Raw genomic sequence first — 57671 nt, forward strand, 5'->3', positions numbered from 1 at the left:
AGGCCTTCTTGATCTCCTCGCCGGTTGCTTCCGACGAGACGCCCAGAACGTCATAGTGACTGCTCAAAGTCGGTATCTCTTCCTTTATTACGGGTACACTGCGTTTCTTGCGGGGCGGTTCCAGCCGAAGCCGTCAACCGCCCAGAATGCGGGAAAGGTAGCGTGCGACGGCCCGGACGGCCGCCATGGTGTTGGGGTAGTCCATGCGGGTGGGTCCAAGAATGCCGATCTTGGCGCTGCTGCCCGGACCGTAGCCCGTGGCAACCACCGAAGCCTCGGAGAGGCCGTCATAGGGGTTTTCGCGGCCGATGCTCACCGTGACTCCCCGGGGGTCTTCCGCCATGTCCGACAGCAGCCGCAACATGACCACCTGCTCCTCGAGCGCTTCGAGGACAGGGCCGATGCTCAGGGGGAAGTCCACGTTGGAGCGGGCCAGGTTGGCCGTGCCGGCCATGACCATGCGTTCGTCGCGGCTCCGGTCGGCGAGCCTTTGGAGACCGTGGGCAAGGGCGCCTGCAAGGTTCCGGAGCGCCGGCGGGCACAAGGCCACCACCGAGGGCAGGACTTGGGACATGAGGTCGAGCTGTGAGCCAGCAATGCTTCCAAGGAATCGCGCGCGCAACGTCATGAGCTCTTCGTCGGCAGTGTCCGCTGCTGCGTGTACAACGCCTTGTTCCACTTTGCCCGAATCCGCGATCAGCACTACCAGGACCTGGCGCGGTGCCAAAAGGACAAACTCGATGTGCCGGACGCGTGCGCGGCTCAGGTGGGGATACTGGACGACGGCGACCTGGTTGGTCAGTTGGGACAGGAGCCGGACCGTGCGCTCCAGGATGTCCTCGACGTCGTCGGGGCCCTCAAGCAACGAGTGGATGGCCCGGCGCTCGGCAGCCGACAGCGGCTTGACCTCGGAAATGCGGTCCACGAACAGGCGGTAGCCCTTGTCCGTGGGGATGCGGCCTGCACTGGTGTGCGGTGCCGCAATGAGGCCTTCCTCTTCCAAGAGGGCCATGTCATTGCGGATGGTGGCGCTCGACACTCCCAGATGGTGCCGTTCGACCAAGGCTTTGGAGCCGACAGGCTCGCGGGAGTGAACGTAGTCCTCCACGATGGCGCGTAGCACTTCAAGCTTGCGTGGTTCGCTCACTGCCCACCTCCATTCAACAACCGGTACTTCTACAGTTAGCACTCAACATGCCCAAGTGCTAACAAGTCTAGTATGAGCCACCTCGTTGTTAGCATTGGTACCGCTCGCGGCGAACATGATGCCCGCGCGGTCCTGCGGAATTCCAAGGACCGTGACCGATCCCTTAGCGCAAAGTGGTGTGAAGACCGTGTCTTACGACAATTGGGGCCCGCAAGACCTCTCCTCGCCGGCCAAGCGGCAACTGCCTGAAGTGCCCGTTGAACGCGGAATGGTGCTCGAGGACGTGCAGTCCGGTTGGGTCGGGGCCGTGACCAGGGTGGAGAAGTCCGGAGGCATGCACATCGTGGTGCTTGAGGACCGGCGGGGAAAAGCGAAATCGTTCCGGCTTGGTTTCGGATTCCTGCTGGAGGGGCAAGCGGTGAAGCTCCTCCCGCCGGTGCCGCGCGGGGCGGCCGCAAAGGGCGGATCCCAACCGGGCAGGACGGCGTCGGGTTCCGTCCGGGTGGCCGGCCAGCGGGCCCAGGTCGCCAAGGCAAGCCGGATCTGGGTGGAAGGCAAGCACGACGCCGAACTTGTGGAAAAGGTCTGGGGAGACGATCTGCGGGTGGAGGGCATCGTCGTCGAGCCCTTGCACGGCGTGGACGATCTCAAGGCGGCCATCGCCGCCTTCTCCCCCGGCCCTGGCCGCCGGCTCGGAATCCTGGTTGATCACCTGGTGCCGGATTCGAAGGAGTCGCGCATCGCTGCCGACGCCATGACGTTGCCGGGCGCCAAAGGAAACGTCCTGATCGTCGGTCACCCGTATGTGGACGTCTGGCAGGCAATCCGGCCCAAGGTGCTGGGGATCGAACAATGGCCGACCGTAGCGCGCGGCACGGATTGGAAGACCGGCATCCTCAGGTCGTTCGGTTGGCCGCACGAGACGGCCGAAGACGTGGGACTGGGTTGGCAGAGGCTTCTGGGCGCCGTCCATAGCTACGCCGACCTGGAAGCGTCTTTGCTGGGTCGCGTGGAGGAAGTGATCGATTTCCTGACCGTCGCATGATGGTTTGGATGCCTCCGGGCCCGGACGTGGTCGTCCGATCCCGTGCCGAGCAAGTATTCTGGGACAGCAACACCGCACCTATAGCTACTCGAAGGAAGAAACTGTGGCAGACAACGCTCCTGACGATCGGGACGGCACCTCGGGCCAGTCCCAGTACCACGGCGTTCCTGCCAACGCGCTGCCCTTGACCGCCTCGGAAGACCGGCAGTGGGCAACCTTGGCGCACTTCGGCGGGATCCTTGGCTGCGTGCCTTCGCTTCTGATCTACCTGATCTTCCGCGAACGTGGTCCGTTCACGGCCCAGGAATCAAAGGAAGCCCTCAACTTCACTTTGCCGCCGACGATTGCCGCGGTGCTCGCCAACATTCTCGTCTTGCTCCCGGTGGTGGGAAACCTGTTCGCGGTCCTTGCCACGGGAATCTGGGTCGCGGTGACCTGCTTCTCGGTGTCCGCTGGAATCCGCGTCAACCACGGACAGCCGCACCGCTACCGCTTCAACCTGCGCTGGATCAAGTAGCCGTTCTTCGCGGGTGCCTATGACGGTTCGCGCGCCCGCCGTCCGCGCCGGACGTTAGTCCGGAAGGATCCGGCGGACCACGGCATCTGCGAGCAGCCGGCCCTTGAGGGTCAGGACCAGTCGTCCTTGGAAGGCCGCTGCGGGTTCAACCAGGCCGTCGGCAATGAGGCCTGCGACGGCGTGACGGCCCACTTTGTCGAGCGCGTCGACTTGAAGCCCGGTGCCGAGCCGCGCCTCCAGCATGATGCGTTCCACTTCCCGGGTTCCGGCGTCGAGCGTTTCGCGTCCAGCGGCCGGTGAGGCCCCGCTACCAAGCCTGTTGGCATAGGCGGTGGGGTGCTTGACGTTCCACCAGCGGACGCCGCCCATGTGGGAATGCGCACCGGGCCCGATGCCCCACCAATCGTCTCCCCGCCAGTAGGCAAGGTTGTGTTTGCACGCCTGTTCGGGAGTGCGGGACCAGTTGCTGACCTCGTACCAGTCCAGCCCTGCGGCGCTGATCAGGTGGTCGGCGAGTTCGTACTTGGCGGCGTGGTCGTCGTCGTCGATCCCGGGAACTTCTCCGCGCCGGATCTGTGCGGCCAGCTTGGTGCCTTCTTCCACAATCAGCGCATAGGCGCTGATGTGGTCCGGGGCGTAGGACAAGGCGGTCTCCAGGGACGCCTGCCAATCAGCCATGGACTCACCGGGAGTGCCGTAGATGAGGTCGAGGCTCACGGCAAGGCCGGCGTCGCGCGCCCACTGGACCACCAAGGGGACCCGGCTCGGTGTGTGCGTGCGGTCCAGGACTTTGAGCACATGAGGTACCGCCGACTGCATGCCGAAGGAAATCCGCGTAAAGCCGGCGTCGGCGAGCAGCCGGAGGGACTCCGGCGTCACGGAGTCCGGGTTGGCTTCAGTGGTGACTTCGGCTCCCGGTTCCAGGCCCCAGCGCCCGACGGCGGCCGTCAGGATGCGTGCCAGATCTTCAGCAGGGAGCAGGGTCGGGGTGCCGCCGCCGAAGAACACGGTGCTCAGGGGGCGCTGCGGCAACCCGGAGCCATCCATGGCCCGGACGGCGAACTCCACTTCCGAAATGGCAGTAGCAGCGTAGGCGTCCTGGGAAGCGCCGCCGCCAAGCTCCGTGGCCGTGTAGGTGTTGAAATCGCAGTAACCGCAACGCACGGCACAGAAGGGTATGTGGACGTAGAGTCCAAACTTCCGTGAATCGACGCCGTCAAGCACTTGCGGCGGCAAAAGGCCATCCGCAGGTGCCGGATCCCCGAGGGGAAGAACGCTAGGCACAGACGTCCCCTCGTGGCTGTCCTGTACGCACCGCTACAGCGTGCGCCGGTCCCGCAGTGTTCCGGGCGAACAGCCGCATTACTTCCTGGCCTTGTCCTTGGATTCGTCGGTGGTCAGGGCGGCGATGAAAGCTTCCTGTGGAACTTCCACCCGGCCCACCATCTTCATGCGCTTCTTGCCTTCCTTCTGCTTTTCCAGAAGTTTGCGCTTACGGGTGATGTCACCGCCGTAGCACTTGGCAAGGACGTCCTTGCGGATGGCGCGGATGCTCTCACGGGCGATGATTCGCGAACCGATGGCTGCCTGGATGGGCACCTCGAACTGCTGGCGGGGAATGAGCTCGCGCAACTTGCCCGTCATCATGACGCCGTAGGCGTAAGCCTTGTCGCGGTGGGTGATGGCGCTGAAAGCGTCAACCTGCTCGCCCTGGAGCATGATGTCCACCTTGACCAGGTCGGCGACCTGCTCGCCGTCGGCCTTCCAGTCCAGCGAACCGTAGCCCCGGGTCTTGGACTTGAGGATGTCGAAGAAGTCGAAGACGATCTCGGCCAGCGGCAAGCGGTACCGGATTTCCACGCGATCCTCGGAAAGGTAGTCCATGCCGCCCATAACGCCGCGGCGGCTCTGGCACAGCTCCATGATGGCGCCCACAAACTCATTGGGCGCCAGGATGGTGGCCGACACCATCGGTTCGCGGACTTCGGCGATCTTGCCGGTGGGGTATTCGCTCGGGTTGGTGACGTGCAGGACCCGCTTGTCCTCCAGCGTGACCTCATATTCCACGTTGGGAGCAGTGGAGATGAGGTCGAGGTTGTACTCGCGCTCAAGGCGCTCACGGGTGATTTCCAGGTGCAGCAGGCCTAGGAAGCCCACGCGGAAACCGAAGCCCAAGGCGGCAGACGTCTCCGGTTCATACACCAGCGCTGCGTCGTTGAGCATCAGCTTCTCGAGGGCATCCCTGAGCACGGGATAGTCCGTGCCGTCCAAGGGGTACAAGCCGGAGAAGACCATGGGCTTGGCATCGGCGTAGCCCGCGAGGGATTCCGAAGCGGGCTTGGCGAGGTTGGTCACCGTGTCGCCGACCTTCGACTGGCGGACGTCCTTCACGCCGGTGATCAAGTAGCCTACTTCGCCGACGCCCAGACCCTTGGAGGGGGTGGGTTCCGGAGAGCTGACACCGATCTCCAGGAGCTCGTGAGTGGCGCGGGTTGACATCATCTGGATTCGCTCGCGCGGGTGCAGCATGCCGTCCACGACGCGGACGTACGTGACCACGCCGCGGTATGTGTCATACACGGAGTCGAAGATCATGGCGCGGGCCGGTGCGTCGGGATCGCCGACAGGGGCTGGAAGATCGCGGACGATCTTGTCCAGGAGGGCCTCAACGCCGACACCCGTCTTGCCTGATACGCGCAGCACGTCCTCCGGGTCGCCGCCGATCAGGTTGGCGAGTTCAGCCGCATACTTTTCGGGTTGGGCGGCCGGGAGGTCGATCTTGTTGAGCACCGGAATGATGGTGAGGTTGTTTTCCATCGCCAGGTAGAGGTTGGCCAGGGTCTGGGCCTCGATGCCTTGAGCGGCGTCCACCAAAAGGACAGCGCCTTCGCATGCCGCCAGGGAACGGGAAACCTCATAGGTGAAGTCAACGTGGCCGGGAGTATCGATCATGTTCAGGGCGTAGCTGGTGCCGTCAAGTTCCCAGGGCATGCGGACAGCCTGGGACTTGATGGTGATGCCACGTTCGCGTTCGATATCCATGCGGTCCAGATACTGGGCCTTCATGTCGCGGGACTTAACGACGCCGGTGTACTGCAACATGCGGTCGGCCAGGGTGGATTTACCGTGGTCGATGTGGGCGATGATGCAGAAGTTCCGGATGATGGCCGGATCTGTCGCGGCGGGCACCGGTGCGGTGCGGGCCATGGGAGACACGCAGGGTCCTTACTGTCGATACTCACACGGCCGGACTCCGGACTGGTCTGGACCATTCCGGCCGATGCCGCATATCTGAACTAATAGTCTCCCATGAACACGACGCCGCTTGTGCACTGTGGCGGCAAGGGAAAGTACGGTGGAGCCATGGCATCGGACACACATTTGCTTGGCAGGCTCCTCAAAGGCTCCCTGGGCTACCTTCGACGGATCGTCGGGGCCCCGGCCGGCACGCCCCCTCGCCGATCCCCGAACGCCGGGAACGCTGCGAAGACGGGCCGGACCGGGGGCGCAGGCACCGGCGTCGGGCACCTCTCCCGCCCCTACCCTGGCGACTTCCGCGGCACCGTCTCCCCGCGGTACTCCCCCAACCCCGACGGCAAGCCCGACCCTGGCGAGATCGTGTGGTCCTGGGTCCCCTATGAAGAGGACTATTCCCAAGGCAAGGACCGGCCGGTCCTTTTGATCGGGCGCGACGGCGGGTGGCTGCTCGGGCTGATGCTGACCAGCAAAGACCACGACAACGGCCGCCGCTCAGATGGTTACGTCGACATCGGCACCGGCTCCTGGGACCCCCAGGGGAGGCCCAGCGAGGTCAAGGTGGACCGGGTGGTGCGCATCAATCCGGCGGACGTCCGGCGCGAGGGTGCCGTCCTCGACAAACGCACCTTTCAGCAGGTGGCCCGTCGGCTCGATAGGCAACACGACCGGGCCTAGAGGCCAAATCCCCGGAAATGCGCCGAGTCTGATAATATTTATGGCTGTGTGTCCGTGCAGGTCGACGGCCACTCATGGTTGGCTGCCATAGGCATCCCCACGCCGCTCAGTCGATGGCCAACCTGAAAACCCTCTAGACCATTTTCCGCATTAAAAAGAGAGTTCACACACGTGGCTAATATCAAGTCCCAGAAGAAGCGCATCCTCACCAACGAGAAGGCTCGCCTGCGTAACAACGCCGTCAAGTCTGAGCTGAAGACGGCCATCCGCGCCGTTGCCACCGCCGTTGAGTCCACGGACAAGGATGCCGCTGCAAAGGCTCTTGTTGCTGCTAGCCGTAAGCTGGATAAGGCTGTCAGCAAGGGCGTTATTCACAAGAACAACGCTGCAAACCGCAAGTCGGCGATCTCCAAAAAGGTCAACGCACTCTAAGGTTTATCCAGTTCGACTGAGCTGAACGTGAGGCCGGCACCCCTTGGGTGCCGGCCTCGGGTATTTAAGATTGGTGGTTCCATTGAGAATCCGGAAGTATACGTAGCGCCTGACGACTTGGGTGTCTTGGGTGGCTTAGCGGCCCCGAGCCGAGGTGGCAATGACGGTGACCGCGTGCTCCACCGCGTATACGGGATCCCGCGAGAGGCCCTTCACCTGGGCATCCGCTTCAGCCGTGACCTGGATGGAACGGATCAGTCCTTCCGGAGTCCAACGGCGGACATCCCGTTGCGCCTGTTCCACGAGCCATGGCTGGATGCCGAGCTGCTTGGCGATCTGTGCCGACGATCCCTGGGCACCGGCAACCTTGGCCAGAGTGCGGAGCTTCGCGGCGAGGGCGGCAACCAGCGGCACCGGGTCGACCCCGGTGGCGAGGGCATGCCGGAGGCTGGACAGGGCCTGAGGACCATTGCCGGCCATGGCTGCATCCGCAACCTTGAATGCCGTGGCTTCGACGCGGCCACCGTAGTAGCGCTCCACTGTGGCTGCGTCTACCGCTGTAGTAGCGTCCGCGATGAGCTGGTTGCATGCGGCGGCGAGCTCGGAAAGGCTGGCACCTACTGCATTGACAAGGGCCTGGACGGCTTCCGCGTCGATGCGGTGGCCGCCTGCCTTGAATTCCGAGACGACGAACGCGGTTTTCTCGGCGTCCTTTTTCAAGGGCTGGCAGTCCACCACCGGCCACCCGGAAGACTTGATGGCGTCCAGGAGCTTTTTGCCACGCACCCCGCCGCCGTGGCGAAGGACCAACACGACGTCGTTCTCCGGTTGGGCGACGTACTTCATGGCATCGGCAAGGAAGGCATCGGTCATTGATTCGAGGCCTTCGATCTCGATGAGTTTGGCCTCATCGAACAGCGACGGCGTGACGGCCATTGCGAGCGAACCGGACTCGTAGCTTCCGGCATTGAGCTTGCTGATTTCCACTTCCGGTGCCACGGTCCGCACCTGGGATCGGATCCGATCCATGGCACGGATTCCAAGGTATTCCTCGGGGCCGGTGATAAGCACTACCGCGGACGGGGCAATGTCCCGCCAGCTGACGGTGTTCGCCGCGGAGCGTTTAGCCTTGGAGACCTGGGCAGCAGCCAATGTCGCTTCCTTCCAGAAGGGTTTTTGCAGAATCCCAGTCTCCCACGTTGAGCGTCCTGGGTGGTGATCTTCAAACTTGCGGCCTGCCTTCCCGTGCGGCGGCGGGCCCCGGGACGGCTCCCGGTCCGGCGGCGGACAGCAGACTCCCCCGCGGCTATTGCGAACACTAAGCGGCGGTGCAACGACAGTACGGCGGACCCCGCCCACGTTGGATGCAGGGCTAGCCACACCAGCAGGATGGCGACAAGCGACCAGAGAGTCATGGTGGCGATTCCAATGGGACCTTCCGGCCACGGCAAAGCCGCTCCTGGGAGCCCGGCGAAGAACCTCGCGATTGCCGCCACGATTCCCGCGCTGGCCCCGGCAACGGCTATTGGAACTATTGCAAGCCAAGGAAGCAGCGGAACGAGGGGAACCGCGATTGTTCCCAGGATCGTCACCGGTGCGACAAACGGGGCAACTGCGATATTCGTCAGTAATGAGTAGCTGGAGAACTGCGGTTGCAAGGCCACGATCACCGGGCTGCATAGAAGCTGTGCGGCCAAGGGAACGGCAACGGCGGACGTGAGCCAGGAAGGCACCCAGGCCGGAGCCCAGGACGCGATGGGCCGTGCCAACAGGACAATCCCCAGGGTGGCGAGGACCGACAAGAGGAATCCTATGCTCGTGCCAAGTGAGGGATCCAGGATGAGCAGGCCGGTCACGGCAAGGCAGAGAAAGCCCAGGCTCCGGCCCCGCCTGCCGGCACTGAGCGCGCTGAGGCCGATCGCACCCATGACGGCCGCCCTCAGGACGCTCGCGTCCGGCCCCACCATCATGACGAAGGCCGCCAAGCCACCCAGGGCCGCGGTTGACGCCACTCTCCTGGCAAGTCTGAAGCTCCTTGCCAGTAGCACCAGGCCGCCGAGGATGAGGCTGCAGTTAGCGCCACTGACCGCCGTGAGGTGCGTGGTCCCGGTGGTCTTCATGGCCGTTTCCAGGCTTTCGTCCAAACCGGTGGTGTCGCCCGTGACCATTCCGGGTAGCAGTCCGGCTGCGTCGCCGTGCAACCACTCAGCGGCGGAACTGAATTGTTTTTTCAATTGAGCGGGACCTTGGGGAATGTTGGCAAGTGCTTCCGGCCTGTTGTGTGCGTCCGGAGTGTGCCGTGTGTCCTTGTGCCGCGGGTCCGGCCGCATGGGTGGGGTGGCGGCGGTAAGAACACCGGTCTCGACTTGTCCCGCCTTTGGAGGCTTTAGCTTTCCGGCGGTTCGCACCTCCTGTCCCGTGACCACCCGGTCCCAGCCTTCCCCTCCTGTCAGCAGAATCTTCGTGCGGGCGCGGGTCAGCATGCCGTCGGCCGCAATATCAATGATTTCGGCTGGCACGGCCCACCGTGCCGATCCGCGTGAATCGGTGCCTAGCTCGCGCGGCTCACCCACTATCACCGCATGAATGACAACCGAGTCGCGCGACGCCGCAGCCTCGGCAACGACCTTCTTGGCGCGGTCCGGCATCCATTGCTGCGTGGGCGGCCACGGCCGCCCCGAACAGGCACGCGACGGCCAGAGTGGCGGGAAACGTCCTCAAGCTTCGGGCGGCCATGGACCGGGTGGCGAGAAGAACACCCGCGGCGGAGAGCAAAGCCACGCACATGATTCCTGTCCACAGTGAAGGTAGATAGGCGGCTGCTAGGGAAACAGCCCACGCGAGAAAGGCCGACGGGGCCAGCCGAAGGTCTACACGGCCCGGGCTCACCTTCACTCGGCTCACCCTAGACCGTCACCAAAGGCAGCAGGGATTCCATCATCTTGGGACCGACACCATCCACTGCATCGAGATCCTCTACAGCAGCGAACGGGCCGTGCTGCTCGCGCCATTCGACGATCCGCTTGGCGAGGACAGGACCGACCTTCGGCAAGGCGTCGAGTTCCTCAGCCGTTGCGGTGTTGAGATTGACTTTGCCGCCGACAGGCCCGGCCCCGATGCTCCCGCTAGTTGGAGCTGAGCCAACTGGCCCGGCAATCTGCGACGGAGCCGCCTCCCCCGTCCGCGGAACGTGGATCTTCGCGGCGTCCTGCACCACCGCCGCAAGGTTGAGGCTGTTCAGCTCGGCTGCAGGATCCGCACCACCTGCGGCAGCGATCGCGTCGAACACCCGCGCTCCCGTGGGTACTCTGACAATCCCGGGATTCTTGACCGCACCCGCAACGTGGACTGTAAGCAGCTGTGCTCCATCGTCGTGTTCCGAAGCCCCGTTGCCATCGTCGCCTTTACTTTCTGTGCCCGCTTTCGGAGTTCCTCCCGCAAGTGAACTTCGGACGACGGGCTCAGTGGTCGGGTGCCCGGACCAGGACTGCCAGAGGAACCACACCACCAGCAGCAAACAAGGCACAGCCAGCAACATTGCTACGCGCCATGGCGTTCGCCACCGAAGCTGTGATGGAGAACGTGCCTCCGAGGACGGGTCCTCGGTGCCTGACTTCTGGTCCGCGTCGGCCTTGCCCGAGCCAGCCGTCATCGAGGCCTGCACAGGAAGCAGAGGCTCTGTTTCGTTGACGTGGGCCGGCTGCGCGTCGGCGTCGTGGTCGGTCGGTGGTGCAAGACGAACAGCGAACCGGAGCCGGGCGGCACTCGCAGCGTCATCCGCGGGCGAGGCTCGGTTCCTGCGTGGCATATCCACGAGCCTAGGCGCCCGCATCCGCCGCAGCAGCAGGGAATGCCCCTATGTGGATACGGCCACCGCAGGATGCCTGTGGAGGATCAGTGGCCGCGGGACACCGCCTAGCCCGGTCTCATATTTGGAAGTAGTGGTTTCTTCGGGGTTTCCGCTGCGGGTCGGTGTGGGGTGGCGGGATGAACCAGGGGATGCCGTTGCGGACCTGGATGTGCCAGTCTTCCTTGTGGATCAGATGGTGGTGATGGCCGCAGAGCAAGGTCCCGTTCGCGGTGCTCGTGACTCCGCCCCGGGACCAGTACTCGATGTGATGGGCCTCGCACCACGGGGCCGGCATGGTGCATCCGGGAAAAGCGCAGCCCTTGTCCCGGGCCGTGATGGCCTTGCGGATATGCGGCGGGAAGACCCGTGAGGCCCGTCCGATGTCCAGGACCTGGCCCTCGCCGCCCAGGACCACGGGGATGATGTCCGCGTCGCAGGCGATCTTCCGCAACGTCCCGGCCGGCACGGGCCCGGTGAACGTGAAGGACCCGGTGCCGCGGCCCTGCCGGCTGTCTTGGGGGAAGAGGTCGCGGTGGTCGATGGTGGCCAGGATCTGCGGGCGGTGGCCGCCCGTGGCGGGCAGCGACCCCGCGGCCAGGGCGAGCCGGCAGGCGCCGACCAACCCGTCCAGGAGCTTCTGCGCCCTCGAACGCCGGCCCAGCGGCCCGGTACTCTCCGGCGCCCCGCCGCAGGAATCGGCGGAGGAATCGGGGGTCGAATCGGCGAAGAAACCGCCGGAAGGTTCCGTCCAGGCGGGAACCGTGCAGGCGGGAACCGTGCCTTGGGGTTCGGTGCCTTGGGGTGTGCGGGTGCGGGGGTTGGCGGCGGTGTTCATGACCGTGAGCAGCTGTTCGTATTGTTCGGCGGTGGCGAAGATTTCCACGTGCGCGAGGCCGTGCTTGGGACGGCGCAGGAACGCTCCTTGGTGGTGGCGGAGGGATTCTTCGGACGGTTCCGGGCCGTCCTGGTCGATCGCCTCGACCCAGCGCCGGGCCACCCTGGCCAGGAAGTCCTGGTCGTTTTCCGCCGCGGTCCGGGCCAGGGCGTGTTCCATTTCCGCGGCCTTCTCCGGGGCGCACAGCGGACGCACCTTCGCCACGGCCATCGTGATGATCCCGGCCGCACCGGAGCCGATCACCCCGGACGCCACCGCCGCGGCGGTTTCCCCGTGCCGGGCAGGAACCGTTTCTCCGGTGAGGCTCCGGCCCGGCAACAGCTCCCGGGCCAGGGCGAGCCGGCGCCTGGCGTCGGCGGCACTGATCCGCAGCAACGACCGCAGGTGCTCGGCCGTGGACCTGAACTCCCCGCCCCGCGCGCTCCCCGCCTCCCCCGTCCCGGAACCCGTGTCCGTGCCGGAACCCGTGTCCGTGACGGAGCCCGCCTGCGCGTCGGCGGCCGTCTGGGCGTCGGCTGCCCAGCCGGTGGTCCAGCCCTGCGGGCTCGCGGGGTCATCGTTCCGGGCCGCGTCCAGCCCGGCTGCGGCGGCCAGCTGGAGATAATCCAGGGTCCGGGAAAGTTCCTCCACCCCGGACGCGAACGCGACAGCCTCCTGGAAACCGGTGACTCCGACGTCGTCGGCCGCTTTGTCCGCCAGCGACCTCAGCGCCGCCACGGCCCCATCCAACACGGCCTGCCGGCCGCCGCGGCCGCCCGGGCCGGGAGGATCCAGCAACGCCAGCCCGCCCGGAACCGCGGCCAAGCGCGGACCACGGGGACGGGACCCCCCGGAAAGCCCGCGGGACGCAAGGCCCTGCCGCTTGTCGAAGTATCCGATCGCTTCCATGGAAACACTCTGCCAGGAGGCTACGACAAAGTAGGTCCGTCGCTCAGAGGGCATACACGAGCAGCCTGACCGCACTTGCGGCTGGCACGTCGTCGTGTTCGCTTAATCCGTCCCAGCTTCCGCGCCGTCGCGCAGGGGCGTCATGGCGCCAGGCGTGCTGCTCTCCCCGACAACCACCGCCAGGACCCCGAGCCCGGCGTGGGCCGCGAGAACCGCGGGCAGGGCGCTGAGCTGCGGTGGCGGGCAACCGGGGCATTTCTCTCCCAGCCGGGCCGCGAGGCGCTCTGCCTCCGTCAGGTTCCCAAAGTGATGCACGGCGAGCCGCGATTGCCCTGCAGGCCGGGCACTAACATCCGCTGCAACGATTTCTTCGAGCCGCGCGACGGCCTTCGCAGCCGAGCGCACCTTCTCGAGCGGTACGATCTTGCCGCCGTCGACCGCGAGGATCGGCTTGATGGACAGCATCGTCCCAAGCCAGGATGCGGCGGTGCCGATCCGTCCGCCGCGACGCAGCTGCTCGAGGCTCGGCACATAGAAATAGACCTTGGTGCGGGCCAATCGCTCCTCGGCGAAGTGCCGGACTTCGGCCGCCGAACGGCCGTCTGCGGCGGCAACCAGCGCGCTTTGGACGCCCATGCCTTGGGCCATTCCCACAGTGCGGGAGTCAATGACTTCGACGGGGATCGAGACACGATCAGCGGCCATCATGGCTGCATCGGCGGTGCCGGACAGCCCTGCGGAAATGTGGATGGAGACGACGGCTTCGAAACCGCGGTCCCGGGCGGCGAGATAAGCCTGTTCGAACTGGCCCGGTGAGGGCCTGGACGTCTTCACGGACGATCCCGCGGCCAGTGCAAGCGCGAGCGTCTGGGTGATGTCGTCCTCCCCCTCGCCGTAGATCTCCTCGCCCACCATGACTGGCATCGGCACGACGGCGAGGCGGCCGTCGGCAACGAACGCCTTGACCCACTCGGCAGGGAGAGCGGCAGCCGAGTCGGTAACGACGGCGGTGCGCACGACGGCGGGCGCCGGCTCAGTTCCGGCGCGGCCCGGCGTCGTGGACTGACGCAGGCGGGCCAAACGTTCCTTGAGCCACAACCATGCGGGTGGTTCGCGGTCCGTCAAGGGAGCCTCCTGGAGCTGGTGGCCGGCCGCCGACAAGCGCCGGCGGCCGTTTTCCCGGCTAGGCCGGGACGATGTTCACCAGTTTAGGCGCGCGCACGATCACGGTACGGATGCCGCGGCCATCGAGTGCACGCTGCACGTTCTCGCTGGCCAGGGCGAGCTCGCGCAGGGCGTCCTCACTGATGTCCGGCGAAACGTCCAAGCGGTCACGGACCTTGCCCTGCACCTGCACCACGGCCGTCACAGTGTCCTGGACAAGAAGCGAGGCATCGTGGGAGGGCCAGCCGGCGTTCGCCACCGAGGCCGGGTGGCCCAGCTGGTTCCACAGGTCCTCGGCCGTGTACGGCGCGAAGAGGCTCAGGATGACCGCCACGGCTTCGACGGCTTCACGAACGGCGGGGTCTGCGCCACCGGCACCGGAGTCGATGGTCTTGCGGGTCGCGTTGACCAGCTCCATCAGCTTGGCCACCACGACGTTGAACTTGTTGTTGTCCAACAGCTCAGCGGCGTCGGCGATGGTCCTGTGGGTGACGGTGCGCAGCGCGCGGTCACCAGTGGAGACATCGACGCCGGGCTCGCTCGTGACGTCCTGGCCAAGGCGCCAGGCGCGGGCAAGGAACTTTGCGGAGCCCGACGGCGACACATCAGCCCAGTCGACGTCGTCCTCAGGCGGGGAGGCAAAGACCATGGTCAAACGGACTGCATCGACGCCGAACTTGTCGAGTTGCTCGCCAAGATCCACGCCGTTGCCCAGTGACTTGCTCATGGCCTTGCCGCCGTTGAGGACCTGCCCCTGGTTAAGCAGGGCGCTGAAGGGTTCGTCCGCGTCGAGCATGCCCATGTCGTGGATGACCTTGGTGAAGAAGCGCGCATACAGCAAGTGCAGGATGGCGTGCTCCACGCCGCCCACGTACTGGCCGACCGGCATCCAGTCATTGATCTTGGCCGGATCGAACGGTCCCTCGGTGTAGTGCGGGGAAACGAAGCGCAGGAAGTACCAGGAGGAGTCAACGAACGTGTCCATGGTGTCCGTGTCGCGCTGGGCGGCCCGTCCGCAGTTCGGGCACTCGACGTTGACCCATTCGAGTGCCGCGGCGAGTGGAGACGTTCCGCGTGGCGAGAGTGCCTCGCCGCGCAGGTTTTCGGGCAGACGGACCGGCAGCTGATCGTCCGGCACCGGCACCTCGCCGCATTCGGCGCAGTGGATGATGGGGATCGGGGTACCCCAGAAGCGCTGGCGGCTCAGGAGCCAGTCGCGCAGGCGGAAGTTGACGAACTTCTCCCCTGTGCCCAACTTCTCCAGGATGTCGATGGCTGCGGGGATGGCTTCGGCCTTGGACAATCCGTCCAGTTCGCCGGAGTTCATCAAGGTGCCCTCGCCGGCGGTCGCAATGCCGGTCTCCGCCGGGTCTTCACCGCCGGTGTTCAGGACCGGGCGCACCGGCAGGTCAAAGGCGCGGGCGAAGTCGAGGTCGCGCTGGTCGTGCGCGGGTACGGCCATGATGGCGCCCGTGCCGTAGTCGGCGAGCACGTAGTCGGCCGCCCACACCGGCAGTCTTTCGCCATTGAGCGGGTTGATGGCGTAGCGGCCGGTGAACACACCGGTCTTCTCGCGCTCAGTCGACTGGCGCTCGATGTCCGACAGCGCCTTGACCTTCTCGCGGTAAGCCATGAGGGAGTCGTGGTGTTCGGGCGTGACCAGGTCCAGCGCCAGGTGCGCATCCGCGGCGACGACGAAGAACGTTGCACCGTACAAGGTGTCCGGGCGCGTGGTGAAGACGGTGACTTCGCGCTCGGCGCGGCCATCCGTGGCTTCGATGGCGAACCGCACGTGGGCGCCCTCGGAGCGGCCGATCCAGTTGCGCTGCATTGCCAGGACGCGCTCGGGCCAGCGCCCCTGGAGTTCGGACATGTCGTTCAGCAAGCGGTCGGCGTAGTCGGTGATCTTGAAGTACCACTGGTTCAGGGACTTCTTCGTGACAGGGGTCCCACAGCGTTCGCACGCGCCGTTGACGACCTGCTCGTTGGCCAGGACGGTCAGGTCCTTCGGGCACCAGTTGACCGGGGAATCCTTGCGGTAGGCCAGCCCGCGCTCGTAGAAGCGCTTGAACAGCCACTGCGTCCAGCGGTAGTACTCCGGGTCGGAAGTGTGCAGCCGGCGGGACCAGTCGGCAGAAATCGCGTAACGCTTGAATGATGCAGCCTGCGTGTCGATGTTGGCGTACGTCCACTCGCTGGGGTGTGCGTTGCGCTTGATGGCGGCGTTCTCCGCGGGCAGGCCAAAGGAGTCCCAGCCGATGGGGTGCAGGACGTCGAAACCCTTCTGGCGGAGGTACCGCGCCACGACGTCGCCCATCGCGAAGGCCTCGGCGTGGCCCATGTGGAGGTCGCCCGAAGGGTAGGGGAACATGTCCAGGACATAGCGCCGCTCGCGGGAGCCGTCGTCGACAGGAGTGAAGACTTTGAGGTCCTCCCAGACCTGCGGCCACTTGGCCTCCATCGAGGCGAAGCTGTAGACACCCTCCTCGGGCACCTCGCCTGCCACTGTTGACTGTGCTCCGGTTTCTGTCTCCGGCTGAACGCTCACTGCTGCCCTCTTCTGTTCTTCCATGACGGTTTTGCCTCCTGCTCCGGGTCCCGGAAGGTCCCGGACACACAAAAGCCCCTCGGCAAGGAGGGGCGGCCGCTCGGTTCGCGATGGTCTAAATCGACGTATACCGGGCGGCTAGCTAAGCAGAAGGATCGCACGCATAAAGCCACCTTACCGCTTTGTTATGTGTAGTGTGCAAACACGCAACAGACGCCGCACATCGCGCCGGTGAGCAGCGCACTAGAAAAGGGGCCGGTGACTCCCCGCCATGGTGTGGTGGGCACCGTGAAGCGGGCGGGCGGGAGTTACCGGCCCCTTTCGGGGCGAGTAGGACTAACTCGGCGGGCGGGGCAGGGGCCGCCCCATCGAAACAGGCGAGGCGGCCCCTAGCTTACGTGAGGCGGCCTCCCTCAACCGAGGTGAGGCCTACTTAACGTCCTCGTCCACCCAATCCATGGACTTGGTCACTGCCTTCTTCCAGAGGCGCATCTGGCGGTCACGCTCGGCGCCGTCCAGCTGCGGCTCCCAGCGCTTGTCCTCGCCCCAGTTCGAGCTGAGTTCGCCGAGGTCCTTCCAGAAGCCGACGGCGAGGCCCGCTGCGTAGGCGGCACCCAGGGCCGTGGTCTCCACGACCTTCGGACGGACCACGGGCACGCCCAGGATGTCTGCCTGGAACTGCATGAGCGCCTCGTTGGCCACCATGCCGCCGTCGACCTTCAATTCGGTCAGCGGAACGCCCGAGTCCGCGTTGACGGCGTCGAGCACTTCGCGGGTCTGGAAGGCGGTGGCCTCCAAGGCCGCGCGGGCGATGTGGCCCTTGTTGGCAAAACGGGTCAGGCCAACGATGGCACCGCGGGCGTCGGCGCGCCAGTACGGGGCGAACAGGCCGGAGAACGCGGGCACGATGTAGACGCCGCCGTTGTCCTCGACGCCGGCAGCCAGCGTCTCCACTTCGGGCGCGGAGCTGATCATGCCGAGGTTGTCGCGGAGCCACTGGATCAGTGAGCCCGTGACGGCGATGGAACCTTCGAGGGCGTAGTGCGGTTTGGCGTCGCCCAGCTTGTATCCGAGCGTCGTCAGCAGGCCGTTCTTCGAGTGGACGATTTCCTCGCCCGTGTTGAAGATCAGGAAGCAGCCGGTGCCGTAGGTGTTCTTGGCTTCGCCTGCCTGGAACGCCGCTTGGCCGAACGTTGCTGCCTGCTGGTCGCCCAGAATGCCTGCGACCGGCACTTCGCGCAGCAGCTGCGAGGTGTGCACCGTTCCGTAGACCTCGGAGGAGGACTTGATGGCGGGCATCATCGACGCCGGCACGCCGAACGCATCCAGGATCTCCTGGTCCCATTGCAAGGTGTCGAGGTCCATGAACATGGTGCGCGAGGCATTGGTGACGTCCGTGGCGTGCACGCCACCGTCCACGCCGCCCGTCAGGTTCCACAGGACCCAGCAGTCGGTGTTGCCGAAGACGAGGTCCCCGGCTTCAGCCTTGGCACGCGCACCCTCGACGTTGTCCAGGATCCACTTGATCTTGGTGCCGGAGAAATAGGTAGCCAGGGGCAGGCCGACCTTTTGCTTGAACCGCTCGGGTCCGCCGTCCTGGCCCAGTTCGTCCACGATGGACTGTGTGCGGGTGTCCTGCCAGACGATCGCGTTGTAGATGGGCTCGCCCGTGTTCTTGTCCCACACGACGGCGGTTTCGCGCTGGTTGGTGATGCCGACGGCGGCGATGTCGTGCCTGGTCAGGTTGGCCTTGGACAAAGCGGAACCGACGACCTCCCTGACGTTGTTCCAGATCTCCACTGGGTTGTGCTCTACCCAACCGGCCTGGGGAAAGATCTGCTCGTGCTCCATCTGGCCCGTGGAGACAATGTTGCCGGAGTGATTGAACACGATGGCACGCGAGCTGGTGGTTCCCTGGTCAATGGCGATGACGTATTGCGACATTGTGACGTCCTTGTCTGCTTGCTTTGGTGGATGCGGGATTGGTGTCTGAGCGGTGTACTACTTGGCGACCGTGGCCATGATCGGTATTGAGTGGGCGACGAGTCCGGCGATCATTCCACCCAGGAGCGGGCCCACGATCGGAACCCAGGCGTAGGCCCAGTCGCTGGAACCCTTGCCCTTGATCGGCAGAATAGCGTGGGCGATACGCGGACCGAGGTCACGGGCGGGGTTGATCGCGTAACCCGTCGGGCCGCCGAGCGAAGCGCCGATGCCGACGACGAGCAATGCCACCGCGAGCGGCCCCAGGCCGGAGGGAGTGCCTCCGAAGGTCAGGATCACGAAGACCAGCACGAACGTGGCGATGATTTCGGTGACGAGGTTCCAGGGGTACGAGCGGATGGCCGGTCCCGTGGAGAAGACAGCAAGCTTGCTGGCTGCCAAGGGCTCGGCGTCGAAGTGCTGCTTGTGGGCGAGCCAGGCGAAGACGGCGCCAAGGAAGGCACCGAGCAGTTCTCCACCGAAGTAGGTGAACGTGGATGCCGCACTCACGGCCACCCCCGGGGCGAACTCGGCCTTGCCGTCAACCAAGAGACCAAGCGTCACTGCCGGATTCAGGTGCGCACCGGACATGGCCGCCACGTATACACCGGCAAACACTGCAATGCCCCAGCCAAAATTCACCATCAGGAATCCGCCATTGTTGCCCTTTGTGCCCTTGAGCGCGACGTTTGCCACAACGCCACAGCCAAGGAGGGTAAGCATGCCGGTTCCGAACACTTCGGAAAGGAAAACAATTCCGAGAGACATCTTTGACTCCTCATTTTCTTCTGTTGTCAGCCCTGCAGGTTTTGTGGGGGCCGTTGGTCCGGCGTCTGTTTCCGCCGTCCCGGTTGCGGCCCTCCTTTGCCGAGCGGAGCACCGCAACCCTTGCGTCCGGGCTTCTTGCCCCGAACAATCAAGCTGATGTGACGTACATTACGTTCATGCGACGAGGCTGTGAACAGTCACGCCATGAAAATGCAGAAGCACCTCCTGCGCGTGATGGATTTCCGCTTCGCGCTTTGCTGCATCCCAGCCGAGCCGGACTGCGAGGACCTCGGCGATTTCGTTGAGGAGCTCCCCCGTCACGAGGCCCCGGAAGGCCAGCGAAGTGCGGCGGATGAGGACATCCACGAGGTGACCGATCTGTTCCTTGGCGGCCATGAACTCGAGCTCCCGAACGCTGAGCTCGTCCGTGGACCGGAGCTTCCGGTCCTCGCCTGCCTTGAGGTACGCAATGACGTCCTCGGCGCGGGTGCCATAACGTGTCAGCAGGCCGCTGACACGATCGGCACCGAGGCCGGGCGCCATGTGCTTCTTGACCCAGTCCTGGATTCCGTCCTCACTGTCCGGGAAACCCAAGCCGCCGCCGATGGCGAGTTTCGCCGTCGAAACCTTTCGCTCCATGCCCAGTTCCCGGAGCACATCGTTGCTCAAGTGTTCGGCAAGGGCCCGGAAAGTGGTCCACTTTCCGCCGATCAATGAAAGTACGACGGCGGCCTTGCCGCCTTGGGCAACGGCCGCGCCGGACGCTTCCCGCGTGCTTCGCTCGATGCGGTAGTCGCGGGATACGAAGCCCGGCTGGGTATCGTCGTGGCGCGGGAGAGGTCGGACGCCGGCGAAGCTGTAGACGATCTGGCTGCGCTCGACCGTGATCGACGGGAAGACATGTCCGACGAGGTCGAAGAAGTAGTCGATCTCGGCTTCCGTGCACACGGCATCCTGGGCCATGTCCGCCTCGACGTCGGTGGTGCCGACCAGGACGCGGTCACCCATTGGATAGATCAGGACGATCCGTCCGTCCGTGTGTTCGAAGAAGATCTCGCGGCCTCCGCAGGCTGCGAGCAACTCCGGGTGGTCCAGGACAATGTGGGAACCCTTGGTTCCGCCCATGAATCGGCTCGCGGCCCCCATTGACTCGTTGGTGAGGTCCACCCAGGCGCCGGTGGTGTTGACGATCACGTCGGCCTGGAAGCTGAATTCCTCGCCCGTGAGTTCGTCGCGCAGCACCACAGCGCCGGCGGAACCAGCGGCGGTGTCCGTCGAAACGAGGGAGACGTAATTGCTGGCCCGGGCGCTGCCGCCTGGTAAGCCGCCACCGATGCCCGCCTTTTCTCCGTCCTGCAGCACATCGAGCGTCAGGCGCTCCGGGTTGTGCACGGACGCGTCAAAGTAGGTGGCTGCGTACTTGATGCCGGGGTGCAACCGCGGCAATTCGGCCAGCGCCCTCTCCCTGCCGCGGAACTGGTGGCGCGGAACGCTGCCTCCGTCGCGGGAGAAGAAGTCGTACATGCCCAGTCCGAGCTTGATGAGGAACGCGCCACGCTCCTTCGGCTTGCCTTGCTTGTGCGTGAGGAAGCGCGTGGGGGCGGACAGTATCCCGGAGAAGGTGCTGAAGATGGGGATGGTTGTCTGCAGCGGCTTGACGTAATGCGGGGCGATCTTCAACAGCCGGTTGCGCTCGACGACCGATTCCTGGACGAGCCGGAATTCCCCGTTCTCGAGGTAGCGGATGCCGCCGTGGATCATGTGGGATGAGGCGCCGCTGGCGCCCTGGCAATAGTCACCGCGTTCCACGAGGGCGACGTCCACGCCTTGCAATGCCAGATCACGGAACGTTCCGACGCCGTTGATGCCGCCTCCGATGATCAGCACCTGGGCCTTCGGCCGCTGGCGGAGTGCCGAAACCGAGGTCCGGAGTGGTGATTCTGCTGCGGAACCGGAATTGCTGGTGTATCCCAAAACTGCTCCCTTGGGCTTTGGTGTATGCGCTGCATCACTTGACGTCGCACCTTGCACAACTATTCTTCGAAGGAATGGAAAATGAAATCAAGCTATTTGCACAAACGTGCAGAACGGAACCGAGATGCCACGATCACGACATTCAGAGGCCCTTCGGGCGGCTCAGATGTACTACCTCCAAGACCTCACGATGGACGCCATTGCCCGCGAACTCCGGACCTCCCGCTCAACCGTCTCCCGACTGCTGTCCTCGGCCCGCGAATCGGGACTGGTCCAGATCCAGATCCGCAGTCCCCTTGATTCCGCCCCCGAACTGGAGCGCATGATCCGCAGCCACTACGGCGTCGATGTGCACGTGGTACCGGTCCTGGACACCTTGAACGAGGCGGAAACCCTGGACCGGGTGGCGACGCAGGCCGCACGCACCATCGGTCCCCTCGTCGATTCCAACGCCATCATCGGAGTGGCCTGGGGTGCGACCATCAGCGCCGTCAGCAGGCACCTGACCCGCAAGATCACGCACGGCAGCACTATCGTGCAGCTCAACGGCGCCGGCAACATGCAGACCACCGGCATCACCTATGCCAGCGACATCATGCGTCGTTTCGGCATCGCCTACGGGGCGCGGGTGGAACAGTTCCCGGTGCCCGCTTTCTTCGACCACGCCGCCACGAAGACCGCCATGTGGAATGAGCGCAGCGTCCAGCGCGTGCTCGACCTCCAGGCCAGGATGAGCATCGCCATCTTCGGTGTCGGCTCGGTGCATTCGGACTACCCCAGCCACGTCTACGCAGGCGGCTACCTCGATGAAACAGACTTGAACCTGCTTGCCAGCTTGGACGTCGTGGGCGATGTTGCCACCGTCTTCTTCCGTGCCGACGGCTCCTCCGACGGCATCACCCTCAACGAGCGGTCCACCGGCCCAAGCCACGAGCAATTGCGGCAGGTCCGCCGCCGCATTTGTGTCGTCTCGGGTGCCTCCAAGATCAACGGGCTGCGCGGAGCCCTTGAAGCGGGGCTGGCAACGGATCTGATCCTGGACGAGGCCACAGCGAAGCACCTGGTCAGTTTCGGCAGCCCGTCCTGAAAAACTGAAGGACCCTGAAACATTCCCGGCATCGAGGTAGGTAGAGTCTTGGCTATGAAACCCTCGCCTCGGCTCAATCTCAACAACGGTGTCTTGATTGACCAGTTGGGGTTCGGGCTCTACAAGGTGCCCCCGACGGAAACCACGTCTTTGGTCGCCACTGCGCTAGGCGCCGGCTACAGGCATTTCGACACAGCCGCAATGTATGGGAATGAAACCGGCGTCGGCCGCGGCATCGGCAGTGCTGTGATATCCCCGCCGGGAGTGGACAGCAACACGGGAGGCTCCGGGGAGGGCACTCACGGACTCTCCCGCGAAGACGTTTTTGTCACCACCAAGCTCTGGAACGACGACCAAGGCTACGACTCCACGCTGCGCGCCTTCGATTCCTCCATGGCCAATCTGGGCCTCGACTACGTCGACCTGTACCTCATCCATTGGCCGTGCGCGGGGCGCGGCTTGTTCCAGGAGAGCTACCGCGCCATGGAAACCCTGTACCGCGAAGGCCGCGTGCGCGCGATCGGAGTCTCCAACTTCCAGCCGGCCCATCTCGAGGCACTCATGGAAAAAGCCGAAGTGGTTCCAGCCGTGAACCAGATTGAATTGCACCCGTGGTTGCAGCAGACCCGGCTCCGCACGCTCCACGAGCAGCTGCGCATCCGCACCGAGGCGTGGAGCCCTCTGGGCCGGGGCCAGGTCCTCCAGGATCCGGCCGTCCGTGCACTCGCGGACAAGTACGGAAAGACACCCGCGCAAATCATCATCCGCTGGCACCTCCAGCTGGGAAACATCGTCATCCCCAAAGCGAGCACCGCGGCACGCATCCAGGAGAACTTCGACGTCTTCGGCTTCGAGCTTGATGCCGACGACATGGATGGCCTGGCCGCACTCGAACGCCACCACCGCACCGGGTCACACCCGGACAACGTCAACTAGGACCTGCCGAATGGAACAAGTGGACACAAACCACTCCCCCGAACCCGTGCCTGCCTCCCCACGGGAGTTCTTCAGCAAGGCCCTGGCCGCGCGGACGAGTGCCTCAGACATCGACCTCGACGGCAGCAACGTCGCCTATTGGTGCTACGAACCGGTCACGGTGACCGCGGATACCCGGACCATACTGGTCATCCACGGTTTCCGCGGCGACCACCACGGCCTCCTCCGCGTAGTAGACCACCTGCCGGAAATGCGGGTCATCATGCCCGACCTTCCCGGCTTTGGCAGCTCGGAGCCTTTCGCCGGAGACCCCCACACTGTGGAACGCTACGGGAAGTTCATCACCGGTTTCATGGCGGCCCTTGGCCTCGGACCGGACACGGTTCTCCTGGGGCATTCCTTCGGATCCATCGTTGCCAGCCACTTCGCCGCATCGAATCCGGGCGCCATCCGTCCGCTGATCCTGGTCAATCCGATCGCCGCTCCCGCGTTGGCGGGGCCCAAGGGGCTCATGACCAAGCTGGCAGTCCTGTACTACCAGGTCTCCGCCAAGCTCCCCCGCCGGCTGGGACTCGCCGTCCTGCGCAGCCGCCTGATTGTCCGTGTCATGAGCGCAGCGATGGCCAAGACCCGGGACAAGGAACTCCGGGGCTTTGTCCATGGCCAGCATGATGCGTACTTCTCGGCGTTCGCCGACCGCGCGAGCCTCCTGGAGTCCTTCCGGGCTTCGGTCTCCAGCCATGTGTCCGAGGTCGCCGGGCAGCTGGACCTCCCCGTTCTGCTGGTGGCCGGCGAAAAAGACGAGATCGCCCTGCTCCGGGACCAGCACAAGCTGCTGGACCTGTTGCCGGACGGCGCGCTGGAAGTGATTCCCGACGTCGGGCATTTGATCCACTACGAGACGCCGGCGCCCGCCGCCGCCGCCATCCGCAGCTTCCTGGAGGAACACCCCGCGTGAAAATCGTCATAGATGCCCGCTTTACCCGCACGGACCATCATGACGGGATCAGCCGCTACGGATCGAGCCTCATAGCAGCGACGTCCAAGATAGCCGACGTCACGATGCTCATCAGCGACAAGCGCCAGTTGGCACTCCTCCCGGATGTCCCCTACGTTCACATCAGCAGCCCGCTCTCCCCCCGCGAACTGTTCGTGGCGCGCGCGGTCAACAAGATCGGGGCCGATGTTGTGGTTTGCCCCATGCAGACCATGGGAACCTGGGGCCGCAAGTACGGGCTCGTCCTGACCCTGCACGACCTCATCTACTATGAACACCCCGCCCCTCCCGGCTTCCTTCCGGCGCCCGTACGTCTCCTTTGGCGGCTGTACCACAAGGCCTACTGGCCACAGCGATTGCTTCTCAACAGGGCCGACATCGTCGCGACCATCAGCCACACCACCGAGTCGCTCATGGCCAAGTTCAATTTGACCCGCCGCCCGGTCCGCATCGTGGGCAACGCACCGCAGCCGGGCCAGAAGCCGCGGGATCCCGCGGCCGGCGCCGAGAAATCCCTGCTCTACATGGGCTCGTTCATGCCCTACAAAAATGTGGAAACCATGATCCAGGGCATGGCCGGATTGCCCGGATTCACGCTGCACCTTCTCAGCAGGATCACCCCCCAGCGCCGGGCCGAGCTGGAGCCCCTGGTCCCGCCGGGTGCGAAGGTCGAGTTCCACAACGGCGTGACGGACGCCGAATACGACTCCCTCCTGCTCCGGGCCACCGCGCTTGTCAGCTTGTCCAAGGCGGAAGGCTACGGGCTTCCCCTGGTCGAGGCGATGGCCCTTGGCACTCCCGTGATCGCCAGCGACACCCCCATCTTCCGGGAGGTGGGCGGGGACGCCGTGAGCTATGTGAACGCCGAATCGCCCGAGGAATTTGCCGCGGCGGTCAAGGCCCTTGAAGACGGCGAATTGTGGCAGGTGCGCTCACGCCGCTCTGTGGAACGTGCGGCTGATTTCAATTGGGACGAGTCGGCGCGCCAGCTTCTGGCCGTGGCCGAAGAGATCGTTGCGATGCGCAGCCGCAAGCGGCGCTAGAGGACGTCGACGCCGTCGAGCCGCAACTGCACCGGTCCCGACGTGCGCTTGGCCGCACTGGCAGCTTTGACTGCACGCATGGAACGGGTGGCAACAGCTGCTTGGGCATAAGGGATGAAGAAGAGCGTCCGGACGTCCGGATCGCCCTCTTGTTCTGCTCCGCGCTTGGTGGACAGCGTGAGGGAGACCGGCGCGGGGCCAACGGTGCGGAGCTTGATGGTTTCGGCAAGGCTTTCGGTGAAGTGCACGACGTCGGCCCGCTTGCCCGTCACGGAGGCGATCCGCACGGAGGGCGGCAATTGGAGTTCCTGCCGCAGCGCGAGCTCACGGGAGGCATATCCGGCAGGATCCCAGCGCAACAGGGCACCGGTCGCCGTGGCGTCGTCCGCGGTGATGACGACGAGCCCGCCCTCATGCGCGGGCCGCACGAGGGCTGCCGCATTGAACCATCGCCGCACGGTGTCCTCACCGGCGCGCAGGTTCTCCCGGCGCAGGAGCGAATTGCCATCCAGGAGCAGCGCGGCCGCGTAGCCGCCGCTGGCGATCGGCTCAGCCCCCACGGTGGCAACCACCAGTGCATGGGCATCCGACACCGCGGCCTTGACCTGGTCTCCCGACGACGTTACGACGGCCTTGCCGGGAAAAGCCCTGCCCAGTTCTTCCGCGGTCCGCAGCACACCCGCGGCACCCCTGCGAAGACGGACTCCGCCGCAATGCCGGCAGCGCCACTCCGGGGCCGGGGTGGAGCACCAGCGGCACTGCGGCAAGGCCGATTGTCCGGCTATGGCAAGAGGTCCCTGGCAGTTGTTGCACCGGGCGGACTCGCGGCAATCCTCGCACACAAGGGATGGGGCATAGCCGGCCCGGGCCACCTGCACCAGGACAGGTCCTCGTTCCAGGCCCTCCTTGGCGGCCCGCCAGGCCGCGCCGGGCAAACGTGCAATCCTGGCGAGAGGGTCGCGCTCCTGCTCGAAGCTGTCAGCTGTATTGAGCACCCGGGGCGTGCTGGAGCGGACCACCGGCCGGGGAGCCTCCACCGGAACGGCCCAACCGCCCTCAACAAGGCGCTGAAGTTCGGTACTGCGGCTATGCGCGGCCATGAGGCAAGCGGCCGCTTCCTGCTCGGCACGCAAGAGCAGGACTTCCCTGGTGTGCGCGTACGGAGCGCGCTGGTCAATGTGCAGGTCGTCGCCGTCGTCCCAGCACACCACGAGTCCCAGGTCCTGCACGGGAGCGTAGGCAGCGGATCGAGTGCCGACCGCAACCTTCGCGGCGCCGCCGAGGAGCCGAAGGTAACTACGGTACCGCGGTGTCTGGCCGTCGTCGGCAGTCAACCGCGCGACGTCGCCCGGCGGCAGGACAGCGCGCAGGGCAGCTTCCATGCGGTCGAGGTCACGGTAGTCGGGCACGACGACGACGGCGCCGCGCCCGGAGGAGCGGACGGCCGCCACCGCGGACGCCACAAGTTCAGGCCAGCCGGCTGTGCCGAAACCCTGCGTCGCAGTCAGGACCGCCCGGGGTGAGCCACCCCCGGCGAGGTGTTGCAAGTACGGTGCTCCGTTGGCGTAGGAAGCCCAGGCGGCGTGGGCCCGCGAGGTGGAGACCTCGGCAGCCGCATTGTCTTCCTCCGGCCCATCCAGCAGGGGATCTCCGGAGAGGAACAGTTTCTCCAGCCGCGCGACGCGGGGAGGAATGGCGGTGCGGAGGACATCGCTGAGGGTCCCGGCGTAGCGGGCCGCGACGCTCGAGGCAAGCTCCAGCAACGCCGGAGTCAGCACCGGAACCGCTGAAACTACCTTGAGAAGCGGAGTCAGGGAATGTCCGGCTTCCGACGATTCCACGCGCTCCAGGACGTAGCCGTTGAGTTCCTGGCCGCTGAAGCGGACTTTGACCCGGACGCCTGCCAGGGCGGTGTCCTCCAACTCGGCCGGGACGCTGTAGTCAAAGGGCCTGTCCAGATGCGGCAAGGAGGATTCGATCAGGACCCGTGCCACCGGATTGCCCGCGGCAAGGGGTGGCCCCACGGCGTCGCTCCCGCGGGAAGGGAAGCCTTGCAACAACGACGGCTGATGGGACGGCGAAGGCAAGGAAAGGGCAAACGGAAGCAATGAACCATCGCCCATGTTGTCACCTCCCTGGAGTGCCGGATGCCTTGGTCCAATCCAAGCAGGTACCACCGACAATGTCCGGTATGGCACCCGGCTCGCGGCCGGCACCGACTGTCACGGGCAAGCCGGTTCAGGCGTTGAAGAATTCCTTCAGCTCGTCCACGCGGTCCAGGCGTTCCCACGTGAAGTCGGGCTCTTCGCGGCCGAAGTGCCCATGCGCCGCCGTCTTGGCGTAGATGGGCCGCTTGAGGTCGAGGGCGTCGATGATGGCGCGCGGACGGAGGTCGAAGATCTCGGCAATCGCTTCGCTGATCTTGGCCGGGTCCACAGTCTCAGTACCGAAGGTCTCCACGTAGGTGCCCACCGGACGCGCCTGGCCGATGGCGTAGGCGATCTGGATTTCGGCCCTCTTGGCCAAACCAGCGGCCACGACGTTCTTCGCTACCCAGCGCATCGCGTAGGCCGCCGAACGGTCCACCTTGGACGGGTCCTTGCCGGAGAAGGCGCCGCCGCCGTGGCGGGCCATGCCGCCGTAGGTGTCGACGATGATCTTGCGGCCGGTCAGCCCAGCGTCGCCGACGGGGCCGCCGATGACGAAGGCGCCGGCAGGATTCAGGATATTCGCGACGTGGGAGATGTCCAGATTGGCCGCAGCCAGGACGGGATCGATGACGTGGGAGGCAAGATCGGCGCGCAAGCGATCCAGGTGGGTCCCTTCGGCGTGCTGGCTGGAAATCACCACCGTTTCAACGGAAACCGGACGGTCGCGGTCGTAGCCGACCGTCACCTGGGTCTTGCCGTCAGGGCGCAAGTAGGCCAGCTCGCCGTTCTTGCGGACTTCGGTGAGACGCTCGGAGAGCCGGTGGGCGAGCCAAATGGGCGTCGGCATGTACGAGGGTGTCTCATCGCTCGCGTAGCCGAACATGATGCCCTGGTCACCGGCGCCCTGGAGGTCGTAGTCGTCCTCCTGGCGGCCTTCGCGGGCTTCGAGCGAATTGAAGACGCCGCCGGCGATGTCGTTGGACTGCTGTCCGATGGAGACAGACACGCCGCACCGTGCGCCGTCGAAGCCGTTGGCGGACGAGTCGTAACCGATTCCGAGGATGGTCTCGCGGACGATCTGCGGGATTTCAACATACGCGTCCGTGGTGACTTCACCGGCTACGTGCACCAAGCCGGTGGTCGCCATGGTTTCAACGGCCACGCGCGACTCGGGGTCTGCCGCCAGGAGCGCGTCGAGGATGGCGTCGCTGATCTGGTCGCAGATCTTGTCCGGGTGCCCTTCCGTGACCGACTCTGAGGTGAAGAGCCGGAGCTTGGACGGGGTGCCGTGGGATTCATGGTGCAGCGGTAAAGTCACTCGACTACCTTACTCGGTTGGGGGCGACCGGCTTCCGCCGAATGTCCCTGTGCTAAGGATGGACCAGCTGCGGAATGAGTGTCACCCGATGGCTAGGGGGCCGGGTGTACGCGGCTCAGTTCAGTGCTGATGCGGTCAATAACAGCGGCGGCGACGTCGGATTTGGAACCCGCCGCCGATTGCGGGGCCGCGCCATGGCCGGAGAGAATGATCACAGAATTCTGGTCTTGGCCAAACACGCGCCCGACGCCGACCTGGTTGACCACCAAAAGGTCGCAGCCTTTGCGTTTGAGCTTGGCAGTGGCGTGCTCCAGGACGTTCCCGTCCTCGTCCCCGGTTTCGGCCGCAAACCCGACGATCAACTGCGTGGATGCCTCGGCGTCGCGGTGCACCACCAGTTCATGCAGGATGTCCGGGTTCTGCACGAGGCGCACCACCGGGGCGTCATCGCCGTTGACCTTCTTGATTTTCGTGTCCGAAACCTCGGCCGGGCGGAAGTCTGCGACTGCTGCGGCCATGATCACGACGTCGGAGCCGGCGGCGGCTTCCAGCGCGGCGTCACGGAGCTCCAATGCGGATTCCACCTGGACCAGTTCGACCCCGGCCGGCGCCTGGACATCCATGTGGGCAGCGAGGAACCTGACATGGGCACCTGCGGCAAGGGCCGCGGCGGCCAGCGCAACACCCTGCTTGCCTGAAGACCTGTTCCCCAGGAAACGGACCGGATCAAGGGCTTCCCTGGTGCCTCCGGCAGAAATGGTGATGGTGCGCCCGGCGAGGGGTTGCGGGGCCGCCATCAGGGTTGCGGGTGCGGAGGCGTCGAGCAGAGCCACCGCGGCTGCGAAGATCGCTTCCGGTTCGGGCAGCCTGCCCGGCCCGGAGTCCACGCCCGTCAGCCGGCCCACAGCGGGTTCCAGGACAGTGATGCCCCGGCTGCGCAACGTTTCCACATTCGCCTGGGTGGCCTGGTTCTGCCACATTTCGGTGTGCATCGCGGGGGCGAAAAGTACCGGGCCATGGGCCATGAGGAGCGTGTTGGTGAGCAAGTCCCCCGCTTGGCCGGTTGCTGCCTTGGCCAGCAGGTCGGCAGTTGCCGGGGCCACCACAATGAGGTCCGCCTCATGGCCGAGACGGACGTGGTTGACCTTCTCTACGTCGTCGAAGACGCTGTTGCTCACAGGATTGCCCGAGAGCGCTTCCCAGGTGGCCACGCCGACAAAGCGGTTGGCGGCCTCCGTGGGAATGACCGTCACGTTGTGTCCGGCTTCAGTAAAAAGCCGGAGGAGCGATGCAACCTTGTAGGCTGCGATCCCTCCCCCGACTCCGAGGACTATGCGCACGTGACCTCCGTCAACAGGCAGTCTGTTTACTCTGCGGGCTCGATGGGAGTGGAAACCAGCAGGCCTTCGTTGATCTCGCGCAAGGCGATGGAAAGCGACTTTTCGTTCAGCTTCGTGTCGACCAGCGGGCCAACGTACTCGAAGAGGCCCTCGTGGAGCTGTGCGTAGTAGGCGTTGATCTGGCGCGCGCGCTTGGCGCCGAAAATCACCAGGCCGTACTTCGAATCGGCAGCAGCAAGCAGCGAATCGATCGGCGGGTTGATGATGCCTTCAAGGTTCGTGGACACGAAATCTCCAAATTCTAACGGGCTGACAAGTGCTAGCGCTTAGCGCTGGTGCGGGGTAAGCCCCATGAGTGAAACAAGCTCGTCCGCTGCCCGGCGTACGTCGTCATTGATGACGGTGTGGTCAAACTCCGGTTCAGCGGCAAGTTCCAGTTTAGCGGTTTCCAGCCGCCGCTGCTGTTCCTCCGGGGTTTCGGTGCCGCGCCCTACCAGGCGGCGCACCATTTCGTCCCAGCTGGGCGGAGCCAGGAACACGAAGTTGGCGTCCGGAACTGCCGCCTTGACCTGGCGGGCGCCCTGCAAATCGATCTCCAACAGCACGGACCTGCCTTCGGCGATGGCCGCGTCCACGGTGCTGCGCAGCGTGCCGTAACGGTTTTTACCATGGACGACCGCCCACTCAAGCAATTGCCCGGCGTCAACGAGTGCGTCGAATTCTTCGGCGGACTTGAAGTAGTAGTGGACACCATCTTGCTCCCCCGGCCGCGGCGCACGGGTGGTGGCTGAAACCGACAGCCAGACTTCGGGGTAATTGTCCCGGATATACGTGGATACTGTTCCCTTGCCAACGGCAGTGGGGCCTGCGAGGACAGTCAGTCCCGGATTCTTGCTCACATCGTCCTTCGTGGAGATTCTATATACGCTGCATTTGTTAAACGCTGTATTCGTTTAAACGCTGTATTTGTCTTCCATAAAATCTATCAGCGACCGGGACTGGTGAATTCCCAGGCCCCGGAGCCTTCGCGAAGGGGCGATGCCGATTTCCGCCATGATGGCCGCGGCCCGGACCGGACCAATGCCGGGAACAGCCTCGATGAGCTCGGAAACGCGCATGCGGGCGATTGCCTCGTCGGTTTGTGCCGACTTGATCAACCCCGCAAAGCCGAGTTCGCCGCTCCTGAGCTGTTCCTTCGCGAGAGCCCGCCGTGCCCGGGCTCTCGCTGCCTTCTCCAAGGCATCGGAACGTTCCTCTGGCGACAATGCCTTTAAGGTCACTGACACATCCCCCTTTGGCCGGCATCGAGTGCGTTGCGGATTTGGACTGATCCCGAAGCTATCGCGTGGTCGCTACGGAGCGCAATGCATTGGACCAACCAAGATCGGGCTCAGCCTTCCAGCAGTCCGTCGCGCGTGGCCTCAGTGGCGGAGCGCAGTCCGGCAATCGCGGGACCGGCAGCGAGGATTCCACGGCTCGACGTCGCCAGGACCGCCGGGTACGCCGCGCCGAAAGTGGCACGCAGATCCGCCGGAGTGGCCCCCTGCGCGCCCAGTCCGGGTGCCAGGATAGGCCCGTGGACGGCGTCGAGGTCCAGCCCGAGTTCCGTGAGGGCGCCGCCGATCGTGGCACCGACCACAAGACCGACGGACCCCATCGCATCGGAATAGCGACGGTTTTCCTCGGCTGCGGCCTCGGCGATCCGCCGCGCGACCGATTCCGAGCCGCCTACGTGCTGCACGGACTTGCCCTCGGGGTTGGACGTCAGGGCGAGCACGAAGACACCGCGGCCGGACTCGGCTGCGAGGTCGAGTGCCGGTCGCAGCGACTCGAAGCCGAGGTACGGGCTCAGCGTGACCGAGTCTGCCGCCAAGGCGGAACCATCCCGTAGCCAGGCGTCGGCGTAGGCAGCCATCGTGGAACCGATGTCTCCGCGTTTGGCGTCGGCGATGCTCAGCACTCCGGCGTCGGCTGCGACCGCAAGGGTCCGTTCCAAAACCGCAATGCCAGCGGAGCCATGGCGCTCATAGAGCGCGACCTGCGGCTTGACCGCGGCAGCGAGCGTCGCCACGGCCTCCACGACCGTGAGCGAAAAGCGTTCCAAGCCTGCGACGTCGTCGTTCAATCCCCAGTCCGCCAAGAGCCCCGGGTGCGGGTCAATGCCGACGCACAAGGGGCCACGAGCGGCCATCGCGGCCGCCAGGCGGGAACCGAACGGCTGTGGTCCCGAGCTAAGAACAGCCTGCCGCGCGGCTGCGGCGGACTCAGGCATTGACGGCCTCGGCTGCCGCGGCCTGGGAAGCTGACAGCGCAGCGGCGTGCTCCTGCAGGCTCGTCACCGACCACTCGTAAGTGCGCAGCGCCTCGATGGCCTGCACCGCGGCGTTGAACTCCGCAACCGTGGTGATGCAGGGAATGCCGATGGACGTAGCGGCTGCACGGAGTTCGTAGCCGTCGCTGCGGGCTTCGCCCCCGGAAGGCGTGTTGAAGACCATGTCGATCTCGCCGGCGATGATGAGGTCCGCGATGGTCCCCTCGCCTTCGGCGCTGCTGCCTTCGGCTACCTTGCGGACCGGGGTGGCTTGGATGCCGTTGCGGCGCAGGACATCCGCGGTGCCGCCCGTGGAGACAATCTCGAAGCCGAGATCGGACAGGCGCTTGACGCCCATGATCACCGAACGCTTGTCGCGGTTGGCGACAGAGACAAAGATCTTTCCTTCGGTGGGCAGCGCGTTGTTGGCAGCGGCCTGGCTCTTCGCGAATGCGGTGTCGAAGTGCTTGTCGATGCCCATGACCTCACCGGTGGAACGCATTTCCGGGCCGAGCAGCGAGTCCACTACCTTGCCTTCCGGCGTGCGGAAACGGCTGAACGGCAGCACGGCTTCCTTCACCGCGACGGGAGCGTCGAGCGGCAGGGTTGAACCGTCGCCCGTCTCCGGCAGCATCTTGTAGGCGCTGCGCAGCTGGTTGATGGTGACGCCGGTGCCGATCAGGGCCGCAGCCTTGGCCATCTGCACGCCCGTTGCCTTGGAGACGAACGGAACCGTGCGGGAAGCGCGCGGGTTGGCCTCGAGCACGTAGAGCACGTCGGAGGCCAGCGCGAACTGGATGTTGATGAGCCCACGGACGCCTACGCCTTCAGCGATGGCCCTCGTGGCCGTGCGGACGCGCTCGATCACGTTGCTGCCGAGGGTGATCGGAGGCAGCACGCACGCGGAGTCACCGGAGTGGATGCCGGCTTCCTCGATGTGCTCCATGATGCCGCCGAGGTACATGTCCGTGCCGTCGAAGAGCGCGTCGACGTCGATTTCGACGGCGTCCTCGAGGAAGCGGTCGATCAGCACTGGGTGGTCCGGGGTGATTTCCGTGGCGTTGGCGATGTAGCGCGAGAGGTTGGCTTCGTCGTAGACGATCTCCATGCCGCGGCCGCCCAGCACGTAGGACGGGCGGACGAGGACCGGGTAGCCGATCTCGTCGGCGATCTTCTTGGCGTCCTCGAAGGACACGGCGGTGCCGTTCTTCGGGGCGATCAAGCCCGCCTGGTCGAGCACGCGGGAGAACATGCCGCGGTGTTCGGCGAGGTCGATCGCTTCCGGGGAGGTGCCAAGGATCGGCACGCCGGCGTCTGCCAGCTGCTGTGCGAGCTTGAGCGGGGTCTGGCCGCCGAGCTGCACGAACACGCCCATGACGCCGCCCGTGCGCTCCTCGGCCGCGATGACTTCGAGGACGTCCTCAAGAGTCAACGGTTCGAAGTACAGGCGGGTGGAGACGTCGTAGTCCGTGGAGACGGTTTCCGGGTTGCAGTTGACCATGACGGTCTCGTAGCCGGCCTTGCGCAACGCCATGGAGGCGTGGACGCACGAGTAGTCGAACTCGATGCCCTGGCCGATGCGGTTGGGGCCCGAGCCCAGGATGATGACGGACGGCTTGGAGTGCAGGCCGACCTCGTCCTCCTCGTCGTACGAGGAGTAGTGGTACGGGGTGTACGCGGCGAATTCGGCGGCACAGGTGTCCACCGTCTTGTAGACCGGGCGGATGCCCAGGGCCTGCCGGACGCCGCGGACAACGGCCTCCGGGTTGTGCGTCAAGGCGCCGATCTGCTCGTCCGAGAAACCGTGGCGCTTGGCGTTGCGGAGCATGTCCTCCGTCAGGGCGCCGGCCTTGCGGATATCGTGGGACATTTCGTTGAGCAGCTGCAGCTGGTCCAGGAACCACGGATCGATCTTGGTGGCGGCGTAGAGGTCCTCGACCGAAGCACCGCCGAGCAGGGCGCGCTGGACCTGGTGGAGGCGGTCCGTCGTCGGGCGCTTGGACTTCTCGATGAGCTCCGGAACTTCCCACTCGGGCACGTGGCTGAAGTCCAGCTGCGAACCCTTCTGCTCAAGCGAGCGGAGGGCCTTCTGCAGAGCCTCGGTGAAGTTGCGGCCCATCGCCATGGCTTCGCCGACGGACTTCATGGTAGTGGTCAGCGTGTTGTCCGCGGCAGGGAACTTCTCGAACGCGAAGCGGGGAACCTTCACGACGACGTAGTCGAGCGTCGGCTCGAACGAAGCCGGGGTTTGCTGCGTGATGTCGTTGGGGATCTCGTCCAGCGTGTAGCCCAGGGAGAGCTTGGTGGCGATCTTGGCGATCGCGAAGCCGGTGGCCTTGGAGGCCAGCGCCGACGAACGCGAAACGCGCGGGTTCATTTCGATGACGACGACGCGCCCCGTGTCCGGTTCGATGGCGAACTGGATGTTGCAGCCACCGGTGTCGACGCCGACTTCGCGGATGACGGCGATGGAGATGTCGCGCAGCCGCTGGTACTCGCGGTCAGTCAGGGTCAGGGCCGGGGCAACCGTGATCGAGTCGCCCGTGTGGACACCCACCGGATCGAAGTTCTCGATGGAGCAGACAACAACGACGTTGTCGTTCTTGTCGCGCATCATTTCCAGCTCGTACTCTTTCCAGCCGAGGATGCTCTCTTCCAGCAGGACCTCGGACGTGGGGCTGTACTGCAGGCCCTGGCCCACGATGCGGCGCAGGTCGTTCTCGTTGTACGCCAGGCCCGAGCCCAGGCCGCCCATGGTGAACGACGGTCTGACAACCATCGGGTAGCCGAGGTCTTCCGCCGCAGCCAGTGCTTCGTCCATGGTGTGGATGATGTGGCTGCGGGCCGATTCGGCGCCGCAGCGTTCCACGACGCCCTTGAACTTTTCACGGTCCTCGCCGAGTTCGATCGCGGCAATGTTGGCACCGATGAGTTCGACGTTGTACTTCTCGAGCACGCCGTTCTTGTCGAGGGCGATGGCCGTGTTGAGGGCCGTCTGTCCACCCAGCGTAGGCAGGACGGCGTCCGGGCGCTCCTTGGCGATGATCTTTTCGACCACCTCGGGAGTGATGGGCTCGACGTACGTGGCATCGGCGAACTCGGGGTCCGTCATGATGGTGGCCGGGTTGGAGTTCACGAGGATGACGCGCAGGCCCTCCTCTTTGAGCACCCGCAGTGCCTGGGTGCCGGAGTAGTCGAATTCGGCCGCCTGGCCGATGACGATCGGGCCGGAACCGATAACGAGGACGCTCTTGAGATCTGTACGCTTTGGCATTACTTGGTGTCCTCGTTCTTCGCGGAGTTCGATGTCTGAGTGTCGGCGGCCTGCGCGGCGGCCTGGCCGTTCTTCGTGCTCTCCATCAGATCGATGAAGCGGTCGAAGAGGTAGGCGGCGTCGTGCGGCCCGGCTGCGGCTTCGGGGTGGTATTGGACCGAGAAGGCCGGGATGTCGAGGCAGGCGAGTCCTTCGACGACGTCGTCGTTGAGGCTCACGTGGCTGACCTCGACGCGTCCGAAGCGCTCCTCGGGAGCCATGGTGGCGCCGTCCATGGGAGCGTCGACGGCGAAGCCGTGGTTCTGGGACGTGATTTCGACCTTGCCGGTGCGGCGGTCCATCACCGGCTGGTTGATCCCGCGGTGGCCGTACTTGAGCTTGTACGTGCCGAATCCAAGGGCCCGGCCCAGGATCTGGTTGCCGAAGCAGATTCCGAAGTACGGCATCTTCTCGTCCAGCACGGCGCGGAGCAGCTTCACCTGGGCGTCCGCGGTGGCGGGGTCGCCGGGGCCGTTGGACATGAAGAAGCCGTCAGGGTTGACTGCCTTGACGTCTTCCAGCGTTGCGGTGGCCGGCAGGACGTGCACGCGTACGCCGCGCTCGGCGAAGCGGACCGGGGTCATCGCCTTGATGCCAAGGTCGATCGCGGCGATGCTGAACTTCGGCTCGCCGTCCCAGCCATGGTCCGCGGGCTCGACGACGTATGCCTCGTCGATGCTCACTTCTTCGGCCAGGCGGGCACCTTCCATTGGCGCGCTGGCCAGGACGGTGTCCAGGAGCTCCTTGTCGGTGGCCTTGGCCGCTTCGCCGGAGAAGATCCCGGCGCGCATGGTCTTGTGCTCGCGCAGGTGCCGGGTGATGGCGCGGGTGTCCACGGCCTGGATGCCGACAATGCCCTGTTCGACAAGTTCCGCGTCGAGGCTGCGCTCCGAACGCCAGTTCGAGGGGCGGCGCGCGGCGTCGCGGACCACGTAGCCGGCCACCCAGATGCGGCGGGACTCGGCGTCTTCCTTGTTCACGCCGGTGTTACCGATGTGCGGAGCCGTCTGGACCACGAGCTGCCGGGCGTAGGAGGGATCCGTGATGGTTTCCTGGTATCCGGTCATGCCGGTGGCGAAGACCGCCTCGCCCAGGGCCACGCCGGTGGCGCCGTAGCTCCGGCCGCGGAACGTGCGGCCGTCTTCGAGGACCAGCACTGCCGCGGAGGACTCTGCTGGATTGGTATTGCCTGTCACTGCGTTGGTGTCCGTCACTTTGTTACTTTCCACTATCGGCATCTGCCTGGGGGGCTGCAGAGATCAATTCTTGAAGTGCTTCGAGGAGCGGTTGCTTGTCGGCGGCGCGCCTGGTCCTGAATCCGGTATCGAGTTCGTGTTCTCCGAGCATCCAGCTCAAGACCACGAGTCCATCCTTCTCCACGAACTTGCCGGCCATGCCGTCGGCGCTGCCGCAATCGGTCACGGCCTCCGCCGGAACGAACAATGGTGCTGTCCCCTTCCGGTCGAAGAGGACGCCTTCCGGGTGGACGCTCACTTCCGCGTTGCCGCGGAAGCCAAGTCCGTGGACGGCGACCCGGTCGAGCCAGTCTCCCGCCGTCGTCGTGGCCACATACTGGCCTTCAGCCACCATGCCGGCCGGGCTGAGCCTCTCCGGCACGTCCGGAAGCTGCCCGAGGCCGGCCTGCCGCTTGAGCCTGCCGCGCCAACCTATCGCGATGAGTCCGGCCGCAACCGCGGCAAGGACCACGACGAGGAGCAGGGAAGCAAGTTTGTTGTCCATCAGTTGTTGCTGCCGGCGCCGGCCGGCTCCGCTGCATGGCGGTACGGCGTGTTGAGCTTGCTGTCCAGCACGGTCGGGTGGCCCTTGAAGAACGTGGCGACGACGGCGCCCGGCAGCTCCCTGCCCGCAAACGGTGAGTTCCGGCCCATGGTGGCCATCTTATGCGGATCCACTGTCCACCGGGCAGCCGGGTCCACGAGGATGACGTTCGCGGGCTCACCGGCTTCGAGCGGACGCCCCTGATCTGCCACGCGTCCAATGGCCGCGGGCACCGTGGACGTGACGCGGGCGAAGTCGGCCCAGGTCATGAGCCCGGTTTCGATCATGGTCTCCTGGACGACCGACAAGGCAGTCTCCAGTCCCGTCATGCCCATTGCCGCCTGGGCCCACTCGCACTCCTTGTGCTCGCTTGGGTGCGGGGCGTGGTCCGTGCCGACGACGTCGATGGTGCCGTCCGCGAGCCCGGCACGGAGCGCCTGGACATCCGCGTCGGTGCGCAGGGGCGGGTTGACTTTGTAGACGGGGTCGTAGCTGCGAACCAATTCGTCAGTCAGCAACAAGTGGTGGGGCGTGACCTCCGCCGTGACGTTGATCCCGCGTTCCTTGGCCCAACGGACGATCTCCACTGAGCCGGCGGTGGACACGTGGCAGACGTGCAGGCGGGAGCCCACGTGCTGGGCCAAAAGGACGTCCCGGGCGATGATGCTCTCCTCGGCGACCGCGGGCCAACCGGCCAGCCCGAGGACGGCGGAGACGGTGCCCTCGTTCATCTGGGCTCCCGCGGTGAGGCGGGGTTCCTGGGCGTGCTGGGCCACGACGCCGTCGAACGCTTTGACGTACTCCAGGGCGCGGCGCATCAGCACGGGATCGTGGACGCAAATGCCGTCGTCGGAGAAGACGCGGACCTGGGCGCGGGAGTCCGCCATGGCGCCGAGCTCGGCAAGCTGCTCACCGGCGAGCCCTACCGTGACCGCGCCGACCGGACGCACATCCACCCAACCGGAGGCGCGGCCCAGGCTGTGGACCTGCTCGACGACGCCGGCGGTGTCAGCCACCGGGTTGCTGTTGGCCATGGCGTGGACCGCGGTGTAGCCGCCAAGGGCCGCGGCGCGGGTACCCGTTTCGACGGTTTCCGCGTCTTCGCGCCCAGGCTCACGCAAGTGGGTGTGGATGTCGACCATGCCGGGAAGCGCCACGAGGCCGGCGGCCTCGATCACGGTGGCTCCTTCGGCGGAAAGGCCGATGCCGCGCCCGGCGATGACGCCGTCTCGGATCAGCAGGTCCTCGGCGTCGCCACCCAGGATGGCCGCACCGCGGATCACGTAGGTCCCTGTTGCGGTTTCGGTCATCAGTTGCTCTCCTTATCGGAACGGGCGGTGCCCGGCATGGGGGCGGCTTCACGGGAATCCCCCGAGAGCAGCAGGTACAGTGCGGCCATCCGGACCGACACGCCGTTCCGGACCTGGGCAAGGACGGTGGAGCGCGGCGAATCGGCGGCGGCAGAAGAAATCTCCAGCCCCCGGTTCATGGGGCCGGGGTGCATGATGATCGTGTCCTTGAGCCCGAGATCGTCGAGGGCACGCAGGCGGGCATCGTCGAAGCCCCAGCGTCGCGAATACTCGCGGGTGGAGGGGAAGAAGGACGCGTTCATGCGCTCTCCCTGGACGCGCAGCATCATCATGGCGTCCACTCCGGCCTCGAGGGTCTCATCGAGGTTGTAACTGACCTTGCAAGGCCAGTGTTCGACGCCGATCGGCAGCAACGTGGGCGGTGCCACGAGCGTCACTTCCGCGCCGAGGGTGCGCAGGAGCCACACATTGGAGCGGGCGACGCGGGAGTGCAGGACGTCGCCCGCGATGGCGACGCGCATGCCCGTGAGGTCCGCGCCCGTGGATGACGAACCGTGCAACTTGGACCAGTGGCGGCGCATCGTGAACGCGTCCAAGAGGGCCTGCGTGGGGTGTTCGTGGGTGCCGTCGCCGGCGTTGATGACGGCTGCGTCGATCCAGTCGGTGGAAGCCAAGCGGTGCGGAGCCCCGGAAGCCCAGTGGCGGATGACCACAGCATCGGCACCCATGGCCGCGAGGGTCTGCGCGGTGTCCTTGAGGGACTCGCCTTTCGACACCGAGGAACCCTTGGCAGCGAAGTTGATGACGTCGGCGGAGAGCCGCTTGGCCGCGGCCTCGAAGGATATGCGGGTGCGGGTGGAGTCTTCGAAGAAGAGGTTGACCACGGTGCGGCCGCGCAGGGCGGGCAGTTTCTTGACTTCCCGGTCCCCTACGGCCGCCATCTCTTCGGCGGTGTCAAGGATCCGGATGGCGTCCGCAGCGCCCAGGTTCTCGGTGGAGAGCAGGTGCTTCATGCGCCTGCCTCGATCACTACTTCATTGATGGGCAGGCCGTCAACGGAATCGAATTCTTCGAGGTGGACCCGGACCTTTTCCGAGGAGGACGTCGGCAGGTTCTTGCCGACGTGGTCGGCGCGGATCGGCAGTTCGCGGTGCCCGCGGTCCACGAGGACGGCCAGGCGGACGATGCGCGGCCTGCCGAGGTCGATGATCGCGTCGAGGGCTGCCCGGATGGTGCGGCCCGAGTACAGGACGTCATCGATGAGGACAACAACCTTGTTGTCGATTCCGGACAACGGCAGCTTGGTGGGGTACGGGGGCCTGGCGGGCTGGTGGGATAGATCGTCACGGAACATGGTGACGTCCAGCTGACCGACAATCGCGGAAGCGTTCACGGATGGATCGGCGGCGGCGATTTTGCCAGCCAGCCTCACGGCCAACGGATAGCCGCGGCGTGGGATGCCCAAAAGAACCAGATCCTGGGAACCCTTGTTGGCTTCGAGGATCTCGTGGGCGATACGAGTGAGCGCACGGTCGATGTCCGCGTGGTTGAGAACAACCCGGGACGGCACCGGCGCAGTGACTTCAGTCATCGCTCGTCTCCCCTTTCCCCGCCTCACTGGACGGAATTAAAAAAGGAACATTTGCTCTTCAAAATTACCACAGCGGCAACACCCGGCTGCCCAGGGTCTCTTGAGTTCAGCCCAACTGACTGGCAGCAGATGTCGTTATGAAGGCTCATAACGACCTTAAGTGCCAGTCAGTTGGGCTGATCTTCCAATGCCGCCTAAGCGAGCAGTGACGGCTTCAGCGTCTGCAACCGGCCGAGGAGGCCGTTGATGAACGCAGGAGATTCGTCGGTGGACATGACCTTGGCCAAGGCAACGGCTTCGCTGACGGCCACGCCGTCCGGGACGTCGTCGTTGTAGAGGAGCTCCCACGCGCCGATCCGCAGGATGATGCGGTCGACCGCGGGCATCCGCTCCAAGGTCCAGCCCTGGGCGTAGGTCTGCAGGAACTCGTCGATGGTGGGCTGCATGGCAACCACGCCTTCCACGATGTCCATCGTGTACGGGTTGACGACGAGGTCGGTCATTTCCCGGCGGGCCTTCAAGACCTCGAAAGCGGAGGCGGAACGCTGCTCCGCCTCGAACAGTACTTCGAGGGCCCTGTTACGGGCCTTACCACGGGCGCTCACTAGTCGCTGACCCGGCCAAGGTAGCTGCCGTCGCGGGTGTCGACCTTGACCTTGGTGTTGTTCTCAACAAACAGGGGCACCTGGATCTCGTAGCCGGTCTCGAGGGTAGCCGGCTTGGTTCCAGCCGAGGAGCGGTCGCCCTGCAGGCCCGGCTCGGTGTAGGTGATCTCGAGGACGACGCTCGGGGGCAGTTCGATGTAAAGCGGAGTGCCCTCGTGGATGGCGATGTTGACCATCTGGTTTTCCAGCATGAAGTTGGTGGCGTCGCCTACCGTGGCACCGGAGACCGTGATCTGGTCGAAGTCCTGGGTGTCCATGAACACGAAGTCCGCGCCGTCCTGGTACAGGTACTGGTAGTCGCGGCGGTCGACCGTGGCGGTTTCGATCTTGAGGCCGGCGTTGAAGGTCTTGTCGACCACCTTGCCCGACATGACGTTGCGCATCTTCGTGCGCACGAACGCGCCGCCCTTGCCCGGCTTGACGTGCTGGAACTCAATGATGTTCCAGAGCTGGCCCTCGAGCTTCAGCACGGTTCCGTTCTTGATGTCATTTGTGGTTGCCACTAGTATCCTCTGGTTTCTCTCACTGGTTCTAGCTACGCCTCTGGCTTCCAGCCCGACTATGCCAAGCAGGCATGCCTTGACGGCCGCCAGCGCGTATTTATCAAAAATCCAAAGTCCATTCTACCGGCAAAATGCGTCACGCCTTCCGCGCCCTTGTCAGGAGGCGAGCTCGAGGACGTTCCGGGCGCGTTGAAGGGCCACAGCCGAGGAGTAGATCAAGGAAGCGTCAGCCGCCAGTGCGACACGCAGGTCCAGGGCCTTGGTGAACGACTCCGCCGCGGCGACGTGATTGCCGGCCACAAAATAGGCGCGCCCCAGATACTGATGGACGACCGGTTCCTCGGCGGTTCCGTGGACTTCGCCCAGTAGCCGGCGGAAGAGTTCCACGGCCCGGTCGAAGCGGTTGGTGGCGCGGTGCAGTTCGGCTTCGAAGATCCGCAACTTGAACGACTCGGGATCGCTGTAGCGCGCCTCCGCCAACAATTCGGCGGCCTCTCCCGGGTGGCCTTCGAGCATGAGTGCCATGACGCGGTCAGCGGGGTCGCTGGACTCAGCCAGTGCCGACTGCATGACTTCCTCGTTGACGATGGCCGGCAGGAGCGTGTCCGGATTGGTCCGCACTCCTGGAAATCCTCCCGTGGGCCAGTCACTGATAGTGCTGAAGGTCTCGGTGGTCATGATGCGATTTCCTGGTAGGCAGCGAAGAGCAACGAAGTGTCCGGAACGTCGAGGATTCCGGGTTTGGCCACGCCGTCGAGCACGACGAAGCGCAGGAGGTCTCCGCGGGATTTCTTGTCGCGGCGCATGCCGTCGAGCAAGCCTTGCCAGCGGTCCCGGCGGTAGGTGACCGGCAAGCCGAGTCCCTCCAGGATGGTGCGGTGTCTGTCGGCGTCGCCGTCGGAAAGCCGGCCGACGCTGCGGGCGAGTTCGGCAGCGAACATCATGCCGACCGAAACCGCTGCACCGTGGCGCCATGAGTAGCGTTCCACGAGTTCGATCGCGTGGCCGAGCGTGTGCCCGTAATTGAGGATTTCACGCAGGCCGGATTCCTTGAGGTCTTCGGAAACCACGTTCGCCTTGACCGCGATGGCGCGTTCGATCAGCTCGCGGAGCACCGCCGAGCCGGGATCGGTGACTTCCTCCGGCTTGTTTTCGACCAGTTCCAGGATGGCGGGATCGGCAATGAAGCCGCACTTGATGACCTCTGCCATTCCGGAGACCAACTCGTTCCTGGGCAACGTCTGGAGCGTGTCCAGGTCCGCAAGGACAGCTGCGGGCGGATGGAAGGAACCCACCAGGTTCTTGCCTTCAGCCGTGTTGATGCCGGTCTTGCCGCCAACCGACGCGTCCACCATGCCGAGAAGGCTCGTGGGCATGTGGATGACCTTGACGCCTCGCAGCCAGGTGGCGGCGACGAATCCGGCGAGGTCGGTGACCGCGCCGCCGCCGACCGCCACGATCGCGTCGGAGCGGGTGAAGTCGTTCTGGCCCAGCACTTGCCAGCAGAACGCGGCAACCTGGATGTGCTTGCCTTCTTCGGCATCGGGGATCTCGGCGGTGAAGGCGGTGAACCCGGCAGCCTCGAGTTCGGCCCGGACCGTATCGCCCGTGAGGCGCAAGGCACGAGGGTGGATCACGAGAACCCGCCTGACGCGCTCTCCCAGCTTCGCGGGAAGGGTCTCCAAGAGGCCGCGCCCGACGACGACGTCGTAGTTCTCGTTGGCGGACTGGCCAGTGACCTTGATGACAGTTGCTTCGTTGCTCACTTTTGCACTTCCTCTTTCAAGGCCGCGTATTCACGCAGTCTTTCCTCCACGTGGAGGGCGATTTCCGCAACGGTTCCGGACCGGACGTCGACGGTGATGTCTGCAAGGCGTTCATAGACAGGACGCCGGGCGGCGAAGAGGGCATCCCAACGGGCCATGGCGTCGCCGGCCAGGAGTGGCCGGCCTGTATTGCGGGCAATGCGCTCAGCGACTGTCTCCGCGTCGCACTCAAGGTAGATCACGGTGCAGCCGCCCAGCAGTTGTTGCGTGCCGGAATCGAGCACTGCGCCTCCACCCAGCGAAACCACCGCGCCGTCGATGTTCGCAGCTTCAACGGCACGTGCCACCGTCCTGGCCTCGATTTCCCGGAAAGCATGTTCTCCACGGCCGGCGAAAATATCCGCGATCGTACCGTGGTGCTCGACGATGACGGAGTCCGTGTCAACGAAGGACACGCCCAATTGTTGGGCGAGCTGCTGGCCGATGACCGACTTGCCGACGGCCATTGGCCCCACCAAAGCGATCGCGCGCCCGTAAGCGGCGCCCGGACTACAGCGGGCCACTAGTGGCCAACCGAGTCCAGGGTTGCCGGGATGCTGTCCAGGTAACCCCGAAGGTTCCGGGCGGTCTCGGCGACCGAATCACCGCCGAACTTCTCGGCGACGGCCTCGGCCAGCACAAGCGCGACCATGGCCTCGGCAACGACACCCGCCGCGGGAACGGCACAGACGTCGGAGCGTTGGTGGTGGGCCTTGGCGGCCTCGCCCGTGCTGACGTCGATGGTCTTCAACGCACGCGGGACGGTGGCGATGGGTTTCATGGCGGCGCGCACACGCAGGACCTCGCCGATGCTCATGCCACCCTCGATGCCACCGGCACGGTTGGTCTTGCGGACGATCCGGCCGGTCTCGTCCTTGACGATTTCATCGTGGGCCGCGGAGCCGCGGCGGGCCGCTGTCAGGAAGCCATCGCCGACTTCGACGCCCTTGATCGCCTGGATACCCATCAGTGCAGCAGCAAGGCGCGAGTCGAGGCGACGGTCCCAGTGCACGTAGCTTCCGAGCCCCGGCGGAAGCCCGTAGGCCAGGACTTCGACGACACCGCCGAGGGTCTCGCCTTCCTTGTGTGCCGCGTCAACCTCGGCCACCATCGCGTCGGAGGTCTCCCGATCGAAGCAACGCAAAGGATCGGCATCGAGGGCCAGGACGTCGGACGGCACGGGCAGCGGGCGACCCTCGGGCACGGTCACGCTCGCGATGGAAACGGTGTGGCTCACCAGCTCGATGCCAAGCTGCTTCAGGAATTGCGAGGCCACGGTACCCAGGGCAACGCGGGTGGCGGTTTCCCGGGCACTGGCGCGTTCCAGGACAGGCCGGGCCTCGGGGAAGCCGTACTTCTGCATGCCCGTGAAATCCGCATGGCCGGGACGCGGCCGTGTCAACGGCGCATTGCGGGCCTGGTCCGCGAGGAGCGCGGGGTCCACGGGGTCGGCAGACATGATCTGCTCCCATTTGGGCCATTCGGTGTTGCCGATCTGGATCGCGACGGGGCCCCCCTGCGTCACGCCGTGCCTGACGCCGCCAAGGATGCTCACTTCGTCCTGCTCGAACTTCATCCGGGCGCCGCGGCCATAGCCGAGCCGGCGACGCGCCAAGGCGTCGCGTATTTCCTCGCTGGTGAGTTCCACACCGGCGGGGACGCCTTCAACAATTCCGAGCAGTGCCGGGCCATGGGATTCACCGGCAGTCAACCAACGCAACATATATCCAATCCTGCCATGTAAGGCCCTTACTAGACCCGCCGGGGAAGCCCGACTGAGTCACACATCACATCTATGACATCGGCGGTGACGTCGGCTCCGGAAAACAAGCGGATTTGCTCCACGGCTTGGTAGAGCAACATCTCCAGCCCCGGAACCACTACCCCACCCCGGGAATGCCACGCTTCGGCGATGCGGCTGGGCCACGGATCGTAGGCGACATCCAGAAGCACACCCCAGGCATCGCCAGGAAACTTGTCATCGCCGGGAAGCCTGCCGCCGTCGGGAAGCCTGCCGCTGCCGGGAAGCTGTTCGAGCTGCGTTGCGATCCCGTCTGCCGCCCGGGGCGGCAGCGTGGAGATCACCAGGTCGAGTCCGGCCATGCCTTCGGCAGCTTCAGCCAGCGGCCGGAGGTGAATGGAAAGCCCGACGGCGGCCGCCGCGGCTTTCGCCTCGGCAGCCCGTCCGGCGTCGCGCACGAAGACGTCAACGTGTTTCGAACCGAGCTCCCGGAGTGCCGCAATGGCCGCCGCGGATGTCCCGCCTCCGCCAAGGATCGCGGAATCCGGCTGCTCTGTGACTCCCGCGTTCCTGACGGCGTCAACGATGCCGGCCACATCCGTGTTGTGACCGATCCGCCGCACGCCCTGGCCGGTGGCTTCAAACGCGACCGTGTTGATGACGCCCAATAGCGCCCCCGCGCCCCGGACCTCGTCGACTTCGTCCACCATGGCGGTCTTGAGGGGCATCGTGACCGACAAACCGCACCAGTCGTCCCCTGCCTGGAGGCCCGCCATGAAGGCCGGGAGCCGCTCAACGGTGACGTCGATCGCCGAGTATTCGATGTCGAGCCCAAGCTTCGCGTAGGCCGCGCGGTGGAGCGCCGGTGACTTCGAGTGACCGATAGGGTGCCCCAGCACGGCGGCACGTCTACTCACACGCACCGTCCCGCGTTGGCTGCACACCACGCGTTGTATTGGTCAACGTACTTGAGGTGCTCCGCCAAAGTGCTGGAGAACTTGGTTTCCTTGGTGTCCAGGTTGATGGTCACCCAGTAAAGGTAGTTGTTGGCTGTCGGCTTGGCGGCGGCATCGATCGCCGTCTTGCCGGGGGAACCAATGGGACCCACCGGAAGGCCCACGTTGGCGTAGGTGTTGTAGGGATTGCTCTTGTCGGCCTTCTGGGCATCGGTCAGGTGGAAGGTCTTGGTACCCAGGCCATAGGTAACCGTGGCGTCCGACTGGATGAGGCCGTTCGTCTCGGTGTTGCCCGGTTTGAGCCTGTTGTAGATGGCGCCGGCCACGTTGCCATAATCGGCTTGGCCGCCTTCAGCCTGCACGATGCTGGCCACCGTGATGGTCTGGTACTGCTTGACCGGATCCGTGACACCCTGGGCCTTGAGCTCATCGGTTGTCGACGTGACGAGCTTCTGCAGGATGTCCTTGGCAGAGGTTCCAAGGGGGAAACGGTACTCCCCCGGTGCCAGGAAGCCCTCCAGGTTCTTCGCCTGGGCGGGGAGGCCAAACTGGCCCGGCGAGTCGCTGAGCGCCTTCAGGTCGGACAACGGGATGCCCGAGCCCTTGGAGATCGCATCAAGTGATTCACCGATCCGCAATCCCGCACTGAGCGCGAAATACATGACCTTGGAAGTGTCCTTGCCGATGAGCACGTTCACCGCATCGGAGTTCTTCATTTCCGTCCGGAAGGTGAAATCACCGGGTGAGAGTTCACCCCCGGCAGCAGTGAAGGCCGCCACGAACGTATCGGCGTCGGCAATGACGTGCTGGCTCTGAAGGTTTGTGGCGACCAGTTTGGGGCCGGAACCCGGCGCTACAGTGATGGTCACGGAGCCGGTACCCGGGCCGGGGTAGTCGCTGACCTTGTCCATCCCGAGCAATGGCTTCAGGAACTGCGCCCCAACGGCGACCGCCGTGACGAAGACCGTGAGCGTGAGCAGGAGAGCAACAATGCGGCGGCGCCTGCGGACCTTCTTCGAGCGGGCCTTCGGCACAGGAGTCGCAGCCGCCATGAGGTCATGGGCAGGGTGCTCATCGTGGACCTCGTAAGCCAACTCGGGATCGTGGTGCTCAAGACCCTCTTCATGGGCAGGCAGCTCGTGGAACTCGTCGACGTGCGCGACATCGTAGCCGGCAGCGTCGTCGTGCTCCATGGCGTCAGGGTGCACCATGTCGTAGTGGGCACCGTCGAACGGCTGCGCTGGATCTTCGTGCTGCGCTGGGTCTTCGTGCTGCAGTGGGTCTTCGTGCTGCAGGAAGCCTGCATCCGAAGCATCGTGTAGCTGCACGTCCTCGTCCGCTTGAACCGGTTCGCCGTGCGCAGCCGCGCTTTCGGAAGAAGCGCCTTGGTTGGGAAGACCGTGGTCGTGGAGGTCAGCGGCATGGGTGGTCGCTTCAGGGGCCGCCGGCCCGTAGTCCGGGACATATGCAGGCTGCGGCTTCGGAACCTCGGCAGGCTCAAAGTGGACAGGCACTGGTGGTGGCAGAACCTCCTGGTTCTGCGTCTCCAGGAAGCGTTCCCTGGCACGGATTTCACGACGAGTCAGAGGCCGGGTACGGTCTTCTGCTGCGTCGTTGGAGGGGTCGTTGTTGACCGGGCTCACAGTTGTCTTCCCCTCGTTGGAGAGTGTGGATCAATGCCGGAGGCCGGAAGCGGCGCACTGGCACCGTCAATGTGTTGGGGTGGCATCGGCGCCTGCACGCGCCTGCCCACATCCGCACCTCTGGCTTTTTGCATGTCGATCGCGTGCTGCAGAATTCCGGCAGCGGCAACCTGATCCACCACTTTACGATGATCTTTGCTGCTCATGCCAGCTTCATGGAGATTGCGGTGGGCCGTCACGGTGCTGAGCCGCTCGTCCACCATGTTGACCGGGACGTCGAGCCCACGGCGCTGCAAGTGGGCTGCGAGCAACTCCGCGTAGTCGCTCGCCATGACCGCGGACGCGTGTTCCTCGCCCTTCATGGTGCGCGGCAACCCGACGAAGACCTGGACGACACCGAGCTCCGCTACCTGCCGGACAATGACCCCGATGTCGGAATTCTTCTTGGCGTCCCGGCTCACCGTCTTGAACGGCGTCGCCAGGATTCCGTCCGGATCGCAGATGGCGACTCCCACACGGACGGTGCCGACGTCCACCCCCAGTTTGATGCCCCGGGGGTAGTCGTCGTTGCGCGCAATGGCCTCCAAGATCAGCGCTTGGTTATCGCGTCCACAACGGCCGCAAGGGCCGGTGCGATCTTCGCGGCGTCGGTTCCGCCGCCTTGGGCGACATCGTCCTTGCCGCCGCCGCCCCCGCCGAGGATTCCCGCGGCCACGCGGACCAAGGCACCTGCCTTGACGCCGGCTTCGCGCGCAGCCTCGTTGGTGGCCACGATAATGACGGGACGGTCGTTGCTGACACCGGCCACGGCAACCGTGGAGGCGTCGGAGCCGAGCCGGTTGCGCACGTCCATGGCGAGGCTGCGGAGGTCGTCCGCTCCCCCGACCTGGCCGGCGTCGTGTGCCACTACCCTGACGCCTGCGGCATCCCGGGCCGTGGCGACGAGGTTCCCGGCGGCTGCAGTCAGCTGCTCTTTGCGGAGGCGGTCGAGTTCTTTCTCGGTTGCCTTGAGCTTGGCCAAGGTGCTGGAGATGCGGTCGGCCAACTGGCCCGACGGGACCTTGAGCATCTCCGTGAGCTCAGTGACGAGCGCGCGCTCGGCTGCGAGGTGCCGGAAGGCGTCCAGGCCAACGAAGGCTTCCACGCGGCGGTTTCCCGAACCGACGGACTGTTCGCCGAGCAGCGACAGGCTGCCGATGAGGGAGGTGTTGGCCACGTGGGTGCCACCGCAGAGTTCACGGGACCACGCGCCGTCGATCTCCACAACACGGACTTCGCTGCCGTAGTTCTCGCCGAAGAGGGCCATGGCGCCGAGGGCCTTCGCTTCAGCGAGGCCCATGATCTTGGTGTCCACCCGGAAGTTGTTGCGGATCGCGATGTTCGAGACCTCTTCGATCTCGGACCGCGTGGCGGCGCTCAGCCCCTCGCCCCAGGCGAAGTCGAAGCGCAGGTAACCGGCCTTGTTGAAGGAGCCGCGCTGGGTGGCCTCCGGGCCGAGGATCTGGTGCAAGGCGGCGTGCACGATGTGCGTACCCGTGTGTGCCTGCTCTGCGGCGTGGCGGCGTTCGCGGTCGACGGCGGCGCGCACCAAGGCGTCCGAGGCGATCTCGCCTTCGCGGACGATCGCCTTGTGGACGCTCAGGCCCTTCACGGGGCGCTGGACGTCGAGGACCTCGACGACGAAACCGTCACCGGTGATGAGGCCCTTGTCGGCCGACTGGCCGCCGGCCTCCGCGTAAAACGGCGTCTCGTTCAGCACGAGCTCGATTTCGTCGCCCGTCGAAGCGTGGGCAACACGCCGTCCGGAGCTGACGATCCCGCGGACGCGGGCCTCGCCTTCCAGCTCGGTGTAACCGGTGAAGACGGTCTCGCCTTCGGCCAGGAGCTCCTGGAAGGCTGAGACATCGGCGTGTCCGCCCTTCTTGGACTTTGCATCTGCCTGCGCACGCTGGCGCTGTTCGAGCATGAGGCTGCGGAATTCGGCTTCGTCAACCTTCAAGCCGGCTTCCTCGGCCATTTCGAGGGTGAGATCGATCGGGAACCCGTAGGTGTCGTGCAGCGCGAAGGCATCCTCGCCGGACAAGGGCTTTCCGGCAGCCTTGGAGAGCACCACGGCTTCCTCGAGGCGGGCAGTGCCGGAGGCGATGGTGCGCAGGAAGGCCTTTTCTTCGGCATAGGCAATGCGGCTGATGCGATCGAAGTCGGTCTCCACCACGGGGTAGACGCCCTTCATGGCGTCGCGGGAAGCCGGCAGCAACTGCGGGAGGCAAGCCTCTTCGACGCCGAGGAGGCGCATGGCACGGACGGCACGGCGGATCAGCCGGCGCAGGACGTAGCCGCGGCCCTCGTTGGACGGGGACACGCCGTCGGAGATCAACATGAGCGCCGAACGGATGTGATCGCCAACAACGCGCATTCGCACGTCGTCCGTGTGATGAGGGTCGTCGGGAGACTCGGCGGAGGTGTACTCCTTGCCGGACAGGGCCGCGGCCCTGTCGATGACGGGACGGACCTGGTCCGTTTCGTACATGTTTTCAACACCCTGCAGGATCATCGCGAGGCGCTCCATGCCGAGGCCGGTGTCAATGTTCTTCTTGGGCAGCTCGCCAACGATGTCGAAGTCCACCTTCGAGCGGACGTTTTCGATCTGGTACTGCATGAACACGAGGTTCCAGATTTCGACATAGCGGTTTTCGTCCGCGATGGGACCGCCTTCGGCGCCATAGGCCGGGCCGCGGTCGTAGTAGATTTCCGAGCACGGACCGGCAGGACCAGGCTGCCCGGTGGACCAGTAGTTGTCCGCCTTTCCCATCCGCTGGATGCGCGAGGCGGGGATTCCCGTGTTCTTGAGCCACAAATCCTGGGCTTCGTCGTCTTCCTCGTAGACCGTCACCCACAGGCGCTCAACATCGAGACCATAGCCGCCGTCGTCGACGCTCTTCGTGAGCAGTTCGAAGGCAAACTTGATGGCGTCTTCCTTGAAGTAGTCCCCGAAGGAGAAGTTTCCGCACATCTGGAAGAACGTCCCGTGGCGGGCGGTCTTGCCGACTTCCTCGATGTCGCCGGTGCGGATGCACTTCTGCACGCTCGTGGCGCGGTTGAAGGGCGGTTCCTCGCGGGCGGTCAGGTAAGGAATGAACGGAACCATGCCGGCCACAGTGAAGAGAAGGGAAGGGTCGCTGGATACGAGCGACGCTGAGGGAACGGCGGTATGGCCCTTGCTGACAAAAAAGTCCACCCAGCGTTTGGTGATCTCCTGCGACTTCATTAGCTGATTACTTACCCTTCTCAATTCACTGCACATGAGTTTGTGCGCGGTTTTGGCATGTGCCATCGCCGCAGCTTCTAATTCTGCCCTGTTGACGGCCGCTTGGGCGAACCGCGGTGCCTGGCGGCTGCTTAACGGCTCCCTGCGTCGGACTCCGCGATGCCGAGCGCGGCACGGAGGTCGACTTCGCGTTCATTCATTCCGGCGCGCACGGCATCGGCGAAGTCGTAGACGCCGTCAGCCAGTCGCGCTACCGCGCGGTTCAGGCCGTCGGGACCAATACTGGCCTGTGCTTGGGTGATCTTGCGGAAGGCGATGACCCCGATTGCCACGCCGATCCCCATCCAGACAATTCTTTTCACAGTGTTCCTGACTTACGAACGGATTCAGCGGCTGCGGCGGCCACTGCTCGGCTTGCGGCGGGCGGCAAAAGCCGAGCGCACTCCATAGCTGAAAGCTGCCACCTTGATGAGCGGCGAACCGACTGTTGCGGCCACCAGCGAGGACAAAGCAGAGATGTTGGCGGAGGCATCGGAAACGTTTGAAGTGATCCCGTCCACCCTTTTCAGCTGCTGGTTGGTGGTGGACACCGTTGCCGTGACTTCGTCCATCAGGGGCGTTGCTCCGTCGCTCAAGGAGCGGATGGAGGTGCGGACTTCATCGAAGACGCGCCCGAGTTTGAGGATCGGCACGGCCAACAGCACCACAAGGAGCGCGAAAACTCCGGCCGCGATCAGGCCTGCAATATCGCCACCAGTCATGGACACTCATCTCCTAGCATTTGTTGCGTTGCCGTTGGTGCTCGATCTCGATCGACACGGGTACCCCCGGCGTGGCTTCCCCAAGTACCTTACATACAAAAAAGCCCGCGGCGCGTGCCACGGGCTTCTTTGTAGGTGCTTGCTGGAAATCAGCGAGCGTAGAATTCGACCACGAGCTGCTCTTCGCAGGTCACGGGGACCTCAGAGCGCTTCGGGCGACGAACCAGGCGTGCCTGCAGGGCGTCGATCTTGACGTCCAGGTAAGCCGGAACGGAGTTCAGCACGTGTGCACCGGCAGCTGCAACCTGGAACGGAGCCATGACTTCGCTGCGGCTGTGAACGTGGATGAGCTGGCCTTCAGCAACGCGGAACGACGGGCGGTCCACGCGGATGCCGTCAACGAGGATGTGGCGGTGCACAACCAGCTGGCGGGCCTGGGCGATGGTGCGGGCAAAGCCGGCACGCAGCACGAGGGCGTCGAGACGCATTTCGAGCAGTTCGATCAGGTTTTCACCGGTCAGGCCCTTGGTGCGACGTGCTTCTTCGAAGGCACGGGTCATCTGGGCTTCGCGGATGCCGTACTGGGCGCGCAGACGCTGCTTTTCGCGCAGACGTACGGCGTAGTCGGAGTCCTGCTTCTTGCGGGCACGGCCATGCTCACCGGGGCCGTACGGACGGCGCTCCATGTACTTGGCGGCCTTGGGAGTCAGAGCGATGCCGAGTGCACGCGAAAGGCGTGCGGTACGGCGAGCACGAGTGTTGTTAGCCACTTGTGTCCTTCCAATATCTGCGGTGTGTCAGTGTTACTGGCCTCCATGAGGGAGAGCATCGGCCAACCGCTGCCTTTTGCTACGGGGCGCAGGGCACAGCACCAAAACCTGGGTTTTGATGGATTGTGCGCCCGAGCCTTGCCAGACAAGCATCTAGCCTACCATGACGCCTACTTGCCGCGGATGATCCGGCGCAGCCGCTCGAGCCTGGGAGCAATATCCCGTTCCGCACCGTTTGCCGTGGGTTCGTAATAGTCCTTGCCGACCAGGTCATCCGGCGCGTACTGCTGAGTGGCTACGCCGTGCGGGGCATCGTGGGCGTACTTGTAGCCCTGGCCGTGGCCCAGGCCCTTCGCCCCTTGGTAATGCGCATCCCGCAAGTGCGCCGGGATCCCGTTCCCCATCCCCGCACGCACATCGGCGATGGCCTTGTTGATGCCCATATACGCGGCATTCGACTTGGGCGCCGTCGCCAGGTGCACCACGGCTTCGGCAAGGATGATCCGCCCCTCGGGCATGCCGATCAACTGCACTGCCTGGGCTGCGGCGACTGCGGTCTGCAGCGCCGTGGGATCTGCCATGCCGATGTCCTCGGCAGCCGAAATGACGATCCGGCGGGCCACGAAGCGCGGATCCTCGCCGGCTTCGAGCATGCGGGCCAGGTAGTGGAGGGCCGCGTCGACGTCTGAACCGCGGATCGACTTGATGAACGCGCTGGCGACGTCGTAGTGCTGGTCGCCGGCGCGGTCATACCGGACCGCGGCCACGTCCAGTGCCCGCTCCGTGTGGCGGAGTTCGACGACGACCGGAGCCTCCGGGGCGCCGTCGCCGGCCAGCCCGGGCTCTTCGGAAGCGTCGCCGCCGTCGGGGGCGTTCCGGTCTCCGTAGGCGACGCCGGCAGCTGCCTCAAGGGCGGTGAGCGCGCGGCGGGCATCTCCCCCGGACAAGCGGACCAGATGCTCGAGGGCTTCCGGAGTGAGCTCCACTCCGCCGGCCAAGCCGCGTGCATCGGCGACGGCCCGTTGCAGGAGCGCCTCGATGTCGCTGTCAGTGAGCGGTTTGAGGGTGAGCAGGAGTGATCGCGAGAGCAGCGGGGAGACTACCGAGAACGAAGGGTTTTCGGTAGTGGCGGCGACCAGGACCACCCACCGGTTCTCGACGCCCGGAAGCAGTGCGTCCTGCTGGGCTTTGTTGAAGCGGTGGATCTCGTCCAGGAAGAGCACGGTGGTGGTCCGGTAGAGATCCCGGGCAGTCAAAGCGTTTTCCATGACCAGCCGGACATCTTTGACGCCCGCGGTAATGGCGGACAATTCGACGAACTTCCGGCCCGGTCCGCGGGCGATGACGTGTGCCAGAGTTGTCTTCCCCGTGCCCGGGGGTCCCCACAAAATGACCGAGCTCGGACCGGCAGGACCGGCTGCGTCGGCCCCCGCGGCAAGCTGACGCAAGGGGGAACCTTTGCCCAGCAAGTGCTGCTGGCCCACAACGTCGTCAAGCGTCCGGGGCCTCATACGGACAGCCAAAGGGCTCCGCGGCGACGATGGACGTCCTGTTCTGGAACTGTCCGGATCCGCCGCCTGGCTGCCGGGGTCGTCGTCGTTGTCCGCGCCCGCACCAAAGAGATCTTCCACATGGATAGGCTACTCATGATTCCAGCTAAGGAGACATCGACGTGGAGACCCGGCCATCCGGCCCCAACGAAAAGCAGCAGCCAGGGGCGGGACGCACCGCTTTCATCCCCGGTCCGCGCGTGACCGGCTGGGTGGAGCGCTTCGCCGCGAGCCATGGCGCCGTTGCGGAAGAACCCGACGACGGCGGTACCCTTCTGCGGGCGGCTGACGGCGCCACCGCGCTATTGAAGGCTCCCTGGCCTGTCGATGGCAGGCCCGGCAAGGGAACCACCACGGTTGAGCGCCTGGCGTCGCTTGCTTCACAGGAACGGCGGCTCGGTATCGTCCTGGTGCGCCGCGGCGGCTACGCGGTGGGCGTCGTGAGCGGCGGCACAGTGTCTGCGTCCAAGTCGGGGTCCCGTTACGTGCAGTCACGCTCCGCGGCAGGCGGATCCTCACAGCAACGCTTTGCCCGGCGGCGCGAGAACCAAGCCAACGCGCTCACGGAGGCCGTGGCCGGATATGCCGCCGGCGTGTTCGCCGGACACAGTATCGAATACCTGGTCCTGGGCGGAGACGCCGCGCTGTCCGCGGCAGTCCTGGCGGAAGCGGCGTTGAAAGAATACGCATCGCGGACAAGGCTCGCGTTCCTGGCGGTCGCCGATCCCAATGCGACAGTGCTGCGCCGTGCCGCGGCGGATGCGTGCGCGGTGCGGATACAGGTCACTGATCCGCCGTAGCGGACCGCAGCGCCACTAGCAGCCCGACAACGCCCGTTGCGGGCGCGCCTGCCGGTAGAGATACCTGCCGCGCTCCGTGAATCCGGCGCCCTCGTACAGAGCCTGGGCAGCGGTATTCGAGGCCATCGCGAGCAGCCAGAACCCTGACACGCCTCGGTGACCGCCAGCCGTCAGAAGGGCGTCAAGCACTTGGCGCCCGAAGCCCCGCCGACGGTGTCCGGCCGCGGTTGCCATGCAGTAGATGCCTCCCCTGCCGTCCACCAAGGCAAGGCGTCCGACGGCGGCCGGGACGCCGTCGTCGTCCGTCACGAGGGCGTAGACCGAGGGGCAAGACACGAGGATCTTCCGGGCGATCTCCAGCTCGGCGTCGCCGCCGCGCCCGTCGACGGACCACCACAGCCGCAGCCACTCTTCGGACGGCTCCTCGGAGATCTCGACGTCGTTCGGCAGGTCACCGCGGGGAGCGCCGGGAGGTGTGTCAGCCGCGCGGACCAGGATGAGGGTCTCGGATTGCCGGGTGAATCGCTGCGCATCGAGCACAGCGTTGAGGCCCGCGCTCCGCTCGTCGTCGAAGACCTGGAAGATCAGCGGCAGGCGCCGGGAGCGATACCACTGCGAGGCGGCCCGTACTGCAGACTCGTGGTCATCGGCCTCTTCCCTCGGCCAGACCGAGTTGGCCCGCTGGGTGACGCCACCGGCCGCACGCATGACCCATCCCCCGGTGTCCTCACGATCCAGGGCCGGCCAAGCCTGGTCCATCAGCGCTTCGACCAATACCAGGCTCATATCCTGCGCCACGCGTCCTCCTCGAAATCAATCGCCGTCATGGTACGCCGGAGGCCCCCGCGATATGCGGGGGCCTCCGGGCTACTTCTGCGGTGTCCTGCTACTCCGGCTTGGCTGCCGGCGCTGCCTGGGCCTTGGCTTCAGGCTTGAAGTCAACTCCGGCTTCCTTGCGCTGCTGCGCCGTGATGGGCGCGGGAGCAGCGGTCAGGGGGTCGTAGCCACCGCCGGACTTCGGGAACGCGATGACGTCGCGGATCGAGTCGACGCCGGCCAGCAGGGCCACCACGCGGTCCCAGCCGAAGGCCATGCCGCCGTGCGGAGGTGCGCCGTACTTGAAGCCCTCCAGCAGGAAGCCGAACTTGGTCTGCGCGTCTTCCTTGTCCAGGCCCATGAGCTCGAAAACGCGCTCCTGCACGTCGCTCTCGTGGATACGGATGGACCCGCCGCCGATTTCATTGCCGTTGCACACGATGTCGTAGGCGTAGGACAGGGCCGCTTCCGGGTCCTTGTCGAAGGAGTCCAGGAACTCGGGCTTCGGGGAGGTGAAGGCGTGATGCAGGGCCGTCCACTGTCCGCCACCCACCGCGACGTCACCCGAGGCGACTGCTGCGGCTGCAGGTTCGAACATCGGCGCGTCGACGATCCAGACGAAGGCCCAGTCCTTGGGATCGATCAGGCCGGTGCGGTGGCCGATCTCCACGCGGGCAGCTCCCAGCAGAGCGCGGGACGGGGACTTCTCGCCAGCGGCGAAGAAGATGCAGTCGCCGGGCTTGGCACCCACAGCGTCAGCCAGGCCGGCCCGCTCGGTGTCCGTGAGGTTCTTGGCAACGGGACCCGTGAGTTCGCCATCTTCCTTGAACAGCACGTACGCGAGGCCCTTGGCCCCGCGCTGCTTGGCCCATTCCTGCCAGGCGTCCAGCGCGCGGCGGGCCTGCGAGGCTCCGCCGGGCATGACGACGGCGCCGACGTACGGTGCCTTGAAGACACCGAAATTCGTGTCCTTGAAGAACTCCGTCAACTCGGTGAGTTCCAGGCCGAAGCGCAGGTCCGGCTTGTCGGAGCCGTACTTGGCCATGGCCTCGTGGTAGGTCATGCGGCGGATCGGCGTCGGGATTTCGACGTCGATCAGCTGCCACAGTGCCTTGACGATTCGTTCGCCAAGCTCGATGATGTCGTCCTGGTCAACGAAGCTGGCCTCGATGTCGAGCTGCGTGAATTCCGGCTGGCGGTCCGCACGGAAGTCCTCGTCGCGGTAGCAACGGGCGATCTGGTAGTACTTTTCGAAACCACCAACCTGGAGCAGCTGCTTGAAAAGCTGCGGCGACTGCGGAAGCGCGTACCAGGAACCCGGTGCCAGACGCGCCGGAACAACGAAGTCGCGGGCGCCTTCCGGCGTCGAACGCGTCAACGTGGGAGTTTCGATCTCCACGTAACCCTGCTGGTGAAGCAGTTCGCGGGCCACGCGGTTCGCTTCGGAGCGCAGCCGCAGGTTGTGAGCGGGGCCGGGGCGGCGCAGGTCGAGGTAGCGGTGCTTGAGCCGTGCTTCCTCGCCGACCTCAACGTGCTCGTCAATCTGGAACGGGAGGGGATCCGAAGTGTTGAGAATCACGACCTTCTCGGCGATGACCTCGATCTCACCCGTGGCGAGGGCCGGGTTCTCGTTGCCCTCGGGACGCTTGCTCACGGTGCCCACGATCTGCAGCACGTATTCATTGCGCAGGCCGTGGAAGACCTCTTCCTCGCGGACAACCACCTGGGCGACACCGGACGCATCACGCAGATCGACGAAGGCCACGCCACCGTGATCTCGGCGGCGGCCTACCCAGCCTGCCAGGGTGACGGTCTGTCCAATGTGCTCGGAACGCAAGGATCCGAGGTCATGTGTGCGCAGCACAGCATTCCTTTCAACATGATTTACAGGATCATGACAAAACGATCCCGTTCGAGTTTACCCGTACGGATGATGCACGGCCCCACCAGGCCAGGCCGGTTCCCGGCGACGTTGGCCGGGTTGACGCCCTTGGGGCGCCGGTGCGTGCCTAGCGCGTGGTGATGCGGACGTGGAGATCCTCGGGCGACGGCTCCCAGCTGGCCGGATCGGCGT

General features: G+C 65.3%; 52 protein-coding genes (2 of these 52 cut by a window edge). 9 read left to right on the top strand and 43 right to left on the bottom strand.

Annotation, left to right across the window (positions count from 1 at the left end):
* On the bottom strand, positions 1–67 hold the 5' end (the start) of the coding sequence (dnaJ, locus tag QRN45_RS08380; protein WP_284762944.1) for a molecular chaperone DnaJ. 1064 nt of this gene lie to the left of the window's left edge; only the first 67 of its 1131 coding nucleotides appear in the window; its start codon is at positions 65–67; its stop codon lies beyond the left edge, outside the window.
* A gap of 66 nt (positions 68–133) precedes the next feature.
* A complete protein-coding gene (gene hrcA, locus QRN45_RS08385; protein ID WP_264636454.1) occupies positions 134–1147 on the bottom strand; it encodes a heat-inducible transcriptional repressor HrcA in 1014 nt (337 codons plus the stop codon).
* 187 nt (positions 1148–1334) lie between these two features.
* Here hrcA and QRN45_RS08390 point away from each other — a divergent pair, with 187 nt between their 5' ends.
* On the top strand, positions 1335–2192 hold the full coding sequence (locus tag QRN45_RS08390; RefSeq protein WP_284762946.1) for a DUF3097 domain-containing protein: 858 nt from the start codon (positions 1335–1337) through the stop codon (positions 2190–2192).
* A 103-nt stretch (positions 2193–2295) separates the two neighbouring features.
* Complete coding sequence (locus tag QRN45_RS08395) at positions 2296–2709, top strand: DUF4870 domain-containing protein (RefSeq protein WP_241710231.1); 414 nt, start codon at positions 2296–2298, stop codon at positions 2707–2709.
* 54 nt (positions 2710–2763) lie between these two features.
* Here QRN45_RS08395 and hemW read toward each other — a convergent pair whose 3' ends face one another.
* Together hemW and lepA are read right to left on the bottom strand one after the other, a co-directional pair.
* Complete coding sequence (hemW, locus tag QRN45_RS08400; RefSeq protein WP_284762948.1) at positions 2764–3993, bottom strand: radical SAM family heme chaperone HemW; 1230 nt, start codon at positions 3991–3993, stop codon at positions 2764–2766.
* Positions 3994–4071: 78 nt separating this feature from the next.
* Positions 4072–5925 carry a translation elongation factor 4 gene (lepA, locus tag QRN45_RS08405; protein WP_241710233.1) on the bottom strand — a complete coding sequence of 618 codons (1854 nt, stop codon included), beginning with the start codon at positions 5923–5925 and terminating at the stop codon, positions 4072–4074.
* A 147-nt stretch (positions 5926–6072) separates the two neighbouring features.
* On the opposite strand from lepA, the gene QRN45_RS08410 reads away from it, so the two are divergent.
* Positions 6073–6642 (top strand): type II toxin-antitoxin system PemK/MazF family toxin, encoded by a 570-nt coding sequence (locus QRN45_RS08410; RefSeq protein WP_284762952.1) that lies wholly within the window; start codon positions 6073–6075, stop codon positions 6640–6642.
* Positions 6643–6813: 171 nt separating this feature from the next.
* Positions 6814–7074, top strand: a complete 261-nt coding sequence (gene rpsT, locus QRN45_RS08415; RefSeq protein ID WP_028267110.1) for a 30S ribosomal protein S20 — start codon at positions 6814–6816, stop codon at positions 7072–7074.
* Between the two features lie 135 nt (positions 7075–7209).
* Here the strand turns inward: rpsT and holA are convergent, their stop codons facing one another.
* From holA to QRN45_RS08460, 9 genes are all read right to left on the bottom strand, one after another.
* The gene (holA, locus tag QRN45_RS08420) at positions 7210–8226 is read right to left on the bottom strand and encodes a DNA polymerase III subunit delta (RefSeq protein WP_284762954.1); all 1017 of its coding nucleotides are present in this window, start codon (positions 8224–8226) and stop codon (positions 7210–7212) included.
* Entirely contained in the window at positions 8145–9722 is a 1578-nt protein-coding gene (locus QRN45_RS08425; RefSeq protein ID WP_284762955.1) for a ComEC/Rec2 family competence protein, read from the bottom strand. The genes holA and QRN45_RS08425 overlap by 82 nt, the downstream gene beginning before the upstream one ends.
* Before the next feature lie 257 nt (positions 9723–9979).
* The gene (locus QRN45_RS08430) at positions 9980–10882 is read right to left on the bottom strand and encodes a helix-hairpin-helix domain-containing protein (protein ID WP_284762956.1); all 903 of its coding nucleotides are present in this window, start codon (positions 10880–10882) and stop codon (positions 9980–9982) included.
* 118 nt (positions 10883–11000) lie between these two features.
* Positions 11001–12707 carry an HNH endonuclease signature motif containing protein gene (locus QRN45_RS08435; protein WP_284762958.1) on the bottom strand — a complete coding sequence of 569 codons (1707 nt, stop codon included), beginning with the start codon at positions 12705–12707 and terminating at the stop codon, positions 11001–11003.
* A 102-nt stretch (positions 12708–12809) separates the two neighbouring features.
* Complete coding sequence (locus QRN45_RS08440) at positions 12810–13832, bottom strand: DegV family protein (protein WP_284762960.1); 1023 nt, start codon at positions 13830–13832, stop codon at positions 12810–12812.
* Between the two features lie 58 nt (positions 13833–13890).
* Positions 13891–16419, bottom strand: a complete 2529-nt coding sequence (gene leuS / locus QRN45_RS08445; RefSeq protein ID WP_264637955.1) for a leucine--tRNA ligase — start codon at positions 16417–16419, stop codon at positions 13891–13893.
* A gap of 429 nt (positions 16420–16848) precedes the next feature.
* Positions 16849–18363, bottom strand: a complete 1515-nt coding sequence (gene glpK, locus QRN45_RS08450) for a glycerol kinase GlpK (RefSeq protein WP_264636446.1) — start codon at positions 18361–18363, stop codon at positions 16849–16851.
* 57 nt (positions 18364–18420) lie between these two features.
* Positions 18421–19170, bottom strand: coding sequence for an MIP/aquaporin family protein (locus tag QRN45_RS08455; protein WP_078109011.1), 750 nt, complete (start codon positions 19168–19170; stop codon positions 18421–18423).
* A 174-nt stretch (positions 19171–19344) separates the two neighbouring features.
* Positions 19345–21144 carry a glycerol-3-phosphate dehydrogenase/oxidase gene (locus QRN45_RS08460; RefSeq protein WP_264636445.1) on the bottom strand — a complete coding sequence of 600 codons (1800 nt, stop codon included), beginning with the start codon at positions 21142–21144 and terminating at the stop codon, positions 19345–19347.
* Between the two features lie 124 nt (positions 21145–21268).
* On the opposite strand from QRN45_RS08460, the gene QRN45_RS08465 reads away from it, so the two are divergent.
* Genes QRN45_RS08465 through QRN45_RS08480 form a run of 4 tightly spaced genes read left to right on the top strand, consistent with a single transcriptional unit; the run spans position 21269 to position 25207 of the window.
* Positions 21269–22231: a sugar-binding transcriptional regulator gene (locus QRN45_RS08465; RefSeq protein WP_264636444.1), complete on the top strand. Its 963-nt coding sequence runs from the start codon at positions 21269–21271 to the stop codon at positions 22229–22231.
* 54 nt (positions 22232–22285) lie between these two features.
* A complete protein-coding gene (locus QRN45_RS08470; RefSeq protein WP_264636443.1) occupies positions 22286–23167 on the top strand; it encodes an aldo/keto reductase in 882 nt (293 codons plus the stop codon).
* A 10-nt stretch (positions 23168–23177) separates the two neighbouring features.
* A complete protein-coding gene (locus tag QRN45_RS08475) occupies positions 23178–24125 on the top strand; it encodes an alpha/beta fold hydrolase (protein WP_264636442.1) in 948 nt (315 codons plus the stop codon).
* Positions 24122–25207, top strand: coding sequence for a glycosyltransferase family 4 protein (locus QRN45_RS08480; protein ID WP_284762961.1), 1086 nt, complete (start codon positions 24122–24124; stop codon positions 25205–25207). The genes QRN45_RS08475 and QRN45_RS08480 overlap by 4 nt, the downstream gene beginning before the upstream one ends.
* On the opposite strand, the gene QRN45_RS08485 is transcribed toward QRN45_RS08480, so the two are convergent.
* The 27 genes from QRN45_RS08485 to QRN45_RS08615 form a co-directional block, all read right to left on the bottom strand.
* Positions 25204–27330: a primosomal protein N' gene (locus tag QRN45_RS08485; protein ID WP_284762962.1), complete on the bottom strand. Its 2127-nt coding sequence runs from the start codon at positions 27328–27330 to the stop codon at positions 25204–25206. The two genes, QRN45_RS08480 and QRN45_RS08485, sit on opposite strands and share 4 nt — an antisense overlap.
* A 115-nt stretch (positions 27331–27445) precedes the next feature.
* The gene (gene metK, locus QRN45_RS08490; protein ID WP_241709962.1) at positions 27446–28675 is read right to left on the bottom strand and encodes a methionine adenosyltransferase; all 1230 of its coding nucleotides are present in this window, start codon (positions 28673–28675) and stop codon (positions 27446–27448) included.
* A 92-nt stretch (positions 28676–28767) separates the two neighbouring features.
* On the bottom strand, positions 28768–30015 hold the full coding sequence (gene coaBC, locus QRN45_RS08495; RefSeq protein ID WP_284762963.1) for a bifunctional phosphopantothenoylcysteine decarboxylase/phosphopantothenate--cysteine ligase CoaBC: 1248 nt from the start codon (positions 30013–30015) through the stop codon (positions 28768–28770).
* Between the two features lie 26 nt (positions 30016–30041).
* Complete coding sequence (rpoZ, locus tag QRN45_RS08500) at positions 30042–30302, bottom strand: DNA-directed RNA polymerase subunit omega (protein WP_078109003.1); 261 nt, start codon at positions 30300–30302, stop codon at positions 30042–30044.
* 39 nt (positions 30303–30341) lie between these two features.
* Positions 30342–30914 (bottom strand): guanylate kinase, encoded by a 573-nt coding sequence (gmk, locus tag QRN45_RS08505; protein WP_078109002.1) that lies wholly within the window; start codon positions 30912–30914, stop codon positions 30342–30344.
* Between the two features lie 54 nt (positions 30915–30968).
* Complete coding sequence (mihF, locus tag QRN45_RS08510; RefSeq protein WP_284762964.1) at positions 30969–31295, bottom strand: integration host factor, actinobacterial type; 327 nt, start codon at positions 31293–31295, stop codon at positions 30969–30971.
* A gap of 110 nt (positions 31296–31405) precedes the next feature.
* Complete coding sequence (gene pyrF, locus QRN45_RS08515) at positions 31406–32287, bottom strand: orotidine-5'-phosphate decarboxylase (protein WP_284762965.1); 882 nt, start codon at positions 32285–32287, stop codon at positions 31406–31408.
* Positions 32280–35600 carry a carbamoyl-phosphate synthase large subunit gene (gene carB, locus QRN45_RS08520; RefSeq protein ID WP_284762966.1) on the bottom strand — a complete coding sequence of 1107 codons (3321 nt, stop codon included), beginning with the start codon at positions 35598–35600 and terminating at the stop codon, positions 32280–32282. Before carB ends, pyrF begins: the two co-directional genes overlap by 8 nt.
* On the bottom strand, positions 35600–36877 hold the full coding sequence (gene carA / locus QRN45_RS08525) for a glutamine-hydrolyzing carbamoyl-phosphate synthase small subunit (RefSeq protein WP_241709966.1): 1278 nt from the start codon (positions 36875–36877) through the stop codon (positions 35600–35602). Before carA ends, carB begins: the two co-directional genes overlap by 1 nt.
* On the bottom strand, positions 36858–37379 hold the full coding sequence (locus QRN45_RS08530) for a PH-like domain-containing protein (protein WP_284762967.1): 522 nt from the start codon (positions 37377–37379) through the stop codon (positions 36858–36860). Before QRN45_RS08530 ends, carA begins: the two co-directional genes overlap by 20 nt.
* Complete coding sequence (locus tag QRN45_RS08535) at positions 37379–38728, bottom strand: dihydroorotase (protein ID WP_284762968.1); 1350 nt, start codon at positions 38726–38728, stop codon at positions 37379–37381. The genes QRN45_RS08530 and QRN45_RS08535 overlap by 1 nt, the downstream gene beginning before the upstream one ends.
* Complete coding sequence (locus QRN45_RS08540; RefSeq protein WP_284762969.1) at positions 38728–39741, bottom strand: aspartate carbamoyltransferase catalytic subunit; 1014 nt, start codon at positions 39739–39741, stop codon at positions 38728–38730. Before QRN45_RS08540 ends, QRN45_RS08535 begins: the two co-directional genes overlap by 1 nt.
* Positions 39738–40319 (bottom strand): bifunctional pyr operon transcriptional regulator/uracil phosphoribosyltransferase PyrR, encoded by a 582-nt coding sequence (gene pyrR / locus QRN45_RS08545; protein ID WP_078108996.1) that lies wholly within the window; start codon positions 40317–40319, stop codon positions 39738–39740. Before pyrR ends, QRN45_RS08540 begins: the two co-directional genes overlap by 4 nt.
* 194 nt (positions 40320–40513) lie before the next feature.
* Positions 40514–40924 carry a transcription antitermination factor NusB gene (nusB, locus tag QRN45_RS08550; RefSeq protein ID WP_078108995.1) on the bottom strand — a complete coding sequence of 137 codons (411 nt, stop codon included), beginning with the start codon at positions 40922–40924 and terminating at the stop codon, positions 40514–40516.
* Complete coding sequence (gene efp / locus QRN45_RS08555) at positions 40924–41487, bottom strand: elongation factor P (protein ID WP_078108994.1); 564 nt, start codon at positions 41485–41487, stop codon at positions 40924–40926. The genes nusB and efp overlap by 1 nt, the downstream gene beginning before the upstream one ends.
* A gap of 156 nt (positions 41488–41643) precedes the next feature.
* On the bottom strand, positions 41644–42165 hold the full coding sequence (locus tag QRN45_RS08560) for a tetratricopeptide repeat protein (RefSeq protein ID WP_078108993.1): 522 nt from the start codon (positions 42163–42165) through the stop codon (positions 41644–41646).
* Positions 42162–43253 carry a 3-dehydroquinate synthase gene (aroB, locus tag QRN45_RS08565; protein WP_284762970.1) on the bottom strand — a complete coding sequence of 364 codons (1092 nt, stop codon included), beginning with the start codon at positions 43251–43253 and terminating at the stop codon, positions 42162–42164. The genes QRN45_RS08560 and aroB overlap by 4 nt, the downstream gene beginning before the upstream one ends.
* The gene (locus tag QRN45_RS08570) at positions 43250–43816 is read right to left on the bottom strand and encodes a shikimate kinase (protein ID WP_284762971.1); all 567 of its coding nucleotides are present in this window, start codon (positions 43814–43816) and stop codon (positions 43250–43252) included. Before QRN45_RS08570 ends, aroB begins: the two co-directional genes overlap by 4 nt.
* Positions 43816–45015: a chorismate synthase gene (aroC, locus tag QRN45_RS08575; protein ID WP_078108990.1), complete on the bottom strand. Its 1200-nt coding sequence runs from the start codon at positions 45013–45015 to the stop codon at positions 43816–43818. Before aroC ends, QRN45_RS08570 begins: the two co-directional genes overlap by 1 nt.
* A gap of 29 nt (positions 45016–45044) precedes the next feature.
* Positions 45045–45950: a shikimate dehydrogenase gene (locus QRN45_RS08580; protein WP_284762972.1), complete on the bottom strand. Its 906-nt coding sequence runs from the start codon at positions 45948–45950 to the stop codon at positions 45045–45047.
* Positions 45947–47632 carry an endolytic transglycosylase MltG gene (gene mltG, locus QRN45_RS08585; RefSeq protein WP_284762973.1) on the bottom strand — a complete coding sequence of 562 codons (1686 nt, stop codon included), beginning with the start codon at positions 47630–47632 and terminating at the stop codon, positions 45947–45949. Before mltG ends, QRN45_RS08580 begins: the two co-directional genes overlap by 4 nt.
* On the bottom strand, positions 47629–48219 hold the full coding sequence (ruvX, locus tag QRN45_RS08590) for a Holliday junction resolvase RuvX (RefSeq protein WP_139359771.1): 591 nt from the start codon (positions 48217–48219) through the stop codon (positions 47629–47631). The genes mltG and ruvX overlap by 4 nt, the downstream gene beginning before the upstream one ends.
* A gap of 2 nt (positions 48220–48221) precedes the next feature.
* A complete protein-coding gene (gene alaS / locus QRN45_RS08595; RefSeq protein WP_284762974.1) occupies positions 48222–50900 on the bottom strand; it encodes an alanine--tRNA ligase in 2679 nt (892 codons plus the stop codon).
* Between the two features lie 131 nt (positions 50901–51031).
* Positions 51032–51244 carry a hypothetical protein gene (locus tag QRN45_RS08600; protein WP_241709990.1) on the bottom strand — a complete coding sequence of 71 codons (213 nt, stop codon included), beginning with the start codon at positions 51242–51244 and terminating at the stop codon, positions 51032–51034.
* A 42-nt stretch (positions 51245–51286) separates the two neighbouring features.
* Positions 51287–51661: a DUF948 domain-containing protein gene (locus QRN45_RS08605; protein ID WP_078108984.1), complete on the bottom strand. Its 375-nt coding sequence runs from the start codon at positions 51659–51661 to the stop codon at positions 51287–51289.
* A 149-nt stretch (positions 51662–51810) separates the two neighbouring features.
* Complete coding sequence (gene rpsD, locus QRN45_RS08610; protein WP_078108983.1) at positions 51811–52431, bottom strand: 30S ribosomal protein S4; 621 nt, start codon at positions 52429–52431, stop codon at positions 51811–51813.
* Between the two features lie 170 nt (positions 52432–52601).
* Positions 52602–54062: a replication-associated recombination protein A gene (locus tag QRN45_RS08615; protein WP_264636430.1), complete on the bottom strand. Its 1461-nt coding sequence runs from the start codon at positions 54060–54062 to the stop codon at positions 52602–52604.
* Positions 54063–54103: 41 nt separating this feature from the next.
* On the opposite strand from QRN45_RS08615, the gene QRN45_RS08620 reads away from it, so the two are divergent.
* On the top strand, positions 54104–54781 hold the full coding sequence (locus QRN45_RS08620) for an acVLRF1 family peptidyl-tRNA hydrolase (protein WP_241709976.1): 678 nt from the start codon (positions 54104–54106) through the stop codon (positions 54779–54781).
* Between the two features lie 15 nt (positions 54782–54796).
* Here the strand turns inward: QRN45_RS08620 and QRN45_RS08625 are convergent, their stop codons facing one another.
* The 3 genes from QRN45_RS08625 to hisS all read right to left on the bottom strand — a co-directional run.
* Positions 54797–55567, bottom strand: a complete 771-nt coding sequence (locus QRN45_RS08625) for a GNAT family N-acetyltransferase (protein WP_284763132.1) — start codon at positions 55565–55567, stop codon at positions 54797–54799.
* Between the two features lie 100 nt (positions 55568–55667).
* Entirely contained in the window at positions 55668–57461 is a 1794-nt protein-coding gene (aspS, locus tag QRN45_RS08630; RefSeq protein WP_078108980.1) for an aspartate--tRNA ligase, read from the bottom strand.
* Positions 57462–57606: 145 nt separating this feature from the next.
* Positions 57607–57671: the end of a histidine--tRNA ligase gene (gene hisS / locus QRN45_RS08635; RefSeq protein ID WP_264636429.1), read on the bottom strand. Its footprint extends 1291 nt past the window's final position; the window shows 65 of its 1356 coding nt (coding positions 1292–1356); the start codon falls outside the window, past its right edge — the gene reads right to left on this strand; it ends in the stop codon at positions 57607–57609.

It is taken from the genome of Arthrobacter sp. efr-133-R2A-63, from assembly GCF_030209795.1.
GTDB classification, from domain to species: Bacteria; Actinomycetota; Actinomycetes; order Actinomycetales; family Micrococcaceae; genus Arthrobacter; species Arthrobacter bambusae_A.

Coding starts and splice junctions, on each gene's coding strand:
- QRN45_RS08410 (WP_284762952.1), top strand. CDS start 6,073: ATGGCATCGGACACACATTTGCTTGGCAGGCTCCTCAAAGGCTCCCTG.
- QRN45_RS08425 (WP_284762955.1), bottom strand. CDS start 9,722: ATGCCGGACCGCGCCAAGAAGGTCGTTGCCGAGGCTGCGGCGTCGCGC.
- QRN45_RS08430 (WP_284762956.1), bottom strand. CDS start 10,882: ATGCCACGCAGGAACCGAGCCTCGCCCGCGGATGACGCTGCGAGTGCC.
- QRN45_RS08435 (WP_284762958.1), bottom strand. CDS start 12,707: ATGGAAGCGATCGGATACTTCGACAAGCGGCAGGGCCTTGCGTCCCGC.
- glpK (WP_264636446.1), bottom strand. CDS start 18,363: ATGTCGCAATACGTCATCGCCATTGACCAGGGAACCACCAGCTCGCGT.
- QRN45_RS08455 (WP_078109011.1), bottom strand. CDS start 19,170: ATGTCTCTCGGAATTGTTTTCCTTTCCGAAGTGTTCGGAACCGGCATG.
- QRN45_RS08465 (WP_264636444.1), top strand. CDS start 21,269: ATGCCACGATCACGACATTCAGAGGCCCTTCGGGCGGCTCAGATGTAC.
- QRN45_RS08470 (WP_264636443.1), top strand. CDS start 22,286: ATGAAACCCTCGCCTCGGCTCAATCTCAACAACGGTGTCTTGATTGAC.
- QRN45_RS08475 (WP_264636442.1), top strand. CDS start 23,178: ATGGAACAAGTGGACACAAACCACTCCCCCGAACCCGTGCCTGCCTCC.
- QRN45_RS08485 (WP_284762962.1), bottom strand. CDS start 27,330: ATGGGCGATGGTTCATTGCTTCCGTTTGCCCTTTCCTTGCCTTCGCCG.
- pyrF (WP_284762965.1), bottom strand. CDS start 32,287: ATGCCTGAGTCCGCCGCAGCCGCGCGGCAGGCTGTTCTTAGCTCGGGA.
- carB (WP_284762966.1), bottom strand. CDS start 35,600: ATGCCAAAGCGTACAGATCTCAAGAGCGTCCTCGTTATCGGTTCCGGC.
- carA (WP_241709966.1), bottom strand. CDS start 36,877: ATGCCGATAGTGGAAAGTAACAAAGTGACGGACACCAACGCAGTGACA.
- QRN45_RS08530 (WP_284762967.1), bottom strand. CDS start 37,379: ATGGACAACAAACTTGCTTCCCTGCTCCTCGTCGTGGTCCTTGCCGCG.
- QRN45_RS08535 (WP_284762968.1), bottom strand. CDS start 38,728: ATGACCGAAACCGCAACAGGGACCTACGTGATCCGCGGTGCGGCCATC.
- QRN45_RS08540 (WP_284762969.1), bottom strand. CDS start 39,741: ATGAAGCACCTGCTCTCCACCGAGAACCTGGGCGCTGCGGACGCCATC.
- pyrR (WP_078108996.1), bottom strand. CDS start 40,319: ATGACTGAAGTCACTGCGCCGGTGCCGTCCCGGGTTGTTCTCAACCAC.
- QRN45_RS08560 (WP_078108993.1), bottom strand. CDS start 42,165: ATGACCACCGAGACCTTCAGCACTATCAGTGACTGGCCCACGGGAGGA.
- aroC (WP_078108990.1), bottom strand. CDS start 45,015: ATGTTGCGTTGGTTGACTGCCGGTGAATCCCATGGCCCGGCACTGCTC.
- alaS (WP_284762974.1), bottom strand. CDS start 50,900: ATGAAGTCGCAGGAGATCACCAAACGCTGGGTGGACTTTTTTGTCAGC.
- QRN45_RS08600 (WP_241709990.1), bottom strand. CDS start 51,244: ATGGGGATCGGCGTGGCAATCGGGGTCATCGCCTTCCGCAAGATCACC.
- QRN45_RS08605 (WP_078108984.1), bottom strand. CDS start 51,661: ATGACTGGTGGCGATATTGCAGGCCTGATCGCGGCCGGAGTTTTCGCG.
- QRN45_RS08625 (WP_284763132.1), bottom strand. CDS start 55,567: ATGAGCCTGGTATTGGTCGAAGCGCTGATGGACCAGGCTTGGCCGGCC.